62 protein-coding genes and 1 other RNA gene (1 of these 63 cut by a window edge) are annotated in these 54,224 nt (G+C 63.7%); 24 read left to right on the top strand and 39 right to left on the bottom strand.

Annotation, left to right across the window (positions count from 1 at the left end):
- The 4 genes from LB535_RS21395 to ybgC all read right to left on the bottom strand — a co-directional run.
- Positions 1-990, bottom strand: partial view of an energy transducer TonB gene (locus LB535_RS21395; protein ID WP_224633593.1) — the 5' portion only. 165 nt of this gene lie to the left of the window's left edge; the window shows 990 of its 1,155 coding nt (coding positions 1-990); the start codon lies at positions 988-990; the stop codon falls past the left edge of the window.
- A 7-nt stretch (positions 991-997) separates the two neighbouring features.
- Positions 998-1,459, bottom strand: coding sequence for a protein TolR (gene tolR, locus LB535_RS21390; RefSeq protein WP_411969598.1), 462 nt, complete (start codon positions 1,457-1,459; stop codon positions 998-1,000).
- 9 nt (positions 1,460-1,468) lie between these two features.
- Complete coding sequence (gene tolQ, locus LB535_RS21385) at positions 1,469-2,179, bottom strand: protein TolQ (RefSeq protein WP_095767277.1); 711 nt, start codon at positions 2,177-2,179, stop codon at positions 1,469-1,471.
- A gap of 306 nt (positions 2,180-2,485) precedes the next feature.
- Entirely contained in the window at positions 2,486-2,959 is a 474-nt protein-coding gene (gene ybgC, locus LB535_RS21380; RefSeq protein ID WP_095767276.1) for a tol-pal system-associated acyl-CoA thioesterase, read from the bottom strand.
- Between the two features lie 125 nt (positions 2,960-3,084).
- Between ybgC and LB535_RS21375 the strand changes: the two genes are divergently transcribed.
- Positions 3,085-4,335: a glycoside hydrolase family 5 protein gene (locus tag LB535_RS21375; RefSeq protein WP_224633591.1), complete on the top strand. Its 1,251-nt coding sequence runs from the start codon at positions 3,085-3,087 to the stop codon at positions 4,333-4,335.
- 23 nt (positions 4,336-4,358) lie between these two features.
- On the opposite strand, the gene LB535_RS21370 is transcribed toward LB535_RS21375, so the two are convergent.
- The 6 genes from LB535_RS21370 to LB535_RS21345 all read right to left on the bottom strand — a co-directional run bounded on the left by LB535_RS21370 (position 4,359) and on the right by LB535_RS21345 (position 9,567).
- On the bottom strand, positions 4,359-5,261 hold the full coding sequence (locus LB535_RS21370) for a metallophosphoesterase (protein ID WP_224633590.1): 903 nt from the start codon (positions 5,259-5,261) through the stop codon (positions 4,359-4,361).
- Positions 5,262-5,394: 133 nt separating this feature from the next.
- Positions 5,395-6,432: a Holliday junction branch migration DNA helicase RuvB gene (gene ruvB / locus LB535_RS21365; RefSeq protein WP_224528031.1), complete on the bottom strand. Its 1,038-nt coding sequence runs from the start codon at positions 6,430-6,432 to the stop codon at positions 5,395-5,397.
- 43 nt (positions 6,433-6,475) lie between these two features.
- A complete protein-coding gene (ruvA, locus tag LB535_RS21360; protein WP_224633589.1) occupies positions 6,476-7,096 on the bottom strand; it encodes a Holliday junction branch migration protein RuvA in 621 nt (206 codons plus the stop codon).
- A 10-nt stretch (positions 7,097-7,106) separates the two neighbouring features.
- The gene (ruvC, locus tag LB535_RS21355) at positions 7,107-7,616 is read right to left on the bottom strand and encodes a crossover junction endodeoxyribonuclease RuvC (protein WP_224608830.1); all 510 of its coding nucleotides are present in this window, start codon (positions 7,614-7,616) and stop codon (positions 7,107-7,109) included.
- Positions 7,617-7,723: 107 nt separating this feature from the next.
- Positions 7,724-8,788, bottom strand: a complete 1,065-nt coding sequence (locus tag LB535_RS21350; RefSeq protein ID WP_224633588.1) for a glycosyltransferase family 2 protein — start codon at positions 8,786-8,788, stop codon at positions 7,724-7,726.
- A 248-nt stretch (positions 8,789-9,036) separates the two neighbouring features.
- Positions 9,037-9,567, bottom strand: a complete 531-nt coding sequence (locus LB535_RS21345) for a DUF1465 family protein (protein WP_095767267.1) — start codon at positions 9,565-9,567, stop codon at positions 9,037-9,039.
- Between the two features lie 555 nt (positions 9,568-10,122).
- Between LB535_RS21345 and LB535_RS21340 the strand changes: the two genes are divergently transcribed.
- Positions 10,123-10,674 carry a DUF2269 family protein gene (locus LB535_RS21340; RefSeq protein WP_140841692.1) on the top strand — a complete coding sequence of 184 codons (552 nt, stop codon included), beginning with the start codon at positions 10,123-10,125 and terminating at the stop codon, positions 10,672-10,674.
- A gap of 161 nt (positions 10,675-10,835) precedes the next feature.
- Here the strand turns inward: LB535_RS21340 and LB535_RS21335 are convergent, their stop codons facing one another.
- Complete coding sequence (locus LB535_RS21335; RefSeq protein ID WP_224633587.1) at positions 10,836-11,606, bottom strand: sulfite exporter TauE/SafE family protein; 771 nt, start codon at positions 11,604-11,606, stop codon at positions 10,836-10,838.
- A 229-nt stretch (positions 11,607-11,835) separates the two neighbouring features.
- On the opposite strand from LB535_RS21335, the gene LB535_RS21330 reads away from it, so the two are divergent.
- The 8 genes from LB535_RS21330 to LB535_RS21295 all read left to right on the top strand — a co-directional run bounded on the left by LB535_RS21330 (position 11,836) and on the right by LB535_RS21295 (position 18,922).
- Positions 11,836-12,483, top strand: a complete 648-nt coding sequence (locus LB535_RS21330) for a thiamine phosphate synthase (protein ID WP_140841696.1) — start codon at positions 11,836-11,838, stop codon at positions 12,481-12,483.
- Between the two features lies 1 nt (position 12,484).
- The gene (locus LB535_RS21325; protein ID WP_224633586.1) at positions 12,485-13,657 is read left to right on the top strand and encodes a tetratricopeptide repeat protein; all 1,173 of its coding nucleotides are present in this window, start codon (positions 12,485-12,487) and stop codon (positions 13,655-13,657) included.
- Positions 13,658-13,787: 130 nt separating this feature from the next.
- Positions 13,788-14,354, top strand: a complete 567-nt coding sequence (gene efp, locus LB535_RS21320) for an elongation factor P (protein WP_095767538.1) — start codon at positions 13,788-13,790, stop codon at positions 14,352-14,354.
- Positions 14,355-14,377: 23 nt separating this feature from the next.
- Complete coding sequence (locus LB535_RS21315; protein ID WP_140841698.1) at positions 14,378-15,178, top strand: inositol monophosphatase family protein; 801 nt, start codon at positions 14,378-14,380, stop codon at positions 15,176-15,178.
- A gap of 209 nt (positions 15,179-15,387) precedes the next feature.
- Positions 15,388-16,080 (top strand): PAQR family membrane homeostasis protein TrhA, encoded by a 693-nt coding sequence (gene trhA / locus LB535_RS21310; protein WP_224633585.1) that lies wholly within the window; start codon positions 15,388-15,390, stop codon positions 16,078-16,080.
- 110 nt (positions 16,081-16,190) lie between these two features.
- Entirely contained in the window at positions 16,191-17,213 is a 1,023-nt protein-coding gene (locus LB535_RS21305; RefSeq protein WP_095767261.1) for a MotA/TolQ/ExbB proton channel family protein, read from the top strand.
- Between the two features lies 1 nt (position 17,214).
- Complete coding sequence (locus LB535_RS21300) at positions 17,215-18,243, top strand: peptidoglycan -binding protein (protein ID WP_140841706.1); 1,029 nt, start codon at positions 17,215-17,217, stop codon at positions 18,241-18,243.
- Positions 18,244-18,493: 250 nt separating this feature from the next.
- Positions 18,494-18,922: a hypothetical protein gene (locus LB535_RS21295; protein ID WP_224633584.1), complete on the top strand. Its 429-nt coding sequence runs from the start codon at positions 18,494-18,496 to the stop codon at positions 18,920-18,922.
- 91 nt (positions 18,923-19,013) lie between these two features.
- Here the strand turns inward: LB535_RS21295 and LB535_RS21290 are convergent, their stop codons facing one another.
- Positions 19,014-19,367, bottom strand: coding sequence for a DUF1304 domain-containing protein (locus LB535_RS21290; RefSeq protein ID WP_224633583.1), 354 nt, complete (start codon positions 19,365-19,367; stop codon positions 19,014-19,016).
- A 144-nt stretch (positions 19,368-19,511) separates the two neighbouring features.
- On the opposite strand from LB535_RS21290, the gene LB535_RS21285 reads away from it, so the two are divergent.
- Entirely contained in the window at positions 19,512-20,996 is a 1,485-nt protein-coding gene (locus LB535_RS21285; protein ID WP_224633582.1) for a carboxypeptidase M32, read from the top strand.
- Between the two features lie 33 nt (positions 20,997-21,029).
- Here LB535_RS21285 and LB535_RS21280 read toward each other — a convergent pair whose 3' ends face one another.
- The gene (locus tag LB535_RS21280; protein WP_224633581.1) at positions 21,030-22,832 is read right to left on the bottom strand and encodes an ABC transporter transmembrane domain-containing protein; all 1,803 of its coding nucleotides are present in this window, start codon (positions 22,830-22,832) and stop codon (positions 21,030-21,032) included.
- Positions 22,833-23,038: 206 nt separating this feature from the next.
- On the opposite strand from LB535_RS21280, the gene rpmE reads away from it, so the two are divergent.
- Positions 23,039-23,260 carry a 50S ribosomal protein L31 gene (rpmE, locus tag LB535_RS21275; RefSeq protein ID WP_027166741.1) on the top strand — a complete coding sequence of 74 codons (222 nt, stop codon included), beginning with the start codon at positions 23,039-23,041 and terminating at the stop codon, positions 23,258-23,260.
- 294 nt (positions 23,261-23,554) lie between these two features.
- Here the strand turns inward: rpmE and LB535_RS21270 are convergent, their stop codons facing one another.
- Entirely contained in the window at positions 23,555-24,196 is a 642-nt protein-coding gene (locus tag LB535_RS21270; RefSeq protein WP_224633580.1) for a TetR/AcrR family transcriptional regulator, read from the bottom strand.
- Positions 24,197-24,328: 132 nt separating this feature from the next.
- Between LB535_RS21270 and LB535_RS21265 the strand changes: the two genes are divergently transcribed.
- Positions 24,329-24,805: a DUF1772 domain-containing protein gene (locus tag LB535_RS21265; RefSeq protein WP_224633579.1), complete on the top strand. Its 477-nt coding sequence runs from the start codon at positions 24,329-24,331 to the stop codon at positions 24,803-24,805.
- Positions 24,806-24,862: 57 nt separating this feature from the next.
- Here LB535_RS21265 and LB535_RS21260 read toward each other — a convergent pair whose 3' ends face one another.
- The 3 genes from LB535_RS21260 to LB535_RS21250 form a co-directional block, all read right to left on the bottom strand.
- Positions 24,863-25,171 carry a SelT/SelW/SelH family protein gene (locus LB535_RS21260; RefSeq protein WP_095767254.1) on the bottom strand — a complete coding sequence of 103 codons (309 nt, stop codon included), beginning with the start codon at positions 25,169-25,171 and terminating at the stop codon, positions 24,863-24,865.
- A gap of 18 nt (positions 25,172-25,189) precedes the next feature.
- Positions 25,190-25,939 (bottom strand): YebC/PmpR family DNA-binding transcriptional regulator, encoded by a 750-nt coding sequence (locus LB535_RS21255; protein ID WP_224608798.1) that lies wholly within the window; start codon positions 25,937-25,939, stop codon positions 25,190-25,192.
- A 200-nt stretch (positions 25,940-26,139) separates the two neighbouring features.
- Positions 26,140-26,463, bottom strand: coding sequence for an ArsR/SmtB family transcription factor (locus LB535_RS21250; RefSeq protein WP_224633578.1), 324 nt, complete (start codon positions 26,461-26,463; stop codon positions 26,140-26,142).
- 51 nt (positions 26,464-26,514) lie between these two features.
- Between LB535_RS21250 and LB535_RS21245 the strand changes: the two genes are divergently transcribed.
- The 4 genes from LB535_RS21245 to LB535_RS21230 are packed head-to-tail and all read left to right on the top strand — an operon-like array spanning position 26,515 to position 28,315.
- Positions 26,515-26,997: an SRPBCC domain-containing protein gene (locus LB535_RS21245; RefSeq protein ID WP_095767252.1), complete on the top strand. Its 483-nt coding sequence runs from the start codon at positions 26,515-26,517 to the stop codon at positions 26,995-26,997.
- 44 nt (positions 26,998-27,041) lie between these two features.
- Positions 27,042-27,434, top strand: coding sequence for a VOC family protein (locus tag LB535_RS21240; protein WP_224633577.1), 393 nt, complete (start codon positions 27,042-27,044; stop codon positions 27,432-27,434).
- 30 nt (positions 27,435-27,464) lie between these two features.
- Positions 27,465-27,827 (top strand): hypothetical protein, encoded by a 363-nt coding sequence (locus LB535_RS21235; RefSeq protein ID WP_224633576.1) that lies wholly within the window; start codon positions 27,465-27,467, stop codon positions 27,825-27,827.
- A gap of 23 nt (positions 27,828-27,850) precedes the next feature.
- Positions 27,851-28,315, top strand: a complete 465-nt coding sequence (locus LB535_RS21230) for an SRPBCC family protein (protein ID WP_224633575.1) — start codon at positions 27,851-27,853, stop codon at positions 28,313-28,315.
- A 25-nt stretch (positions 28,316-28,340) separates the two neighbouring features.
- Here LB535_RS21230 and LB535_RS21225 read toward each other — a convergent pair whose 3' ends face one another.
- From LB535_RS21225 to ssrS, 6 genes are all read right to left on the bottom strand, one after another.
- On the bottom strand, positions 28,341-29,108 hold the full coding sequence (locus tag LB535_RS21225; RefSeq protein WP_095767249.1) for a TerC family protein: 768 nt from the start codon (positions 29,106-29,108) through the stop codon (positions 28,341-28,343).
- A gap of 80 nt (positions 29,109-29,188) precedes the next feature.
- Entirely contained in the window at positions 29,189-30,013 is an 825-nt protein-coding gene (locus tag LB535_RS21220; RefSeq protein ID WP_095767248.1) for a YmdB family metallophosphoesterase, read from the bottom strand.
- Positions 30,010-30,345 carry a helix-turn-helix domain-containing protein gene (locus tag LB535_RS21215; protein ID WP_224633574.1) on the bottom strand — a complete coding sequence of 112 codons (336 nt, stop codon included), beginning with the start codon at positions 30,343-30,345 and terminating at the stop codon, positions 30,010-30,012. Before LB535_RS21215 ends, LB535_RS21220 begins: the two co-directional genes overlap by 4 nt.
- Complete coding sequence (locus tag LB535_RS21210; RefSeq protein ID WP_263490871.1) at positions 30,323-30,481, bottom strand: BrnT family toxin; 159 nt, start codon at positions 30,479-30,481, stop codon at positions 30,323-30,325. Before LB535_RS21210 ends, LB535_RS21215 begins: the two co-directional genes overlap by 23 nt.
- 159 nt (positions 30,482-30,640) lie before the next feature.
- Complete coding sequence (locus tag LB535_RS21205; RefSeq protein ID WP_224546703.1) at positions 30,641-31,222, bottom strand: 5-formyltetrahydrofolate cyclo-ligase; 582 nt, start codon at positions 31,220-31,222, stop codon at positions 30,641-30,643.
- A 141-nt stretch (positions 31,223-31,363) separates the two neighbouring features.
- A non-coding RNA gene (gene ssrS / locus LB535_RS21200) (6S RNA) lies at positions 31,364-31,519 on the bottom strand.
- Between the two features lie 161 nt (positions 31,520-31,680).
- Here ssrS and LB535_RS21195 point away from each other — a divergent pair.
- From LB535_RS21195 to msrB, 6 genes are all read left to right on the top strand, one after another.
- Positions 31,681-32,520 (top strand): AAA family ATPase, encoded by an 840-nt coding sequence (locus LB535_RS21195; protein ID WP_201412207.1) that lies wholly within the window; start codon positions 31,681-31,683, stop codon positions 32,518-32,520.
- A 78-nt stretch (positions 32,521-32,598) separates the two neighbouring features.
- Positions 32,599-33,045, top strand: coding sequence for a GNAT family N-acetyltransferase (locus tag LB535_RS21190; protein ID WP_224546690.1), 447 nt, complete (start codon positions 32,599-32,601; stop codon positions 33,043-33,045).
- A gap of 54 nt (positions 33,046-33,099) precedes the next feature.
- A complete protein-coding gene (locus tag LB535_RS21185; RefSeq protein WP_224633572.1) occupies positions 33,100-33,294 on the top strand; it encodes a type II toxin-antitoxin system HicA family toxin in 195 nt (64 codons plus the stop codon).
- Between the two features lie 10 nt (positions 33,295-33,304).
- Entirely contained in the window at positions 33,305-33,709 is a 405-nt protein-coding gene (locus LB535_RS21180) for a type II toxin-antitoxin system HicB family antitoxin (protein WP_224633571.1), read from the top strand.
- A 10-nt stretch (positions 33,710-33,719) separates the two neighbouring features.
- On the top strand, positions 33,720-34,910 hold the full coding sequence (locus LB535_RS21175; protein ID WP_224633570.1) for a vWA domain-containing protein: 1,191 nt from the start codon (positions 33,720-33,722) through the stop codon (positions 34,908-34,910).
- 93 nt (positions 34,911-35,003) lie between these two features.
- The gene (gene msrB, locus LB535_RS21170) at positions 35,004-35,408 is read left to right on the top strand and encodes a peptide-methionine (R)-S-oxide reductase MsrB (RefSeq protein WP_040991646.1); all 405 of its coding nucleotides are present in this window, start codon (positions 35,004-35,006) and stop codon (positions 35,406-35,408) included.
- 62 nt (positions 35,409-35,470) lie between these two features.
- On the opposite strand, the gene LB535_RS21165 is transcribed toward msrB, so the two are convergent.
- The 13 genes from LB535_RS21165 to LB535_RS21105 all read right to left on the bottom strand — a co-directional run bounded on the left by LB535_RS21165 (position 35,471) and on the right by LB535_RS21105 (position 50,550).
- Positions 35,471-35,767 (bottom strand): hypothetical protein, encoded by a 297-nt coding sequence (locus LB535_RS21165; protein WP_224633569.1) that lies wholly within the window; start codon positions 35,765-35,767, stop codon positions 35,471-35,473.
- Between the two features lie 10 nt (positions 35,768-35,777).
- Positions 35,778-36,218: a hypothetical protein gene (locus LB535_RS21160; protein ID WP_140841746.1), complete on the bottom strand. Its 441-nt coding sequence runs from the start codon at positions 36,216-36,218 to the stop codon at positions 35,778-35,780.
- Positions 36,219-36,240: 22 nt separating this feature from the next.
- Entirely contained in the window at positions 36,241-36,501 is a 261-nt protein-coding gene (locus LB535_RS21155; RefSeq protein ID WP_095767239.1) for a DUF2312 domain-containing protein, read from the bottom strand.
- Positions 36,502-36,859: 358 nt separating this feature from the next.
- Entirely contained in the window at positions 36,860-40,318 is a 3,459-nt protein-coding gene (pyc, locus tag LB535_RS21150; RefSeq protein ID WP_224633568.1) for a pyruvate carboxylase, read from the bottom strand.
- A 259-nt stretch (positions 40,319-40,577) separates the two neighbouring features.
- Entirely contained in the window at positions 40,578-41,693 is a 1,116-nt protein-coding gene (locus LB535_RS21145; protein WP_095767237.1) for a branched-chain amino acid ABC transporter substrate-binding protein, read from the bottom strand.
- Positions 41,694-41,829: 136 nt separating this feature from the next.
- Positions 41,830-42,177 carry a DUF6867 family protein gene (locus LB535_RS21140; protein ID WP_224633567.1) on the bottom strand — a complete coding sequence of 116 codons (348 nt, stop codon included), beginning with the start codon at positions 42,175-42,177 and terminating at the stop codon, positions 41,830-41,832.
- 117 nt (positions 42,178-42,294) lie between these two features.
- On the bottom strand, positions 42,295-43,023 hold the full coding sequence (locus LB535_RS21135) for an ABC transporter ATP-binding protein (protein WP_095767235.1): 729 nt from the start codon (positions 43,021-43,023) through the stop codon (positions 42,295-42,297).
- The gene (locus LB535_RS21130) at positions 43,023-44,432 is read right to left on the bottom strand and encodes an ATP-binding cassette domain-containing protein (protein ID WP_224633566.1); all 1,410 of its coding nucleotides are present in this window, start codon (positions 44,430-44,432) and stop codon (positions 43,023-43,025) included. Before LB535_RS21130 ends, LB535_RS21135 begins: the two co-directional genes overlap by 1 nt.
- The gene (livM, locus tag LB535_RS21125) at positions 44,432-46,027 is read right to left on the bottom strand and encodes a high-affinity branched-chain amino acid ABC transporter permease LivM (protein WP_095767233.1); all 1,596 of its coding nucleotides are present in this window, start codon (positions 46,025-46,027) and stop codon (positions 44,432-44,434) included. Before livM ends, LB535_RS21130 begins: the two co-directional genes overlap by 1 nt.
- 5 nt (positions 46,028-46,032) lie before the next feature.
- A complete protein-coding gene (locus LB535_RS21120) occupies positions 46,033-46,935 on the bottom strand; it encodes a branched-chain amino acid ABC transporter permease (RefSeq protein WP_224608749.1) in 903 nt (300 codons plus the stop codon).
- Positions 46,936-47,274: 339 nt separating this feature from the next.
- Complete coding sequence (locus LB535_RS21115) at positions 47,275-48,276, bottom strand: 4-hydroxyproline epimerase (protein WP_224633565.1); 1,002 nt, start codon at positions 48,274-48,276, stop codon at positions 47,275-47,277.
- Positions 48,277-48,289: 13 nt separating this feature from the next.
- Complete coding sequence (locus LB535_RS21110; RefSeq protein ID WP_224633564.1) at positions 48,290-49,600, bottom strand: NAD(P)/FAD-dependent oxidoreductase; 1,311 nt, start codon at positions 49,598-49,600, stop codon at positions 48,290-48,292.
- Between the two features lie 14 nt (positions 49,601-49,614).
- On the bottom strand, positions 49,615-50,550 hold the full coding sequence (locus LB535_RS21105; protein ID WP_224633563.1) for a dihydrodipicolinate synthase family protein: 936 nt from the start codon (positions 50,548-50,550) through the stop codon (positions 49,615-49,617).
- Positions 50,551-50,618: 68 nt separating this feature from the next.
- Here LB535_RS21105 and LB535_RS21100 point away from each other — a divergent pair, with 68 nt between their 5' ends.
- Positions 50,619-51,323, top strand: a complete 705-nt coding sequence (locus LB535_RS21100) for a GntR family transcriptional regulator (protein ID WP_224602161.1) — start codon at positions 50,619-50,621, stop codon at positions 51,321-51,323.
- Positions 51,324-51,350: 27 nt separating this feature from the next.
- Here the strand turns inward: LB535_RS21100 and LB535_RS21095 are convergent, their stop codons facing one another.
- The 3 genes from LB535_RS21095 to LB535_RS21085 form a co-directional block, all read right to left on the bottom strand.
- Positions 51,351-51,668: a hypothetical protein gene (locus LB535_RS21095; protein WP_224633562.1), complete on the bottom strand. Its 318-nt coding sequence runs from the start codon at positions 51,666-51,668 to the stop codon at positions 51,351-51,353.
- A 268-nt stretch (positions 51,669-51,936) separates the two neighbouring features.
- Positions 51,937-52,239, bottom strand: coding sequence for a hypothetical protein (locus LB535_RS21090; protein ID WP_140841768.1), 303 nt, complete (start codon positions 52,237-52,239; stop codon positions 51,937-51,939).
- Between the two features lie 264 nt (positions 52,240-52,503).
- The gene (locus LB535_RS21085; protein WP_224546667.1) at positions 52,504-54,000 is read right to left on the bottom strand and encodes a CoA-acylating methylmalonate-semialdehyde dehydrogenase; all 1,497 of its coding nucleotides are present in this window, start codon (positions 53,998-54,000) and stop codon (positions 52,504-52,506) included.
- Positions 54,001-54,224 lie beyond the last annotated feature (224 nt).

Genomic DNA, 54,224 nt, shown 5'->3' with positions numbered 1-54,224 from the left:
GCCGTCCAGCTTGCCGGAGGCGTCGAGATTGAACGAGATCACGGCGATGAGATCGTCCGAGGCCTCCATGCCCGCCGGGAAGGTCCAGCAACCCGCAAGCTGATCGCGCAAGGCCCCTTCCTCCGACTTCGACAGCTTCTGGCCCTGGTCCTTTTCGCCGCCGAGCGAGGCCTGCTGCGTCGAGCGCTTTGCGCCGCCGCCGGACGGCTTCTGCTTGTCCAGCAGGGCGGAAATCTCATCGGCATTGAACTGCTTGTCGTCCGACTTCGGCTTGGAAGATGCTTCCTTCACCGGCTTGTCGGCGTCCTTGCGGTCCGGCGCCTTGGCGCTTTCGGCCTGGGCCGGCTGCGGCTTCGGCCGCGCTTCCGGCGCAGGCGCGGAGTCCGGAAGCTTGGCCTCGTCGGTGGGTTGCTGCTGGGCGATCGCGTCGGCGACGGCGTCGGGCTTGACCTCGTCCTTCGAGATAGCGGCGGTCGTGTCCTTCGGCGGCGTCGGTGTCGGCTGCTTGGCCGGCGTCGGCTTGGGCTCCGTCTGCTTGACCGGCTCGGGCTTGACCTCTTCCTTCGGCGTCGGCGTCGGCGCGACTTCCGTCGCCGGGGTCGGCTTCGGCTTTTCCTGCGGCTTCGGCACGTCCTCGACCGCAGGCTTCTCGGTCGGCGTCGGCGCGGGCGGCGGCGCCGCCGTCTTCTCGACCGGCTTCGGCTTGGCTTCGTCCGTCACCGGCTTGTCGGTATCGACGGTGTTCTCGCCGACCTTCTGTGCATTGGGCACGACGTCCGGCCGCTTGGTCGGCAGCGGCGCCGGTTTTTCATGCATCACCGACTTCTTGTCGCCCTGCAGCGTCTGCGGCACGGCTTCCATAGGCACGATGTCGACCGCCACCGACTCCACGTCGGCCGCGGGCATGGCAGGTGGCGACGACAGCGTGAACAGCCCGAAGGCCAGCGCCACCGTATGCAAGATCACCGATGAGGTGAGGCCGGTCCGCATTTGGCGTCTACTGATCCTGTTCCTGCAGCGAGACCAGGCCGATATTCTTGTAGCCGGCCGCCGAAATGCGGGCCATCACCTTCATCGCCGTGCCGTAGTCGGTCGACTTGTCGCCGCGGATGAAAATGCGTTCGTCGTAACCGGTCTTCGAGATCGCCTGCAGCTTGGCTACCAGCTCCTCGATCGGGATCTCGGTCTCCTGCAGGAAAATCTTACCCGTCGGATCGATCGAGACGGTGATCGGCTGCGTGTCGACATTCATCGCCTTGGCCTGCGTGTCCGGCAGGTCGATCGGAACCCCGACGGTGAGCAGCGGCGCCGCGACCATGAAGATGATCAACAGCACCAGCATCACATCGACCATCGGCGTGACGTTGATTTCGGACATCAGGGCATGGTGACGGCCGCGCCGCCTATGGCCGCGTCCGCCTCGCCCCGAGCCACTTGCGCCTGCAGCAGACATCCCCATGATCGATCCTCAGCCCTTCTGCGCTACTTTTTCATCGATTTGGCGCGAGAGTATGGCGGAGAACTCGTCCGCGAAGCCTTCCATGCGCATGCCGATCTTGTTCGCGTCCGATGACAGCTTGTTGTAGGCGATAACCGCGGGAATGGCCGCGAGCAGGCCGATCGCGGTGGCGAGCAGCGCCTCGGCGATACCGGGCGCCACCACCGAAAGGCTGGTGTTCTTCGAGGCGGCGATCGCCTGGAACGACGTCATGATGCCGATGACGGTGCCGAACAGCCCGATGAAGGGCGCGGCCGAGCCGGTGGTGGCGAGGAAGCCGAGCCGGCCCTCCAGCTTCTCCATCTCGCGCGTCAGCGCCAAGTCCATCGCCTTATCGATGCGGGTCTGCAGCGCCAGCGCCGATTTCGCGCCCTTTTCGAAACTCTTCTTCCATTCGCGCATGGCGGCGACGAAGATCGCACCCATGCCGGTGGTCTTGCGATCGGCCAGCGTGCGGTAGAGATCCTCCAGCGACTGGCCCGACCAGAACACCTGCTCGAAGCGGTTGAGCGCCAGCCGCATGCGGCTATAGGCGACGAGCTTGTCGATGATGATCGCCCAGGTCCAGATCGAGGCGCAGAGCAGGCCGATCATGACCAGCTTGACCACCCAGCCGGCCTGCATGAATAGGGCCCAGAGCGACAGATGCGCGCCCGGTTCGGCGAGTGCGATATTTTCCATGACTTACGTCCTTAAGATTTTCCGGGCATCGCTGGCGGCTGGCCCATGGGCATTCCTTTGGTCCGATCGCGCGAAGCTAGAAGCTTGCGGATAGCCCCGAATGCACCGTTTCGCGGCCTTTTCGAGGCAAATATTGGTGAAAGGAAGGCGCACGGATTGCGCCAATCTTCGCCAATTCCTTCATGAACCGTTATGGTTAAGGATGGGTTAGGGGATCAGGCGCGGCGCATTGCCGCGCATGGCTGGGGCGGCCGGCAACCGGAGCCGTCCGGTTGAAGCCTTCAAGATGGGCCTCGCGTGGAAGCTTCAGGCTTTTGCCTTCGGCATAAAAGCCGCGATCCATTCCTTTGGGAAACGCTTTGGCCGGCCGCTTTCGCCGACGATCGCCGCTTCGACCTTGGCCTCGACCAGCACATCGCCGCCACGCTTCAATTGCTGGCCCATGAAGATGCGGGCGCCGGAAATATCGTCGGTGCGCGTGTCGATGGTGAGGATATCGTCCATGCGCGCCGGCGAACGGAAGTCGATCTCCATGCGCCGCACCACCCAGACGATGCGCTCGCCATGCTTGCCGTCCAGGAGTTCGGTGTGGTGGACGCCGGTCAGCCTCAGATAGTCGGAGCGGCCGCGTTCGAGGAATTCGAGATAGCGCGCATGATAGACGACCCCGGAGAAATCCGTGTCGGCATAGTAGACCCTCGCCATCAGCCGGTGGCCGAAATCCGTCAGCGCGCCGGAAAGCCCGGCGCCGAGCGCCGCCGATTCACCATGATCGTCCATCGCGCTTTCCTTTTCAGGCCCGAACAGGCACCTAAAGCCCTCGGACTCTAGGCATTTTTCTGTGCGTGTCGTTGTCCCAAACCGCTGCACACTTTTGGGCGACACTGTTTTCGCGCGGGAACGGGATGGCATTGTTGGGCACGATGATCAAGGCCTTGATGGCGGCGCTGCTTGCGCTTGGCCCGCTGGCGTTGCCCGCCGCAGCCGCGACTTTCTCGATGAAGCGCGGCCTCAATCTCGACCAGTGGGTCACCTGGCCGGCCGAGGACAGATGGGGCGAGCGCCAGGCGATCCTGCCTTACCCAGAATGGCGCAAATTCCTCAAGGAGGACGACTTCAAGGCGCTCAAGGGCGCCGGCCTCGACTTCCTGCGCATGCCGGTCGATCCCTCGCCCTTTCTTTCGGACCGCACCACAGCCCTTCGCAACGACCTCTATGCCAGCGTGCTAGATTCCGCTCGCATGATCAACCGTGCCGGCCTGAAGGTGATCGTCGACCTGCATCTGATCCCCGCCGGCGGCAATCGCAAGATCGGCATGAGCGAGGTGGTGCATGACCCGGCCGTCTTCGATGCCTATGCCGAGCTGGTGCGCAAGATGGCGCGGACGCTGGCCAACGAGGATCCGAAGCTTGTCGCGCTGGAACTGATGAACGAGCCGCTGGCCGATTGTGAGGCGAACGGCACCAACCTTTGGCCCGACCGCCAGAAGCAGCTGTTCGCCGCCGCGCGCGCCTCCGCCAACAGGCTCACGCTGGTGCTGAGCGGCGGCTGCTATTCGAACGCGGAGTCGCTGGCCAGGATCGACCCCAAGACGATCGCCGATGACAACATCATCTGGACCTTCCATTCCTACGACCCGTTCCTTTTGACGCATCAGGGCGCAAGCTGGGCAGGCGACTTCATCCCCTACGTAACCGGCCTGCCCTATCCGTTGACGGCTGTCCCGAAGGCGCAACTCGACATGGCGCTGGACGCGATCCGCGATCGGATCAGGGCCGAGGCGCCCTGGGCGCGGCGAAGCGGCTTGCTTGCCTATCTCGACGAGCAGGTGGCGACCATGGACAGTCCTGCAAAGCTGCTTGGCGTGATGGATGCGCCGTTCGCGACGGTCGACGCCTGGGCGAAGGCCAACGGGATCAAGCCGCAGGACATCACGCTCGGTGAATTCGGCATGATCCGCAAGGAATACGGCAACAGCTTCGTCATGCCGGCTGTATATCGCGCAGCCTATGTGCGCGACATGATCGCCCGCGCCGAGGCGCATGGCTTTTCCTGGTCGGTGTGGAGCTATGGCGGCGCCTTCGGCGTCATCGACGCCTTCGACGGCGAGAAGGCCGAGCCGGACGTGATGGAGGTGATCAGGTCGCTGCGCTGAGGCAGCGGGCCGGGCGACGCGCCTCAACCCAGATCGATCTGCAGCATCTCCGGCCGCACCCCGAGACGCACCGGCAGAATGCTGAAGCCCAGCCCGCCCGACACAATCAGGTTGCGGTCATTTTCCACGACATGGCCGTAGGCGAAGCGGTTGCCATAGTCCGAAGGCACGACCGGCGAATAACCAAACAGCCGCACCTGTCCGCCATGCGTGTGGCCGGACAAGGTGAGCGATACCCGCGAGGGCACCTTTGGAAAGATGTCCGGTTCATGTGCAAGCAGGATGATCGGCTCGCTCCCCTGGATCTTGGCCAAGGTGCCCGGGAGATCGTCGAAGCCCTGGAAACTGTCGCGTCCCTTGGCCTTGTTCGGCAGCAGCGCGAGTTGATCGGCTAGCCCGGCGATCCAGAGACCATGCCCGTCCTTTTCCACCCGCACGACGTCGTTTTCCAGCACCGGGATGCCGACATGCTCGAGCGCCTTGCGCGACTGGGTCGGGCCGGCTTCCGCTCGCTGGGCGAAGAAATCCGTCCACCAATCGTGATTGCCGAGGATCGACAGCACGCCGAGCGGCGCCTTTAGCCCCGACAATGCCTCGGCCCACTCCTCCACCCGCACCCGGCCCGTCACCAGCTTTGTCCCGGCGGTATAGTCACCGAGCAGCACGATCAGATCCGGCTGCAACGCGTTGGCCTCCTCGGCAAGCGCTGCGATCCGTTCCGGCGTCATCCAGGGCCGGCAGGAGTGGATATCGGCAAGCGCCACGACGCGCAGCTTGAGCCCGGCCGGCCAGTGCGGCGGCGTCAATGTGTAGCGCTTCACATGGGTGAGCAGCATCGGCTCGATGCCGACCGCATAGGCGCTGAGCGACACCATAGCGAAGGCCGAGCCGCCGACAAGGCGCAGGAAAGCGCGTCTGGTGATCATAGGTCGCCCCAAGCCCTAGGACTGCGTCAGATAGCCTATCTTAAAGGATGCAATTGCGCCCTCAGTCGGGCCGAGGCGCGCAGATTCTGCGCAGATGGACCGTTGCGCCGCCGAAACGGCGAACAAATCTGCGTTACTCTTCCTGGAACAGGCTGATCTGCTGCTGGGCGATATCCTTCGGCGGGTCGAGACCGAGATGGCGCCAGGCGTTGGCGGTCAGCACGCGACCGCGCGGCGTGCGCTGGATGAAGCCCTGCTGGATCAGGTAAGGCTCGATGATGTCCTCGATCGCGTCGCGCGGCTCGGAGAGTCCGGCCGCGATCGTCTCGATGCCGACCGGGCCGCCGCCGAAATTGCGCGCGATCATCGACAGATAGCGGCGGTCGAGCGCGTCGAGGCCGAGCGCATCGACCTCCAGCCTGGTCAGCGCCTCGTCGGCGATCCTCCTGTCGACATGACCGTCGCCGGCGACCGAAGCAAAATCGCGCACCCGGCGCAGCAGTCTGCCGGCGATGCGCGGTGTGCCGCGCGCGCGGCGCGCGATCTCCACCGCCCCATCGTCGCCGAGCGGCATCGACAGGATGCGGGCGCCGCGGCGCACGATCTGCTCCAGCTCCTCGACCGTGTAGAAATTGAGCCGGACCGGAATGCCGAAACGATCGCGCAACGGATTGGTCAGCAGGCCGAGCCTCGTCGTTGCCGCGACCAGCGTGAAACGGGCAAGGTCGATCTTGACCGACCGCGCCGCCGGCCCCTCGCCGATGATGAGATCGAGCTGGAAATCCTCCATTGCCGGATAGAGGATTTCCTCGACCGCCGGGTTGAGGCGATGGATCTCGTCGATGAAAAGGACGTCGCGCTCCTCGAGATTGGTGAGCAGCGCGGCCAAATCGCCCGCCTTGGCGATGACCGGACCCGAGGTCGAGCGGAAATTGACGCCGAGCTCGCGCGCCATGATCTGCGCCAGCGTCGTCTTGCCGAGCCCCGGCGGCCCGACGAACAGCACATGGTCGAGCGCCTCGCCGCGGCTCTTGGCTGCATCGACGAAGACCTTCAGATTGGCACGCACCGCCGCCTGGCCGACGAATTCGTCGAGCGACTGCGGCCGCAAGGTCTGGTCGGCATCCTCGCCACGCTTGTCGGGGGCAATGAGGCGGGGCGAAAGGGTCATGCCGCCTTCCTTGCATAGGACCAATGGCGGGACAAGCGTCGCTTCACCGCGCCAGTTCCTTCAGGCCGAAGCGGATGAGCTTGGACGCATCCGCGCCCTCGCCGGCCGACTTCAGCGCCGCGGCAACCGCGTTCGCTGCGATGTCGCGCGAATAGCCGAGATTGACGAGCGCCGAGACCGCATCGGTGATCGGTGCGGCCGCGACGCCTTCGCCAAGCTCCTGCTTGAGCCCGATCGTACCGCTGGCCGCGCCCGCATAGGCAGGCGCCTTGGTGCGCAGTTCGGTGACGATGCGCTCGGCCACCTTCTTGCCGACGCCGGGCGCGCGCGAAACCATGGCGATGTCGCGCAGCGCGATCGCATTGGCGAGGTCGGCCGGCGCCAGCGTCGATAGGATGGCCAGCGCCACCTTGGCGCCGACGCCCTGGACATTGTTCATCAAGAGGCGAAACCACTCGCGCTCCAGCCCGGTCTGGAAGCCATAGAGCCGGATCATGTCCTCGCGCACATAGGTCTCGATGAACAGCACCACCGCCTCGCCGGGCGAGGGCAAGGCGGCCAGCGTGCGCGCCGAACAGTGCGCGACATAGCCGACGCCATGCACGTCGATGACGCAGCTATCTTCGTCGATCTCGTCCAGCGTGCCTTTCAGCTTGCCGATCATGATTGTCCCCTCACGCCAGCGCGGCCATGCGGTAGGCTGTGCTCGGGCGGTGATGCGCATGGCAGATGGCGATGGCCAGAGCGTCGGCGGCGTCGTCGGTGTCGAAGACAGCCTTCGGCATCAGCACCTTCACCATCATGTGGATCTGCTTCTTCTCGCCGTGGCCGACGCCGATAACCGCCTTCTTGACGGCATTGGGGGCATATTCGGCCACCACCAGCCCGGCGCGCGCCGGCACCAGCATGGCGATGCCGCGCGCCTGGCCGAGCTTCAGCGTCGCCGTCGCGTCCTTGTTGACGAAAGTCTGCTCGACCGCAGCCTCATGCGGCATGGCCTGGTGCAGCACCTCGGCCAAGCCATCATGCAGCTGGCAGAGTCTTGTCGCCAGCGACTCCTTCTCGTCGGACCGCACCGTGCCGGATGCGATGAAGCGCAGCGAATTGCCCACGCTGTCGATAATACCCCAACCGGTGCGCCTCAGGCCCGGATCGATGCCGATGATGCGAATCGCTTCCCCCATGCGCCAAGTCTAGCCGTGGCGGCAAGCGATGTCAGCAAAATGTGAACAAACCGGAAACAATTGCAATCTCGGCTATGCGCCGTTTCCGTACAACAACAGGGAGATGCCTAATTCGTCACGCGGCGGATGGTTTTCGACAGTCGCGTGAGAAATGCTGGCCTGGACGATGCGACCAGCTTCCACGCCAGGACTGCATTGCCCATGCGCCGCGGCAGGATTCCGATGCAAAGGAACCAGGCCGCCAGAGCAGCCCGACGCCGCCAGGATGCGTTCATTTCCAGGCTGGCGGCGGCGCCCGCTCTTGCCAGTCCCAGCCGGGAGTCGGTGGCGACCGGATGCTGGGGCTCGTCGACGCAGAGCGAAGCCAGCCGCTCTTCCAGATGCACCGGATCGCGAAGGCCGGCATCCGGCGGCACGGTCAAGCCGATCTCGGCCGCCCGGTCGGACAAGGCTTCGAGACGCCGGAAATCATGCTGCACGCGCCAACGCGCCCGCTCGGCAAGCTTTTCGGCAAAGATCGAATGATTGGAGCCGTGGATGCGGTAGGCGCCAAGGCAGGTATCGATGGATTTCACCTCTCCGTGCAGCGGCGCCAGGGTTGCGAGATAGCCGTCGGCGCCTTGCCGGAAATCGCTTTCAGGCATCGGCATTATCGTTTCCAGCGCCTCGCGGTCGAACGCCAGCCCGCTTGTCACCGTCGTACGGTACCGCCCCTTGCGCAGCAATTCCGGCACCACGTCGCCTGAATCGAACGGCTGTTCCGGCGGTGGAAAGACATCCTTGATATGCTGGTCCTCATCAACGAGATGCAATCTGAATTGCGCTTGGGCGACATCCGCATCCCACTCGTCCAGAACCTCGGAGACGGCGTTCGGATAGAGATAGTCGTCGGCGTCGAGGAAAAGGACGATCTCTCCGGTGCTCGCCTCGAACCCGGTATTGAACGCAGCCGCATGTCCGCCATTCCTGCGCCTGAGGCACGGACGTATTTTGTCGCCGTAGGATTCGATCACGGCCACCGATGCATCCGTCGATGCGTCGTCGACGACGACGACCTCGACATTTCGGTGGTCCTGCTCCAACGCGCTGTCGATGGCGCGTCCTAGAAACTGTTCGTAATTGTAGTTGGGGATGATGATCGATACCGGGATGCGGTCCAATGGCGAATGCACGGGGTCAAGCCTCGCAATCTGCTTTGGTCACAGTGACGGTGGTTTTCTTGCAGGACCGGCTCGGGTCGACCCGGCTGCGGCGAACGGCTCCAACTAGGGGCCTATCGCTTCAAGGCAAGTGTGATCTTTCCCGCGGAGGCCGGCATAGCCTTCAATACGATGACGGCCGCCGCAATATCGAAGAGCACTCGGAATCACAGGTGTCGACCTGCGCGCCGCTACCGCTATCGTTTTTTGCAAACGCGGGTTCAGCCGCGCGCGAACGCCGTGTTCAAAAGACTGATCTGGTCGGACACCGGATTGGCACGCCGGCTGGGCGCGTGCGTCTCGCTGATGACGCCGCCATAGATTTCCTCGTCCATGCGCCGCACCAGCGACTGCAGGCGCAGCGAGCGCGTCACGAGGTCCAGAAAATCCTTGGGCAGCTCGTTCCAGCCAAGCGCCTCGTCATGCGCGGACGCGGTGTCGAGACGCACCTTGGATTTCTCCGAAGCAACTTGGTCGCGCGTCATCTCGCCGGAATTCGCCGCCCGCTGCAAAAGCAGCCAGGAGGCGACCTGCATAAGCCTTGTGGTCAGCCGCATCGATTCGGCCGCATAGAGCGTCGCTGCCGTGCGCGACAATTTCTTGGCTTCGAGCCTGCCCTTGCCATCGAGATATTCGGCGGCCTGTTCGACCAGCCCCATGCCTTCCTGGTAAAGCGGCTTGAAGGATTGAGAGAAAACCCGGCGCTCCGCCAGTTTTATGGTTTTCGCGCTGCCCTTCGAAGGCTCGTTCATCGATACGCCCCTGCACTGCCGCAAGCCGATTCGGCATCCTTGCCGACGCGGCCCGCACCCTAAATGACTGAGGCTTGAAAATGCGCTTCGATGCCAATGAAGGCAAGCGCATGTTTAACAAACGGTTAACGCCGGGCCGCTTCCGGCCATCCGCAAGCGGATGGCATCAGCCAGCCGGCAGCGGATAAAAAAAGAGCCGCGGATAAGGCGGCTCTCAGGAGTTTAACAGGGAGGCGTCAAACAAAGTGGCTCCAACCACTCGGTAAGAATCCAGCAAAACTGGATGGGTGTAGTAAACGCCTGTAAAGCTTAATGAACCCTTAACGCGGCGCCGATTTTTTAAGCGAACGCGCTTTCCTGTGCCGGAACAGGACAGCGGATTCGCCGCTCGGGATCGTCCGAGCACCGGATTTCGGGCGCCGATCGTGGCGGCCGTAACATCTTTGCTGCTGCCGCGGCATCATTCCGAAACACGCGCCACGCAAAAGGCCGCTCCACAAAGGCGGCGCGCAAATCCGCGCCGCTTGAAATCAGGCAGGATATCCGGAGCAAACCATGGATTGGTATTCGATCGTCAAATTCCTTCACGTCGTCTCGGCTATTTTGTGGGTCGGCGGCGGCTTCGTGCTGTTCCTGCTCGGCGTACTGGCCGAGCGCGCCGGCAACATCGAGGACAAGCTGCTGGCTATACGCGCCAGCGGACAGCTCGGCGGCCGGTTCTTCGCGCCGATGTCGATGCTGACGCTGGTCTTTGGCCTCATCATGTGCGGCTTCTGGGTCGGCTTTGCCGACCTGTGGATCGTCATCGGCCTCGTCGGCTATGCCACGACCTTCTCGATCGGCATGCTGATCTTCAAGCCGACCGGCGAGCGCATGGGCGCCATGATCGCCGAGCAGGGCGTGACGCCGGCCGCCCTCTCCATCGGCCAGCGCATGATGAACTGGGCGCGCCTCGATTATGCGGTGATGCTGGTGATCATCGCCGACATGGTGCTGAAGCCCACTTTGCACGACGTCGGCATTCTTGCCGGCATGGCGATGGTGGTCGCGCTGGGCGCCGCGCTCGCCTTCGGCGGCAGCCGCCAGATGGTGCCGAGCGCCGCGTGACATTAAGGCGCTCGCCCGAAGGCGCGTTGAGATTCAGGTCAGACCGAGTCGAAAATGGTGATTTCCGAGAACCGGAGCGGAGCGTACTTAAAGTACGTGAGCACCGGAAGCGCAGGAAATCTCCCATTTGCAGGCCGGCCTCACCTGAATATCGACGCGCCTCACATCAGGCCGATAATGCCATCCCATAGCAGCTTGACGGCGACCACCGCGACGGTGGCGTAGGTGAACGGATAGAAGATCTCCGGCCGCATGCGCCGCACCAGCCACGCGCCGGCGATGGTCGACAGCGGCGCCAGCGGCATCAGCACCGCCGAAGCGGTGAGATTGGTGGTGTCGAACTGGCCGAGCGCGAAATAGGGGATGAGCTTCAGCGCATTGGTGGCGGCAAAGAAGATTGCCGCGGTGCCCGACAGCACTTTCGGATCGAGCCGAATCGGCAGCGCATAGACCTGGAAGGGCGGGCCGCCGACATGGGCGACGAAGCTGGTGAAGCCTGCGACAGTGCCCCAGAAGGCGGCGGCAATGCGGTTCGGTTCCGCCACATGGTCGGCGCCGTGACGGAACTGCAGGTAGATCCAGCGCAGCACGAACACCAGCGCGACGGCGCCGACGATCAGCTGCACCATCTCCTCAGTGACCAAAGCCGCGGTCAGCCAGCCGAGCGCGATGCCGATGACGGCGCCGGGCATCATGTCGACCAGCATCCTGCGGTCGTGGATGCCCCACCAGGCCCACACTGAAACCACGTCCATCAGGCACAGGATCGGCAGCAGGATGGCGGCCGCCTGAACCGGCGGGATGGTCAGAGCCATCAACGGCACGCCGACGAAACCGACGGCGCCGCCGAAGCCGCCTTTCGATAGGCCGACAAGGATTACCGCCGGAATGGCGGCAGCATAGAACCACGGGTCGCTGAGCAGGCCTGACATCGGCAAAGGAAGGTTGGAGAGGGCGGGAATTCAGCCATAGCGCAGAACGGCGCCGCCGGGATAGTCATTTAATGCCGGCGCCGCTATTGCCGGCCCGATATCGACGTGCGCGACGATGCTCGACCGGTCCTCATCCGCCGCATAGCCGACTGTTCAAGCCGCTCCCTTTGCTCTATGCCGCAATGCAACCATCTTCGCCCGGCATAGGCGAAACCGGGATCGAAGGCCAATGAACGAAGCAACTCCTCCCAACCGCTGCCGCATCGTGCTGATCGCGCCGCCGCTCGTGCCGGCGGAGCAAATCTGCGCGGCGTTCGACGGTGGCGACGTCGCCTCGTTGATCCTGCCCGACAACGGCATGGACGATGCCTCCTTCCAGGCCTTCGCCGAAAGGATCGTGCCGATCGCTCAAAGTGCCGGCGTCGCCGTCATCATCGCCGGCGACAGCCGCATCGCCGGGCGCGTCCAGGCCGATGGCATCCATGTCGAAGTGAAGCCCGCGGAACTCGCCGAGACGATCGAGCGGGTGGCCGGCAAGATGATGGTCGGCGCCGGCGGCGCCAAGACGCGCGACGAGGCGCTGGAGCTCGGCGAGGAGCGGCCCGACTATATGTTCTTCGGCCGTTTCGGCTATGACAACAAGCCGGAGCCGCACCACCGCAACCTCGCGCTGGGCGAATGGTGGGCGGAGATGATTTCGATCCCCTGCATCGTCATGGCCGGCTCCGAGCTTGCCTCCGTCGAGACGGTGGCCGCGACCGGCGCCGAGTTCGTGGCGCTGTCCAGCGCCGTCTTTGCCGACGGACGCGACCCGCGCGCCGCGATCGCCGCTGCCAACGCGTTGCTCGATGAAACCGCGCCGCGTTTCGAGGACTGACATGCGCCTGCGTGGCCTTTGCCTGACGGTTCTGGCCGGCTTGTTTGCGCAGGCCGCGATGGCGGCTGAGACCGTCCCGCAGCCGCGGCCGGAGACGAGCGCACCGGATAAGAGCGCACCCGACGCAGCCAAGCCGGATGCAAGCACGCCAGATGCTGGCACGCCGGATAAGGACACGCCGGATAAGGGCAAACCGGACACAGCCGCGCCGAACGCCGGCGCGCCGGATCCGAGCAGGTTCGGTACCGGCGCGCATATCGACAAGCCGATCCAAAACACCTTGCCGCAACCGGCGACCATGACGCCGCCATCGGCCGACGCCGTCAATCCCGACCGCTTCGGCGCCAAGCAGCCGGACGCCGCCTACGGCGCCTTCCAGCGCGGGCTTTACAAGACCGCCTACAACCTCGCCATGGAGCGCGCCAAGAACGGCGATCCGGCGGCCGAGACGCTCGTGGCCGAAATCCTGTCGCGTGGGCTGGGTGTGCCGCTCAATCCGGCCGAGGCCGCGAAATGGTATGCGCTGGCCGCCGAACAGGGCGTGCCGGAGGCTCAGTTCCAATACGCGCTGGCGCTGCTGGACGGCCGCTATGTGAAGAAGGACGAAAAGGCCGCTTTCGCGCTGATGCAGGCCGCGGCCGAGGCCGGCAACCGGCTTGCCCAGTTCAACTTCGCCCAGTTGCTCGTCCAGCAGGATCCCGGCGACCACGGCCTTGTGAAGGCCGCCGCCTATTACGAACGCGCCGCCGCCACCGGACTTGCCGATGCGCAATATGCGCTGGCGCAGCTCTACGCCAATGGCGTCGGTGGCAAGCCGCATGACGACGCCCAGGCGCGTCTTCTCCTGGCACAGGCCGCAAGACAGAACTACGACACCGCGCAGATCGACCTCGCCGCCTGGATGATCGAGGGGCGCGGCGGCGGGCGCGACTTGAAATCGGGCTTTGGCTGGATGAAACGGGCGGCGGAAGGCGGCAACGTCGCCGCCCAGAACCGTCTCGCCAAGCTCTATATGGGCGGCATCGGCACCGATCCGGACCTGATCCTTGCCGGCGCCTGGTACATCGTCGCCCGCCGCGCCGGGCTGATCGATCCGCAGATGGACGATTTCCTGCAGGGCCTCGACGACGATCAGACCAAGCAGGCGCTGCAGAAGGCAAATCGCCTGCCTTGACGCATGGCGTCACGGACAGCATGTCCGGGCCGCCTTGGGCTCCCTCCCTTGCCTCCCCGGGCAATTTGTGGTCTTGGAGGCGCCAAATCGCGACCCGCGCCAGAAAAATCTCATTCCGGATCAGTTCATCATGGCCAAGATCAGTGGCAACGAAATCCGTCCCGGCTATGTCATCGAGCACGATGGCGGGCTTTGGGTGGCGGTCAAGACCAACACCGTCAAGCCGGGCAAAGGCGGCGCCTACAATCAGGTCGAGCTGAAGAACCTGATCAACGGCACCAAGCTCAACGAGCGCTTCCGCTCGGCCGAGACCGTCGAGCAGATCCGGCTCGACCTGAAGGATTTTTCGTTCCTCTACGAGCAGGGCGACGCGCTGGTCTTCATGGATACAGAAAGTTACGAGCAGCTTGAGCTGGCGAAAGACTTCGTCGGCGAGCGCGCCGCCTTCCTGCAGGACGGCATGATGGTGACGGTGCAGCTTTACGAGGAGCGCCCGATCGGCATTTCGCTGCCCGACCAGGTGACGCTGGCCATCACGGAGGCCGACCCGGTGGTGCGGGGCCAGACGGCCGCCTCCTCCTACAAGCCGGCGGTGCTGGAGAACGGCATCCGCGTGCTCGTGCCGCCCTTCATCTCGGCCGGCGAGCGCATCATCGTCGACACCAACGAAATCACCTACGTGCGCCGCGCGGATTAACGGCAAGAAAGCAGGAAGAAAAAATGGCGCGTTCCGCTCTCCTCAACGTCATGGTCCAGGCTGCGATGAAGGCCGGCCGCTCGTTGTCGCGCGACTTCGGCGAGGTGCAGAACCTGCAGGTCTCGATGAAGGGACCGGGCGACTATGTCAGCCAGGCCGACCGCAAGGCCGAAGAGATCGTCTTCGCCGAGCTTTCCAAGGCGCGGCCGGGCTATGCCTTCCTGATGGAGGAGCGCGGCGCCGTCGAAGGCGAGGACGCTCAGCACCGCTGGCTCGTCGATCCGCTCGACGGCACCACCAACTTCCTGCACGGCATTCCGCTCTTCTCGGTGTCGATCGCGCTCGAGCGCCAGGGCCAGATCGTCGCCGGTGTCGTCTACAATCCGGCGATGGACGAGCTCTACACGGCCGAGCGCGGCGGCGGCGCCTTCATGAACGACCGGCGGTTGCGTGTTGCTGGCCGCTCCAAGCTGACCGACGCGGTGATTGGCTGCGGCGTGCCGCATCTCGGCCGCGGCCAGCACGGCAATTTCCTGATCGAGCTGCGCAACGTCATGGCCGAAGTCTCCGGCGTCCGCCGCCTGGGCTCGGCGGCGCTCGACCTTGCCTATGTTGCGGCCGGACGCATGGATGGTTTCTGGGAGACCGGCCTGTCGTCCTGGGACATCGCCGCGGGCATTCTTCTGGTGCGCGAAGCCGGCGGCTTCGTCTCCGACATGGATGGCGGACAGGGCATGCTGGACAGCGGCGAGGTCGTCGCCGGCAACGAGCTCATTCAGCGCGCATTGCTGAAAACCGTGAAGAAGCCATTGGCTGCTCGCTGACCAATGCATGTCGCCCAGAACTGTGCAGCGGTTCTGGGGCAACGACATCAAAACGAAGACTTAAAGCGCGTCGCCTGAATCCGGTCCAGCGCGACGCGCTTTAAGGCGTTCTTTGCGTCGAAAGGACGCGCGGCTTTGGTCGCAAAACCGCAACCGAAGCTTGAAATACTGGTCCGCGACTGCCCAGATTAGGCGTTGCAGGATCATTCATGAACGACGCGCATCCAGATACAAAGCTTGAGATCCCCTTTGTCGGGCGCTGGCACTATTCGCGCGCCGAAATGATCGCCGACGGCATCGTTCACGCGGTGGGCATCGTGCTGGCGATCGCCGCCGGCTCGACTTTCCTGGCCCTGGCCGCCTTCCACTCCGGCCCGGGCGAATATGTCGCCGCGGTGTTCTATGTGGTGTCGCTGCTCATCGTGCTCTCGGTTTCGCTGGCCTATAATCTGTGGCCGGTCTCATGGCCGGCGAAATGGATCCTGCGCCGCTTCGACCATGCCGCGATCTATCTCCTGATCGCCGCCACCTACACGCCCTTCCTCGCCCAGCTCGACAACTCGCCGCTGGCGCTGCCCATGATCGTCATCGTATGGAGCGCGGCAGCGGCCGGCATCGCCATCAAGATGTTCTTGCCCGGCCGGTACGACCGGCTGGCGATCGTCTTCTATCTCGCCATCGGCTGGAGCGGCGTCGTGCTGGCCGGACCGCTGGTCGAGACGCTGCCGACGACCTCGGTCGCGCTGCTTGTCGCCGGCGGCATCGTCTATTCCTGCGGCGTCGTCTTCTTCGCCTGGAAGGGCCTGCGCTTTCACAATGCCGTCTGGCATGGGTTCGTCGTCGCCGGCGCCGGCCTCCATCTGGCCGCCATGGTTGACTGCCTCGTCGTTAACCGGTTTTAGCCCTTTGGCGCGGGCCTATCGGCCATATTGCCAAGCGCCATTCAATTTGGTCACAATTCCGTTTAGAGTCGCGGCAATTCTGCGGCGGTGGCATCGGAAACGGGGCACGGATGGCTTTTCTCAGATCCTTCGGCAGGCGATCGGACGTCCTGGTCTATGATCCGCACAAGCTGTCGAGCCCGCAGGTCTTCCTGCTCACCATGGTGATCTTCCTGATCATCGTCGCTTTCATCGCCGCTATCCTCACCCGCCAGATCTCGACCGCCTTCTCCAGCAATCCGGGCCTCAACGGACTGATCGTCGGCGTGCTCGCGGTCGGCATCCTGCTTGCCTTCGCCCAGGTCGGGCGGCTGTTTCGCGAGGTGCGCTGGGTCAATTCCTTCCGCGCCGGCTCCGAAACCACCGAGCCAGTACTTTTGGCGCCGATGAAGGCGATGATCGGCCGCTCGTCGACGATCGCGTTTTCGACCTCGTCGATGCGCACGATGCTGGATTCCATCGCCACCCGGCTCGACGAGAGCCGCGACACCTCGCGCTATCTGGTCGGCCTGCTTGTGTTCCTCGGCCTGCTCGGCACCTTCTGGGGCCTGCTCAACACCATCGCCTCGATCCGCGAGACGATCGAGGCGCTGGACCCGGGCACCGGCGATGCCGCCGCCGTGCTCGACGCGCTCAAGCAAGGCCTGTCGGCGCCGCTTGCCGGCATGGGCACCGCGTTCTCGTCCTCGCTGTTCGGCCTTTCCGGCTCGCTGGTGCTCGGCTTCCTCGACCTGCAGGCCGGCCGCGCCCAGACCCGCTTCTACACCGAGCTTGAGAACTGGCTGTCCTCGGTCACCGATCTGTCGTCGGACATCGTCGTGTCCGAGACGTCGAAAGCAGCCGAATCCTCCGAGGACATCCGGCTCTTGTCGGAGCGGCTGCGCAGCCTGCAGGAGAACGGCGGCGGCTCCAATCCGCGCGTCGCCACCGCCATGGCCAATCTTGCCGACGGCATCTCGGGGCTGGTGAAGAACATGCGCTCCGAGCAGCAGATCATGCGCGACTGGGTCGAAGCCCAGTCCGACGAGCAGAAGGCCATGCGCAACACGCTGGAAAAGATCGCCGACGCGCTGAAGAAGCAAGGGGTCCACTGACGTGGCGCTGGCAAGACGGCGCGCCGACCGCCGCATCGACTATTGGCCGGGCTTCGTCGACGCTTTGTCGACGCTGCTGCTGGCGATCATGTTCCTGCTTACCGTCTTCGTGCTGGCGCAGTTCCTGCTCAGCCGCGAGATCTCCGGCAAGGACGCGGTGCTGAACCGCCTCAACTCGCAGATCAACGAGCTGACCCAGCTGCTCGCCCTGGAACGCACGAACAGCCAGGACAAGGAGGATTCGCTCGCCAACCTGCAGGCGTCGCTGTCGGCGGCGCAAGCCGAAAAGAGCCGCCTCGAACAACTGCTGGCGCAGGGCGCCGGCGCCGGCGACGCGGCCAACAAACGAGCGGACCAGCTTTCGGGCGAGCTCAGCAACCAGCGCCAGATCAGCCAGCAGGCGTTGAGCCAGGTCGAGATCCTCAACCAGCAGATCGCGGCGCTGCGCAAGCAGATCGGCGCGCTGGAAGACGCGCTCAACGTCTCCGAGCAGCGCGACCGCGACTCCAACACCAAGATCGCCGATCTCGGCCGCCGCCTGAACGTCGCGCTGGCGCAGCGCGTGCAGGAGCTCAACCGCTATCGTTCCGACTTCTTCGGCCGGCTGCGCGAGATCCTCGCCGACCGCGAGAACATCCGTATCGTCGGCGACCGCTTCGTCTTCCAGTCGGAGGTGCTGTTCCCGACCGGCTCCGACGTGATCAACGACGCCGGCAAGGTCGAGATGAAGAAGCTCGCCGACGCCATCATCGAATTGCAGAAGGAAATCCCGCCCGAGATCAGCTGGGTGCTGCGCGTCGACGGCCATACCGACAACAAGCCGTTGTCCGGCACCGGCCGCTATCGCGACAATTGGGAATTGTCGACCGCCCGCGCCACCTCGGTGGTGAAGTTCCTGATCGAGAACGGCGTGCCGGCCAACCGGCTGGTGGCCGCCGGCTTCGGCGAGTTCCAGCCGCTTGATCCCGCCGACACTGATGAGGCGCGCAGCAAGAACCGCCGCATTGAACTGAAGCTCACCGAACGGTGAGCTATTATCACGCCAAGTCACGGGAAGTTGTTCGTCGGCTGAATACTTAGAGCGCCAAGTCGCCGCGACAAGCGCCGAAAACATTATCTTTTTTTAATTACACATCGCAAATCGACGCACCTAACTTGCCGCGCAGGGCCGGGGTCCGCCGGCGATGCCTCGCATCGCGACGCGACGGAACCGGACGGCCCGTAAGGTCGGAAGACGAAGCGGCGCGGCCGCTCTCTTCCTGGTAGGAGGATGCGCCGCCATGCGCGTTTCAACATCTCTCAAGACTGCAACCATCGCTGCGGTTCTGATCGCGGCTCCGCTCGCCGGCGCCTATGCGGCCGGACATCACAGGGGCGGCGCCCTGGACACACCCGATCCGACCGTTATGACCGGACCACGCGTGACGAGCCTGATCGAGCAGATCCAGGGCGTGAACCAGGGCATCACCGACGCCCGCGAAGCGAACAGCATCTCGGCCTCGGAAGCGCGGCACCTGCATATGCGCGCCGCGCATATCAGCCAGGCCGCGGAACATGTCGCGGCTTCGGATCACGGCAGGATACCGTCCGCGCAATACCATGAGCTGCTGCGCAGGCTCGACGATGTCGACCAGAGACTGATGAACGACACCGGCAGCAGCTTCATGATGGGCGACGGTTCAGACGGCGGGAATTACCCGAACGGCTAGAGCATTTGCTCCGATCTCAGAGGAAGGGACGACCTGGCGCCCGCGGGACCTGGCCCCGAGGGCGCCCTTTTTCGATCGCGCCCTGCTTCGATTACAGGCCGAGCCAAAGCGCGATGATGGCGAGCACCGCCGGCCCCGTCTGGATGAACAGGATCTTGCGGCTGACGGTCGCGGCGCCGTAGAGGCCGGCGATGGCGACGCAGAGCAGGAAGAACATCTTGATCTGGAACCCGCCGGCGCCGAGATAGAGGCCCCAGATCAGGCCCGCGGCGAGAAAGCCGTTATAGAGGCCTTGGTTGGCGGCAAGCACCTTCGAGGCGCTGGCGAATTCCGGCGTCAGCCTGAACGCCTTGCGGCCGCGCGGCGTATCCCACAGCACCATCTCCAGATAGACGATATAGCAGTGGATCAGCGCCACCAGCCCGACCAGGATATCGCCGACCATTGTCCCCTCCGTCCTTCGGACAAGCATTGACTACACGTCGACGCCGCCGCGCAAGATAGGCTGACCCTGGATCGCCAACCAGGGTTGCCAAGCTTCGCGCCTTGGTATCTTTTCGCGCCAGCCCCTTTGCAGCCGGAACCCGCCATGTCCTTCCAGAAACTCGACCAACTCGGCCACAAGCTCGAAGCGCTGGAGCATGCCTTGGCGATCCTCGGCGCCGACGAAGCAACGCATATGGCGGTCGGCGGCGGCGAGAAGCGCGCCGAGGCGATGTCCTCGCTTGCCGGCATGCTGCACCGCCAGGCCACAGCGCCCGAAATCGGCGACTGGATTTCAGCGGCCGAAGCCGAGCCGCTCGGCGAAGAGCAGCAGGCGGCGGTGCGAGAACTGCGCCGCCAATACACCAATCTCACCTGTCTGCCGGTCGAATTCGTCGAGCGCCAGACGGTGGCGCGCATGCGCTCCGAGCAGCTTTGGCGCGACCTGCGCGCCAAGAACGACTGGGCGGGCTTCCTGCCGGCGCTGGAAGGCGTCGTGACCCTGGTGCGCGAGGAAGCGGCGCTGCGCGCCGACGCGCTCGGCCTCGCCCCTTATGACGCGCTGATGGAACAGTACGATCCCGGCAACCGCGCCGCCGACATCACGCCGGTGTTTGCCGAGCTGAAGGCCTTCCTACGCGACTTCCTGCCGCATGCGCTGGCCGTGCAGGATGCCCGGCTGGCGAAGCACCCGCTGAAGCCGCTCTCCGGTAGCTATGCCGTCGAGCGCCAGCGCGAGCTCGGCCTTGCCATGATGGCTGCCGTCGGCTTCGACCTGACCCACGGCTCGCTGTCGGTATCGCATCATCCCTTCTGCGGCGGCGTGCCGACCGACGTGCGCATCACCACCCGATACAAGACCTCCGACTTCCTGTCGGCGCTGATGGGCGTGCTGCACGAGACCGGCCACGCCCTCTACGAGCAGAACCTGCCGAAAACCTGGTCACATTGGCCGCTCGGCAAAGCACGCGGCATGGCCGTGCATGAGAGCCAAAGCCTGTTTGTCGAAAAGCAGATCGGCCGCAACCCGGCCTTCTGGCGCTGGGCGCTGCCGGTGGTCGAGAAACATCTCGGCGAAGCCTGGTCGATCGACGACATCCTGCCGCATGTCCACCATGTCGAGCGCGGCCTGATCCGCGTGGACGCCGACGAAGTCACCTATCCGCTGCATGTCATCCTGCGCTACGAACTCGAACAGGAGCTCGTGTCCGGCCACCTGGAGGTCGCCGACCTGCCCCAGGCCTGGGATGCCAAGATGCGCGATTATCTCGGGCTCTCGACCATCGATAATCCGGCTGACGGCCCGATGCAGGACGTGCATTGGCCGGGTGCCGCCTTCGGCTATTTCCCCTCCTATACGCTGGGCGCCATGATGGCCGCGCAGCAATGGGCGGCTCTGACAAGGGAGCATCCGTCCGCCGACCAGGATCTCGCCAAGGGCGATTTCACCGCCATCAACGAGTGGCGTCGCGCAAAGATCTGGTCGCAGGGCTCGCGCTGGTCGACGCCGGACCTGCTCGAACGCGCCACCGGCGAGAAGCTCAACGCTGCTTACTTCACCGAGCACTTGAGCAGGCGCTACGGCAACTGACCCGCGGGTCGAAACCAGCTGAGTGCGGCGTGCTTACTCCGCCGCGCCCTTGAAGGCGCTGGCTCCGGTCTCGAACTGCAGCTTGGCGAGCCGCGTGTAGATGCCGCCCTTGGCGACCAGGCTCTGATGCGTGCCTTCCTCGACGATGCGCCCGCCGTCCATGACCAGGATGCGATCGGCCTTGAGCACGGTCGCCAGCCGGTGCGCGATGACGATGGTGGTGCGGCCGCGCATCAGCCGCTCCAGCGCTCTTTGCACCAGCGTCTCGCTCTCGGCGTCCAGCGCCGAGGTCGCTTCGTCGAGCAGAAGGATTGGCGCGTCGCGCAGGATGGCGCGGGCTATCGCGATGCGCTGGCGCTGCCCGCCGGACAGCGTCACGCCGCGCTCGCCGACCTGGCTGTCATAGCCCTTGTCGAGCCTAGCGATGAATTCGTCGGCAAGCGCTGCCTTGGCCGCGGCCTCGATCTCGGCACCGCTGGCGCCCTGCCTGCCGAAGCCGATATTGTCGCGGACGCTCGCCGCGAAGATGGTCACGTCCTGCGGCACGATCGCGGTGCGTTGGCGGATCGCGGCCGGATCGGCCTCGCGCACGTCGACGCCGTCGATGACGACGCGGCCGGTCTCGGGATCGTAGAAGCGCAGGATCAGTGAGAAGACGGTGCTTTTTCCCGCACCCGAAGGCCCGACGATCGCCACCGTCTCGCCTGGCTTCACCTGGAAGCTCAGGCCATGCACCGCGGCGCGGTCCGGCCGCGCCGGATAGGAGAAGGACACGTTGTCGAAGCTGATCGCGCCTTTGGCCGTTGCCGGCAAGGGAAGCGGATCGACCGGCGGCCGGATCGCCGGCGTCTCTGCCAGGATCTCCGTCAGCCGCTCGGCGGCGCCCGCTGCCTGCGACAGCTCGCTCCAGACCTCCGACAGCGCGCCGAGCGCGCCGGCGGCAAACACCGAATAGAGCAGGAACTGGCCGAGCGTGCCCGGCGACAGCGTGCCGGCAAGCACGTCGCGCGAACCGAACCACAGCACCGCGACTACCGAGGAGAAGATCATGAAGATGGCGAAGAAGGTGAGGAATGAGCGCGCGAACACCGATGCGCGCGCCGCCTCGAAGGCGGCGTCGACAGCGTCCGCAAAACGGCCGGTGACGAGCTTTTCGTTGGTGAAGGCCTGCAGCGTGCGCACTGCGCCGATCTGCTCGCTGGCATAGGCGGTGGCCTCGGCGAGCGTGTCCTGCGCTTGCCGGGACTTGCGCCGCACCGAGCGGCCGAAGGCGACCAGCGGCAGCACGATCACCGGAATGGCTGCAATGACCAGGCCGGAAAGTTTCGGACTGGTGACCACCATCATCGCCACCGCGCCGAGGCCGAGAATGAGATTGCGCAACGCGACCGAAGCGGTTGCGCCGACCGCCGACTTCACCTGCGTGGTGTCGGCGGCAAGCCGCGACACGATCTCGCCCGAATGCGCGCGATCGAAAAACGCCGGCGACAGCGTGGTGACATGCGAAAAGACGTCGCGGCGAATGTCGGCCACGACCCGCTCGCCGAGCGTGATGACGAAATAGTAGCGGCTGGCCGAAGCGGCAGCCAGCAAAGCCGCCATCAGAACCAGCGCCGCGAAATATTCCGCGATGAAGGTGGAGCTAGCGGCCTGGAAACCATGGTCGATCATGCGCCGCACGGCCATCGGCAGGGCAAGCGTCGTCACTGCCGCCACGATCAGCGAGATGACGGCGCCCATTACCAGCTTCCGGTAGCGGGTAACGTACGGAAAGAGGCTGCGGAGCGGCCGGACCGAGCGTCTGCGCTCGCTTGCGCTGCCACCGATTTCCGCCATGAGCGTTTCCTCTGGCCGCTTGGCGAGACCGCGCTTCAATATGCGCCCGCCGCGGCCTTGTGATTCAATTCCGGCTGATGTATAGGCTCGCCGACCGTTTTAGAAGCCGTGGCTTTTCATTAGCTGCGGCTTCGAGTTTTAAAAAGGGGCGCATCGACGCAGGCCTTCAGGCCCGTTGCCAGCGCCGGCAGCCAGGAAACACGACAATGAAGGCCGATATCCATCCCGACTACCACACCATCAAGGTCGTCATGACCGATGGCACCGAATACCAGACCCGTTCGACCTGGGGCAAGGAAGGCGATACGATGAACCTCGACATCGACCCGACCACGCACCCGGCCTGGACCGGCGGCCAGCAGACCCTGCTCGACCGCGGCGGCCGCCTGTCGAAGTTCAAGAAGCGTTTCGAGGGTTTCGGCCTCTAAGCCGGATACATCGGCAGATTTCGAGAAACCCGCCTTCGAGGCGGGTTTTTTGTTGCCAGTTTCGTTCTTCTCCCCGTTCTACGGGAGGTGCCCGAAGGGCGGATGAGGGGCAGCGCCGGCGCTTGAAAGTTCAAGGTTCCTCGCCCCACGAAGTGGGGAGAGGTGGCTCGGCGAAGCCGAGACGGAGAGGGGAGCGCCCTACGAAGGCCCCCGCTCCGTCCGCTTCGCGGACACCTCTCGCCCGCCCCTGGCGGGGGCGAGGAACCCAAGTCTTGCGACGCTGCGGAACCGTTCCTACTCGCCCACCAGCTCTCTCAGCGCCATGCGCTTGTAGGCCTCAACCAGCCTGTCGCCCTCGTCCCGCTCGACCGAGATAGCCAGCCGCACCGCGGCCTCGCCCATCTGCCAGACGAGAAACGCGGCCGTCTCTAATTCGATCGGATCGGCATCGGGGCGAATCCGCTTCAGCACCGCGAGCAGGAAATCGGCATTGGCGCGACTGTCGGCGAGCTCCAGTTCGCGCAGCGCCTTGTCGGCTTGCGTGCCCGACCAGATGTCGCGCATCACCGGCTCGGCCAGGAACAGCCGGTAATAGATATCGACCAGCTCCGAAAACGCCTGCCTAAGACCGTGCTTGTCGCCGACATCCTTCAGCGCCGTGGAAATGCAGGCCTGGCTTTCGGCCGTGTAGCGCTCGGCCAGCGCCCAGACGATCGCCCGCTTGTCCGGGAAGAACTGGTAGAGCGAGCCAATCGACACCCCCGCCCGTTCCGCCACCTCGCCCATGCGCATCGCATCGCTGCCTTGCTCGGCAATCAAGGCCGAGGCGGCGGCAAGCATGCGCTCGACCCGCTCGCGGCTGCGCTGCTGGCTCGGCGACCGGCGCGGCGAAGCGATGTCTGCCTGTTTTGGCCTCGCGGCGGTTTTCTCATCCATGGCTCTCTCTCCTTGGGCGATTTCTCGGAAACCGGCTTGACTCACAAAATACGAGGGTTTATCACGTTTTGCAAATGTGAGGATTACTCGCATTTTGAAATCGAGCAAAACCCGGCATCTGGAGCAACTGAGATGATGAAACTTCTTCCAACCCTCACCTTTGTCGCCGCGATCGGCTCCGGCGTCGTCGGCGGCGTCTTCTTCGCCTTCTCGAATTTCGTCATGGCAGCACTTGCCCGGCTGCCCGTCCCAAGCGGCATCGCCGCGATGAATTCGATCAACGTCACTGTGATCACGCCGACCTTCATGACGGCGCTGTTCGGCACCGGCCTCATCTGCCTCGTGCTGATTGCCGGCGTTTTCTTCGGCTGGAGCCAGTCCGGCTCCTACTGGCTGCTTGCCGGTGCCGTGATCTATTTCGTCGGCAATCCGATCGTGACCATGGTCTTCAACGTGCCGCTCAATGAAGCCTTAGCCGCCGTCGATCCTGCCAGCGCCAACGGCGCCGCCGTGTGGGCAAACCACCTGAACGAGTGGGTGATGTGGAATCACGTCCGCACCGTCACCGCGATAGTCGCGATGGCTTGCTTCATCATGGCATTGATCTGAAAAACGGCAGCCCGCGAATGCAACCCCGAAGGTTGCGTCCAACTTTCGGGAAGTTCATCAGGCGGGGTCTTTTTTGCGATCCTTGCGATCGGCGTGGCCGAGGTCGCGGTCGGGATCGATGACATCGCGAACCAGTTGCTTGAGCTTTGCCGCGTCCGGAAAACCGCCGTCGCGCTTGCGCTCCCAGACAAGCACGTCATTGCAGGAAATGGTGAAGATGCCGCCGGTGCCCGGCACAAGCGTCACTTCGCCGAGATCGGTGCCGAAGGTCGAGAGCAGCTCCTGCGCCATCCAGCCGGCCCGCAACAGCCACTGGCACTGCGTGCAATAGGTGATGCGGATGACGGGCAGCGGCTTCTCGCTCATATCGTATCGCGTGGCCGGTCAGGCCGCGCTGAGCTTGGCCATCGTCTCGTCGTCGACCTCGAAATTGGCGTAGACGCTCTGCACGTCGTCATCGTCCTCGAGGGTGGCGACCAGCTTCATCAGCGACTGCGCCCGCTCTTCGTCGACCGGGACGTTGTTCTGCGGCTGCCAGATCGGCTTCACCGATTCCGCCTCGCCAAGGGCAGCCTCGAGCGACTTCGAAACGTCGCCGAGATTCTCGAAGGCGCAATAGATGGTGTGGCCTTCCTCGTCCGATTCCACGTCATCGGCGCCGGCCTCGATCGCGGCTTCCATCACCTTGTCGGCGCTGCCGGCCGAGGCCGGGTAATAGATCTCGCCGACGCGGTTCCACATGAACGACACCGAGCCGGTTTCACCGAGCGCTCCGCCGGCCTTGGTGAAGGCGGCGCGCACATTGGAGGCCGAGCGGTTGCGGTTGTCGGTCAGCACTTCCACGATCAGCGCCACGCCGCCGGGGCCGTAGCCTTCGTAGCGCACCGCCTCGTAGTTCTCGCCGTCGCCCGTGGACGCCTTGTTGATGGCACGCTGGATGTTATCCTTCGGCATCGACACCGCCTTGGCGTTCTGCACGGCCAGGCGAAGCCGCGGATTCATCGATACATCGGGCGTCCCGGCCTTGGCGGCGACGGTGATCTCGCGCGCCAGCTTGGAAAACATTTTCGACCGCACCGCGTCCTGGCGGCCCTTGCGGTGCATGATATTCTTGAACTGCGAATGGCCAGCCATGGCACCCCTGTCGTGTTCGGCTAGAGCACCGCGGCGCGCGAGACCGCTCGCCATCCGCAAAATGCTCGAATTCAAATTTTCAGAACGCCCCGGGCATGCCTGCGAAGGCGCGCGGCGCTCTTTGGCGGAATGGCCGGCTTATAGATAAATCGGCTCAATTCGTCCAGACGCACCGTCATGCCAACGCCGAAGAGGGCGGTTCACCCCTCCAGATCGGACTTCAGCCGATCGAGAATGCTGATGGCGTGGCCGGCATACTGGCTGATCCAGCGGTCGTGAATCTGTTTGATCGGCAAGGCATTGAGGTGGTTCCAGCGTTCGCGTCCCTCGCGCCTCGCCACCACCAGATCGGCCTCCTCCAAGACTTTCAGGTGCATCATCACCGTGCAGCGGTCCATATCCGGGAAAGCCTCGCACAGCGCGCCGGTGGTCTGCGGCTGATCCTTCAGGCGATCCAGCAATTCGCGCCGGCGCGGATGCGCCAAGGCCTTGAAAACATGGTCGTCGGAGGTTTGACTTGACATGTTATATTTCTATAACATATCGTTTCAAGCAGCAAGGAAGGAGCTGTGGATATGGCCCTTGGTTTCAGGATTTCCGGACGCATCGGCAAACCGGTCGCCGAGGTCTTCGACGCGGTCGTCAATCCGACAAAGCTCAGCGGCTATTTCACCACAATCGGCGGCGCCTCGGCTCCGCTTGTCACCGGCACCACCGTCACCTGGTGGAAGTCCGTGCCGGTGGAGGTCGACGAGGTAACCAAGGACAAGCGCATCGTGCTGCGCTGGGACGCCACCGATGACGATGGAAAGCCCGCCTACAAGACCCGCATCGAGATGAATTTCGAGCCGCTTGAGGACGGCGGCACTTTCGTCACCATCGCTGAAGAAGGTTGGCACGAAGGCGAGGCCGGCCTGAAGAAATCCTACCTCAACTGCGAGGGCTGGTCGCAGATGCTGGCCTGTATGAAGGCCTATCTCGAATATGGCATCAATCTGCGCGACGGCTATTACCGCAGCGAGCTGCGCGGCGAGCCGGCCAACGAGACCAACATCTGAGGCCGACATTCAGGTCCCGATATTCGGCAGGAGGAGGTCGCCCGATGACGAAAGCAACGCCATTCCTGATGTTCGAGGGAAAGGCCGAGGAGGCCGTGACGCTCTATTGCGAGACCATTCCGGAGAGCCGTGTGCTCGACATCACGCGCTATGGCTCGGGCGAGGACGGGGCGGAAGGAACGCTCAAGCTGGCGCGCGCATTGATCGGCGGCGTCGAGGTCAGGATCTACAACAGCCCCGTCCACCACGCCTTTACCTTCACGCCGTCCTTTTCCTTCTTTGTCGACTGCTCGTCGGAAGAGGAGCTCGAGCGGATCGTCGGCGTTCTCTCCGTGGGTGGCGGCTTCCTGATGCCGACCGGCAATTACGGCTTCAGCCAGCGTTTCGCTTGGCTCAACGACCGCTTCGGCGTCTCCTGGCAGATCAACCTGCCGTAACGGCATCCAACGCAATCAAGAGGATCGGCAATGGACACCGAGATCACCGGCGGCATCAACATCGCCATGAAGGTGCCCTCGCACCAATACGAGGCAACGATCGCCTTCTATCGCGACGTCATCGGCCTGAAGCCGTTCACCGCCAAGGCGCCGGCGGTCGGCTTCGAGCTCGGTCCCAATCGCCTCTGGATCGACGAGGCGCCGATGATGAGCCAGGCCGAAATCTGGCTGGAGCTTTTCACACCGAACTTCAAGAGCGCGGCTTCGCATCTTGCCAGGGCCGGTGTCGTGCGCTGCGACGCAATAGAACCTCTGAGTGAAGGCTTTCGTGGCGGCTGGATCACCAACCCGGCCAACATCATTCACCTGGTGCGGGAGCCGGACGCGTGGTGAATCCTGCCGGAAAGGAGAACCGTATGGAGCTCAGAGAATCTCCCATCGCCGAAACCGCCATGCTGATCCGTCGGCCGGTCGCCGAGGTGTTCGAAGCGATCGTCGATCCGGCGGTCACCACGAAATTCTGGTTTACGCATTCCAGCGGTCGCCTGAATGAGGGCAAGCTGGTCGAATGGGAATGGCGCATGTATGGCGTCTCGACCAAGGTCGAGGTGAGCGAGATCGTCCCCAACGAGAAGATCGTCATGCAGTGGAGCGATCCGCCGACCACCGTCGTCTGGGCATTCACCGAGATGCCGGATGAAGCGACCTTCCTCGAAATCCGCAACTTCGGCTTCGCCGGTTCCGCCGACGAACAGGTCAAGCAGGCGGTCGAATCCACCGGCGGCTTCGCGCTGGTGCTTGCCGGCGCCAAGGCCTGGCTAGAACAGGGCCTGACGCTCGGCCTGATCGGCGACCGTCACCCGAAGGGTGTTTCGGCCTAGCGGCTCGCCGGCGTGGTGGCGAGCCTCAGTGCCCCTCGCCCGACCCCTGCCTCTTACGCCGTCGCGCCAGCATGTTGAGGCCTTCGACCAGCGCGGAAAACCCCATGGCGGCGTAGATGTATCCCTTGGGCACATGATAGCCCATGCCGTCGGCGATCAGCGTCATGCCGATCATCAAAAGGAAGCCGAGCGCCAGCATAACGATAGAGGGGTTCCTGGCGATGAAATTGGCAAGCGGCGTCGCCGCCAGCATCATCGCGCTCACCGCCACGATTACCGCGATATACATGATGGCGATCTCGTCGGTCATGCCGACGGCAGTGATGATGGAATCGATCGAGAACACGAGGTCGAGCAGGAGGATCTGGAAGATCGCTCCGGCAAGGCTCATCTGCAGCGTGCCGCCGACCATCGTGTCCTGATGATCCTGCGGGTCGACCGTGTGATGGATTTCCTTGGTCGCCTTCCAGACCAGGAACAGGCCGCCGGCGATCAGGATCAGGTCGCGCCAGGAAAAGCCGTGGCCGAGGGCGGTGAACACTGGCGTCGTCAATTGCACGATGATCGAGATCGTGGCGAGCAGGATCAGTCGCATGATCAGCGCCGCCGAAATGCCCAGCCGGCGTGCGCGGGCGCGCTGCGCCTCCGGCAGCTTGTTGGTCAGGATCGAGATGAAGATCAGATTGTCGATGCCGAGCACAATCTCGAGCACCACCAGCGTCAAAAGCGCGACCCAAGCAGTCGGATCGGAAACAAAATGAAAGTGCGGCGCCAGAAATTCGACAAGCTGCATGAAGGTCGTCCCCTCTACGATCTAGAGCAGTTTTCGCGGGTTTCGTCGCCAGTTAGGTATTGATCTCGCTTATATCAATGTCACGACCAGAAGGACGGCGCCGTCTCTTCCAGCCGCGGCCCGCGACGAAACGGCGCGATTTTCTCGGCAAGCCCGGTGCGGTCGGAAATATCGACGCCGACGCCGCAGAGCGTCGCGGGTCCTGAGGACGCCTCGAAACGGCCCTTCGGTACCTTGGAAAGGAACCGGTTCAGCGGTTCTTCCTTGTCCATGCCGAGCGAGGAATCATAGTCGCCGCACATGCCGGCGTCCGAAATATAGGCGGTGCCGCCATTGAGGATCTGATGGTCGGCGGTCGGCTGATGCGTATGCGTGCCGACCACCAGGCTGGCGCGGCCGTCGACGAAATGCGCGAAGCACATCTTCTCCGAGGTCGCCTCGGCGTGGAAATCGATGATGGCCGCATCGGCCTGCTCGCCGAGCGGGCAGGCGGCAAGCTCACGCTCGCCGGCCTGGAAAGGGTCGTCGAGCTCGGGATGCATGAAGACGCGGCCCATGATGTTGGCGACCAGCACGCGCGCGCCATTGCGGGCGATATAGACGCCCGAGCCGCGGCCAGGCGTGCCCCTCGGGAAATTGGAGGGACGCAGGAAGCGCTCCTCGCGCGGCGCGAAGATCAGCGCATCGCGCTGGTCCCAGACATGATTGCCGGTGGTGACGACATCCGCGCCGGCCGCGAGCGTCTCGCGAAAGATCTCTTCGGTGATGCCGAACCCGCCGGCCGCGTTCTCGCCATTGACGATGACGAAGTCCAGCTTGAAGTCGGAAATCAGCCCCGGCAGCTGTTCCCAGACTGCCGTGCGTCCCGTTTTGCCAACCATGTCGCCGAGAAAGAGAAGTCTCATGCGGCGCTGCGCGTACCGAGCGCCCGCGACACCGTATCCGGCTCCTTGGCGATGACCTGCAAATAGGCCTGTGCCGCCTGGTCCGGCTCTGTTCTGCCCTGCTCCCAGTCTCTAAGCGTGCCGAGCGGAATGCGATAGCGGACGGAAAATTCCTCCTGGGTAAGATGCAAGGCCCGGCGGATCACTTTGACACGGGCAACAGATGCCACTCCCGGCCGATCCGTACTGAGCGGTGGATTGTCCTTATCCGCCAGGGCGCCAGCCTCCGCCTCCGCGTCGCTCATGCTGCGCAGACGCTCCCAATCGGATTCAGTCCCTGCGTGCTTGGTCATATGCTTTCTGCTCATGGCGCGTCGCCTTTCTGGCGGAGATCAGTCTTATTCGGTCGCCGCGTTCAGTGTAAACCACCGTCAGCACCAATCCATTGATGATTCCGATGCCAATGAAGCGCTCCTCTTCGTAATCCATGGAGCGATCCGAATAATGCAGAGCATGGATGTCGTTTGGCATCCGCAAATGCCACACCGTGCTTGGCAAGATTGCTCGTCGCCTTCTGGTCGTCCCATTCGAATTCAAGCATGCCAGCCTACTGGAATTCAGTAGTATTTGCCCAGGAGGGCGCCCGCGTTAAGTCGTGAACCGGCGCAACCCGCTCTCGGTCAGTATTTCCGGAATGATGACGTCATGGTTCTCATCCGGCACCCGCTCGACTTCCTGGCAATCGAAGGCGATGCCGATCAGCCTCGGCGTGATGCCCTTGTCGGCCAGCCTGGCAATGGCGCGGTCGTAATAGCCGGCGCCGTAGCCGATACGATGGCCGCGGCCGTCGAAGGCGGCGAGCGGCACCAGCATGAGCGTCGGGTCGAGCACTTCCGCCTCTTCATGCGGCCCGACCGTGCCGAATCCCATCTCGACCATCGGCGCGCCGCGCACCAGCTCGCGAAAGACGATCGTGGTCTTGTCGAGGATCGCCGGCAGGCAGAGCCTTGCGCCCTTCTCGCGCAGCGCGAACATCAGCGGCCGCACATCGACCTCGGAGCGCATCGGCCAGAAGCCGGAGACGACCCGGCCGGGCTCGAAGTCGATTTTTTCCTTCGCGGTCTCGGCCATTTCGAGCGCGATCTCGACGCGCCAGAACTCGTCGAGCGCATCGCGGCGCGCCAGCGCCTCCTTGCGAAGCTGTTTTTTCAGGTCTTTGGAAGGTGACATGCGCCGACGCTAGAAAAGGTCAGATTTGGATGGAGATTTAGGAGCGACGCTTTCCAGCGCAATTCGAGGAAAAGTGCGCAGCGGTTTTCCTCGAACTGCGTCAAAACAGAGAAGACGCTTGTCTCCCGAAAAACAGGAGAGCGACGATCCACGCAACCGGTGGAGAGGTCGATCCCGGGTGCCTACAAAGTAGGTGGGCGCCGTGTGAGAAAACCCACGGGTCTTCCCAGGGACAGCTCCCTAAGGATCGATAAGGCCCCGGGGATAAGTTTCTCCTGCCGGGAAGCGCAGACCGCCGTCGACAAATATAGGCCGATGATTAGCCGTGCGCCAGAGAAACGGGTCACCATTTGCGCATAATTCGTCTTGCGGACCGTCCCGATGGGAAGCTGTCCGGCAACCGCCCTTGCGCGGCCCGTCCAGCCTCCTTACGGTCCGCCGCACGGACAGGAGAAAAGATGCGTTTCGAAGGCACTGCGGCCTATGTCGCCGACAAGGATCTGATGGTTGCGGTCAATGCCGCGATCGCGCTGGAGCGGCCCTTGCTGGTCAAGGGCGAGCCCGGCACCGGCAAGACCGAGCTTGCCCGCCAGGTGGCTTCGGCGCTCGGGCTGGAGTTCATCGAATGGAACGTCAAATCGACCACCAAGGCGCAACAGGGCCTCTACGAATATGACGCCGTCTCGCGGCTGCGCGACAGCCAACTCGGCGACGAGCGCTTCAACGACATCGCCAATTACATCAAGCGCGGCAAGCTGTGGGATGCCTTCGCTGCGCAGAAAAAAGTCGTGCTTTTGATCGACGAAATCGACAAGGCCGACATCGAATTCCCCAACGACCTCCTGCAGGAGCTCGATCGGATGGAGTTCTTCGTCTACGAGACCGGCGAGACGATCCGCGCCGAGTTCCGGCCTATCGTCATCATCACCTCGAACAACGAGAAGGAACTGCCGGACGCCTTCCTGCGCCGCTGCTTCTTCCACTATATCCGCTTCCCCGACATCGACACGCTGCACCGGATCGTCGAGGTGCATTACCCCGGCATCAAGCAGAATTTGGTGCGGGCGGCACTAACCCAGTTCTACGAGATCCGCGACGTGCCGGGCCTGAAGAAGAAGCCCTCGACCTCCGAAGCGCTCGACTGGATCCGCCTTTTGGTCGCCGACGACATCGCGCCCGAGGACCTGCGCGCCGATCCCAAGAACATGCTGCCGAAGCTGCACGGCGCGCTGCTCAAGAACGAGCAGGACGTGCACCTGTTCGAGCGCCTGGCCTTCATGGCCAGACGGCAGCAATAGCGCTTTCTCCGGCTGTGGACCGTTGCCGGCAATCGGTCGCTGCCGCAGCTTCGGACCGAAAGCACTGGAGGAGAAAAGATGTCCGAGATCGCCATTCGCCCGTTCGCGCAGTCCGACAACGCCGACTGGCGGCGCTTGTGGACTGCCTACCTCACCTTCTACGAGACCAAGCTGCCGGACGAGGTCTACGACGTCACCTGGAAGCGTTTGTTCACGGCAGGCGAATTCGAGCCGAAAGGTTTCATCGCCACGTTCGACGGCAAAGCGGTTGGGCTGACCCACTACCTCTACCATCGCTCCTGCTGGTCACTGGTCAACAACTGCTACCTGCAGGATCTGTTCGCCGATCCGGAGGTGCGCGGCAAAGGCGTGGGCGCGGCGCTGATCAAAGCGGTGCGGGACGAGGCCGGCAAGATCGGCGTCAAGAATGTCTACTGGATGACGCACGAGACCAACGCCACGGCGCGCCGGCTCTACGACCATGTGGCAAGGCGGACCGGATTCATCGAATATGATCTCTTATGAGTGGTCGCCGGTTGAAACCGTCATTGTTGCGCAATATATTGCGCATTGAGTGACATGCCGCTGATCGAAACCAACACGCGCAAGATCATAGCGAGGCTGTTGCGCGACGGCTGGGCGAATATAGGCGGCGGCAAGCACGATAAATACGAGCATCCGGAAAAGCCGGATGTCACGATTGTCGTTCCGCGGCACCGCGAGCAGTCTCCAGGCGTTGCACGTTCGATCGCCAAGCTCGCTGGATGGATTTGAGGTCTGATCCATGACGCACTATGTCGGAATCCTGGATGGCGCTGACGACGTCTGGGGAGTCCGAGTCCCCGATCTTCCAGGCTGCCATGGCGGCGGTGCCAGCCCCGAGGAGGCGATTGCCGATGCAACATCGGCGGTTCGCGAATGGGCTGAAACCCGGTTGGCAAAGCACGCCCCGCTGCCTGAAGCGCGAACGGTGGCGGACCTGTTACGATCAAGTGAGATCGATAGCGCCGCAGGCGAATCTGCCGTCATGATCCCGCTGCTGATCGACTCCGGTCGACCAGTCCGGGCAAATCTGTCCTTGGACGCGGGTCTGCTTGCGGCGATCGACGCCGAAGCCAGCCGCCGAGGCCTGACGCGCTCAGCCTTCATTGCAAGTGCTGCTCGTGAGAAGATCGAGGGGCACCGATAGCAGTCCGGCGATGTTCATCCCCTTCTTCCTAGAACTGAAGGCCGCGCGGGTTCCTGTTTCGCTCAGGGAATATCTGTCGCTGCTGGAAGGGCTGGAAGCGGGGCTGGTCGACTATGACGTCGAGGCTTTCTACTACCTCGCGCGCTCGGCCCTGGTGAAGGATGAGCGTCATATCGATCGTTTCGACCAGGTCTTCGCGCATGTCTTCAAGGGTGTCGAGGCGCTCGGCAGCCCCGATGCCGTCGATATCGCCAACATCCCCGAGGAATGGCTGCGCCGTTTGGCGGAAAAGCACCTGACCGAGGAGGAAAAGAAGCTGGTCGAAGCGCTGGGCGGTTTCGACAGACTGATGGAGACCCTGAAGCAGCGCCTCGAGGAGCAAAAGGGGCGCCACCAGGGCGGTTCGAAATGGATCGGCACCGGCGGCACCTCGCCCTTCGGCGCCTATGGCTACAACCCCGAAGGGGTTCGCATCGGCCAGCATGAAAGCCGGCATCGCCGCGCGGTGAAGGTCTGGGACAAGCGCGAATTCCGGAACTTCGACGACACCGTCGAGCTCGGCACCCGCAACATCAAGGTGGCGCTGAAGCGGCTGCGCCGCTGGGTGCGCGAGGGCGCCGAGGAGGAGTTCGACCTGCCCGGCACCATCCACGCCACCGCCGAGCACGGCTATCTCGACGTCAAGACCCGGCCCGAGCGGCGCAATGCCGTGAAGCTTCTGATGTTCTTCGACGTCGGCGGCTCGATGGATGACCATATACGCGGCGTCGAGGAACTGTTTTCCGCCGCGCGCGCCGAGTTCCGCCAGCTCGAGTATTTCTACTTCCACAATTGCCTTTACGAGCGCGTCTGGAAGGACAATCGCCGGCGGCTGGCCGAGACGATCCCGACCTTCGACCTCATTCACAAATACGGGCCGGACTACAAGGTGATCGTTGTCGGCGACGCCTCGATGAGCCCTTACGAGATCGCCCATCCGGGCGGCTCGATCGAGCACTGGAATCCCGAGGCCGGAAGTGTGTGGCTGGCCCGCCTGCTGCAGCAATGGCCGAACGCGATATGGCTCAATCCCGAAGCTGAGAAGAACTGGCGCTACACGCACTCGATCCAGTTGATCAGCGACATCTTCGACGGCCGCATGTTCCCGCTGACATTGGCCGGGCTTGAAGCTGCGACCAGGCAGTTGTCGCGCAAGCACTAGCTCGCTTTCACTGGAAGCACCTGTAACAAGGGCCTATGTTTGGGCGAATATCCGTTGCAAGCAACAACGAGCCGCCAAGGCCGAGGAGATTTCATGGACACCCACGCCTATCCCGTCACCCGCACCGATGCCGAGTGGCGCGCCCGGCTGACCCCGGAGCAATATGCCGTGATGCGCAATCACGGCACCGAGCGCCCCGGCAGCTGCGCCCTGCTCTACGAAAAGCGTGCCGGCACCTTCTATTGCGTCGGCTGCGACCAGCCGCTGTTCGAATCCAAGCTGAAGTTCGAGAGCGGCACCGGCTGGCCGAGCTTCAACGATCCGGTCCCGGGCTCGATCGAGACCACCGTCGACCGCAGCTACGGCATGGTCCGCACCGAATGCCATTGCGCTCGCTGCGGCAGCCATCTCGGCCATGTCTTCGAGGACGGCCCGCCGCCGACCGGCCTGCGCTACTGCATCAATGGCGTGGCGCTGCGCTTCGAGCCTGCGGCCTGACCGGGGCTTCCAGTCTTCGCAAAGGGCGGCCTCGGCCGCCCTTTTTCATGCTCCATCCGGCTCTACACAACGACCGTTGTGATCAGCCAGAGCGCGGAACCGAGCATCATCAGCTGCGCCTTGAAACCCCCGGCCTTCTCCGCGGTCCGCCAGACAGCGACCGTCAGGAAGATGGTGTAGGGAACAGGGAGGAAATGCACCGCCAGCACCAGCCAGAGCGGCAGCTTCAACCCGAGCAGGACCAGCGCCAGCACCGAAGAGGCGATGCTCAGAATGGTACCGACCAGCAGCATATCGCGCCAGAACAGCCGTTCGAGCGGAATCTGGCCTCTCCAGCGCGAACGGAAAAAATCCCTCATCGCCCGCGACCTATCGCTGCCCGAGAATTTCGGTCACGGCTTCTTCGAAGCGTGAGCATTCCCGCACCAGCCAGTCGCTCATGGCCGGCCAATTGTCCTCGGCGTAGCAGTTCACCCGCCACATCGAGTTGATGCCGAGACCTTCGCAGCTCTGCTCGGGCCTGAGCTTCAGTCTGGCCTCGATCGCCGGCTGGAACGGCTTCAACCGCGACCAGGACTCCGTGGCGCCGAACTTCTCGTTGCGCCCGAAGAAGACGCCGACATGGTTCTGCGCCGGCGCGACATACATCGAAAGAACCAAAGCGAAATCCGGCAGCCCGCGCTGCCAGAACCATGGCCCGCGCCGAGCGAGCCTTTGCCTTTCTTGCGGGTGCCGTTCGGCGAACAGCGCCCAGAAGCCGCGGTGGCGGAACTCCGAGGCGCGACGGCCGCCGAAGTCGAATTCGTTCATGGCCGGCCTCCGGCCATGGGGCTTACGCCATGCCGAGAGCGGCCTTGTAGAGGTCGAGGATGGACTCCTCTTCCTGGCGCTCGGCCTGGTCCTTCTTGCGCAGCCGCACGATGGTGCGGATCGCCTTGGTGTCGAAGCCGGTGCCCTTGGCTTCGGCATAGACATCCTTGATGTCGTCGGAGATCGTCTTCTTCTCTTCCTCGAGCCGCTCGATGCGCTCGATGATGGTGCGCAGCTGGCCGGCTGCTACAGTCTGGCTGGTCTCGGTGATTTCGTCGGCCATTTTTTCTCCGCGTCTTCTGGAGCAGTGGCGATTCCCGCCACGGCAAATTGGAGCGGGTTCACTGCCCGAGCGGGCGCGGCGGGTCAAGACACTTGTCGAGCACCTGTGGACGGCTGGGCACATCTAAAGGTGTGCCGAGATTCAGGTCAGGCCGAGTCGGAGTCGAAGACGGGCGCGAAGCGACCAAACAAGGCGGATTCCGAGAACCGGCCTACGCCGGCCGTAGCCTTCATAGAGCGGAGACACCTATAGGGCTTCGGCCGGCGAAGGCCGGAGCGGAGCGTACTTAAGTACGTGAGCACCGGAAGCGCAGGAAGCCGGCGTTTGCAGTCCGGCCTCACCTGAATATCGGCACACCTTATTTGAATGCGATCAACAGATCCTTCGCGTCGATCTGATCGCCGGCCTTCACCAGCACCTCGGCGATCTCGCCGTCGCGTTCGGCATGCAGCGCGGTTTCCATCTTCATCGCCTCGATCGAAAGCAGCACGTCGCCCGCCTTGACCGCCTGTCCGGGCGCGACGGCAAGCGCCGATACGACGCCGGGCATCGGCGCGCCGACATGCCCCTCATTGCCGGGTTCGGCCTTGCGGCGCGCCTTGGCGGCGGAAGCGCCATGCGCCCTGTCCGGCACCTTGACGCGGCGTGGCTGGCCGTTGAGCTCGAAGAACACGGTGACCATGCCCTTGTCGTCGACCTCGCCGAACGCCTGGCAGCGCACCACCAGCGTCTTGCCCTTCTCGATGTCGAGGAAGATCTCGTCTTCCGACTTCATGCCGTAGAAATAGGTCGGCGTCGGCAGCACGCTCACCGGCCCATAGGTCTCCTGCGCCGCGGCGAAGTCGGTGAACACCTTGGGATACATCAGCCAGGAGGCGAATTCATACTCGGAGAGCTTGCGGTCGAGCTTGCCCTCGATGTCCTTGCGGCTGGCCTTGAGGTCGGCGGGCTTTAGCAGCGAGCCCGGTCGAACCGTAATCGGCTTCTCGCCCTTCAGCGCCTTCTTCTGCAGCGCAGCCGGCCAGCCGCCAGGCGACTGGCCGAGATCGCCGCGCAGCATCGACACCACCGAATCCGGGAAGGCGATGTCCTTGGCCGGATTCTCGACATCGGCGACGGTCAGATCCTGGCTGACCATCATCAGCGCCATGTCGCCGACCACCTTGGACGAGGGTGTCACCTTGACGATGTCGCCGAACATCAGGTTGACGTCGTGATAGGCCTGCGCGACCTCATGCCAGCGCGTCTCGAGCCCGAGCGAGCGCGCCTGTTCCTTGAGGTTGGTGAACTGGCCGCCCGGCATTTCGTGCAGGTAGACTTCCGAGGCAGGTCCCTTGAGATCGCTCTCGAAGGCGGCGTACTGGTTGCGCACCGCTTCCCAGTAGAAGGAAATGCGGCGGATCCATTGCGGATCGAGACCGGGATCGCGCTCGGTGCCCTTCAGCGCCTCGACGATCGAACCGAGGCAGGGCTGCGAGGTGTTGCCGGAGAAGGAATCCATCGCTGCGTCGATAGCGTCGGCGCCGCTCTCCACCGCCGCCAGCACGGTCGCCGCCGACAGCCCTGACGTGTCGTGCGTGTGGAAATGGATCGGCAGGTCGGTCGCTTCGCGCAGCGCCTTGAACAGCACGCGCGCCGCGGCCGGCTTCAACAGGCCGGCCATATCCTTGACGGCGATGATATGCGCGCCGGCCGCCTCCAGCTCCTTGGCCAGCCCGACATAGTATTTCAAATCGTACTTCGCCCGCGCCGGATCGAGGACGTCACCGGTGTAGCACATCGCCGCTTCTACCAGCTTGCCCTCAGCGCCGACCGCGTCCATGGCGACGCGCATGTTCTCGACCCAGTTAAGGCAGTCGAAGACGCGGAACAGATCGACACCGCCGGCCGCCGCTTGGCGGACGAAATGCTGGACGACATTGTCGGGATAGTTGGTGTAGCCGACGCCGTTGGCGCCGCGCAAAAGCATCTGCAGCAGAAGATTGGGCGCCGCCTCGCGCACTTTGCTCAGCCGCTCCCACGGGTCCTCGGTGAGGAAGCGCATGGCGACGTCGAACGTCGCGCCGCCCCAGCATTCCAGCGAGAGCAATTGCGGCAGCGCCCGCGCATAGGTGCCGGCGATGCCGGCGATGTCATAGGTGCGCATGCGCGTGGCGAGCAGCGACTGGTGGCCGTCGCGCATCGTCGTGTCGGTGACCAGCACCTGGCGCTCTCCGCGCATCCAGGCCGCGAATTTCTCCGGGCCTAGCGCATCGAGCCTCTGCTTGCTGCCGTCCGGAATATGGCCGTTGAGATAGGGCACGACGGGTGCGGCCGCATTCGCCTTCGGCATCGGCCGGCCGCGCGTCTCCGGATGGCCGTTGACGCTGACATCGGCGAGGTAATTGAGCAGCTTGGTGGCGCGGTCCTGCCGCTTCACCTGCTCGAACAGCTCCGGCGTCGTGTCGATGAATCTGGTCGTGTAGGAATTGTCGGCGAAGCGCGGGTGGTTGATGATCGCTTCGAGGAAGGTGAGGTTGGTCGCGACGCCGCGGATGCGGAACTCGCGCAGCGCCCGGTTCATGCGCGAGATCGCCTCGCCGGGCGTCGGCGCCCAGGCCGTCACCTTTTCGAGCAGCGGATCGTAGAAGCGGGTGATGACCGCGCCCGAATAGGCGGTGCCGCCGTCGAGCCGGATGCCGAAGCCGGCCGCCTCGCGATAGGCGGTGATGCGGCCATAATCCGGAATGAAATTGTGCTCCGGATCCTCGGTGGTGATGCGGCACTGCAGCGCGTGGCCGTTCAGCCTGATGTCCTTCTGCGCCGGCACGCCCGACTGCTTCGTGCCGATGGCGAAGCCGTCGAGGATGTGGATCTGCGCCTTGACGATGTCGATGCCGGTCACTTGCTCGGTGACGGTGTGCTCGACCTGGATGCGCGGATTGACCTCGATGAAGTAGAACTTGCCGGTGTCGGCGTCCTGCAGGAACTCGACCGTGCCGGCGCCGATATAGCTGGTCTCGCGCGCGATCTTGAGCGCATAGCCGCAAAGCTCCTGGCGCAGCTCCTCGCTGAGATAGGGTGCCGGCGCGCGCTCCACGACCTTCTGGTTGCGGCGCTGGATCGAGCAGTCGCGCTCGAACAGATGCACGGCATTGCCATGCGTGTCGCCCAGCACCTGCACCTCGACATGGCGGGCGCGCTCGATCAGCTTTTCGAGATAGACCTCGTCCTTGCCGAAGGCGGCTTTGGCCTCGCGCTTGCCTTCCATCACCTCGCGCGCGAGGTCGGCCTCGGCGCGGATGGCGCGCATGCCGCGGCCGCCGCCGCCCCACGAGGCCTTGAGCATCACCGGATAGCCTATTTGCGCGGCGAGCTTCTTGACCTCGTCCATGTCGTCCGGCAGCGGATCGGTTGCCGGAACGACCGGGACGCCGACTTCAATCGCCAGGTTGCGCGCGGCGACCTTGTTGCCGAGCCGGCGCATCGTTTCCGGCTTCGGGCCGATGAAGGTGACGCCGGCCTCGGCGCAGGCCTCGGCGAATTCCGGGCTTTCCGACAGCAGGCCGTAGCCGGGATGGATGGCGTCGGCGCCCGACAGCCTGGCGACCCGGATCACCTCCTCGATCGACAGATAGCTCTCGATCGGACCCATGTCCTTGGCCAGATGCGGTCCGCGGCCGACCTGATAGCTCTCGTCGGCTTTGAAGCGATGCAGCGAATATTTGTCCTCCTCTGCCCAGATCGCCACGGTTTTGAGGCCGAGCTCGTTGGCCGCGCGGAACACGCGGATGGCGATTTCGGACCGGTTGGCGACGAGGATCTTCGTGATGGCCAAGGAGTAGGCTCCAGCAGCGGAAGGGAGATGAACCGGCGCAATGATTAACGTGAAAATGCTGCAGCGCAAACAAATTTGCGCGACAGCTAAAACGATTTAAGTCGCCTGTTTGCGCCAAATCGTCATTGCTGTTCTTCGAACACGGTGGACGGGTATTGCCCGAGGCGCGGCGCGGAGCTTCCGGCTGGCCTCGCCCGCAAACGAGAATGCCCGGCGCGAGCGCCGGGCATCCCCGAAAAGTCGGCTTGAGTTTGCCGGCTTATTTCTCGAAGTAGCTGTACTTGCCGTCGTCGCCCTTCTTCCATTCATAGATGACATAGTCAGGACGGGTGATGTCGCCCTTGCTGTCGTAGCCGATGTCACCGATGGCGGTCTTCCAGGTGTTGGCCCTGATCGTCTCCGCAACCTTCTGCGCGTCGTCAGCCGAGCCGGTCTTGGCGATGGCCTGGGCGATGATCTGCACCGCGGCATAGGAGTAGAGCGTGTAGGCTTCCGGCTCGAAGCCGTTGGCGCGGAACTTCTCGACCACTTCCTTGGCGGCCGGATTCTTGCGCGGATCCGGAGCGAAGGTATTGAGCGTGCCGGCAACGGCGTCGCCCGCGATCGAGGCCAATTCGTTGGAGACGATGCCGTCGCCCGAGAACAGCGGCGCCTTCAGGCCCTGATCGGCCGACTGACGGATGATCAGGCCGGCTTCGGTGTGCAGGCCGCCCCAGTAGATGAGCGTGACGCCGTTTTCCTTCATCTTGGCGATGAGGGCCGAGAAGTCCTTGTCGCCGACATTCACGCCTTCGTACAACACTTCCGTGATGCCGTTGGCGTTGAGGTTCTTCTTGGTCTCGTCGGCCAGGCCCTGACCATAAGGCGTCTTGTCGTGGATGATGGCGATCTTGGCATCCTTGAAGTTCTTGGCGATGTAGTCGCCGGCCACCTTGCCCTGCTGGTCGTCACGACCGCAGGTGCGGAAGGTGTTCCACATGCCGCGCTCGGTGAACTTCGGGTTGGTCGCGGCCGGCGTGATCTCGAGCATGCCGTTTTCCTGGTAGACTTCCGAGGCTGGGATCGACACACCGGAGTTGAAGTGGCCGTCGACGAACTTGACGCCGTCGGCGACGAATTTGTTGGCGACCGAGATGCCCTGCTTGGGATCGGAGACGTCGTCACCGATCTCGAGCTTGAGCTGCTGGCCGAGGATGCCGCCCGCCGCGTTGATGTCGGCGACCGCCTGTTCCGCGCCCTTCTGCAACTGCGCGCCGAAGGCGGCGTTCGGGCCGGTGATCGGACCGGCGACGCCGATCAGGATGTCGGCCCACGCGCTGCCGCTGAACGCGACGAACGCGGTCAGCGCCACGGCGGACAAAAGTGATTTTTTCATTGAAACGCTCCCATTTACGGAGTGGGCGTGGATGATACTTTCATGCGATGCCCACCCTTATCGCAGAAAGCATAGAATGCCGATTTTCAGGCACTTGTCACGCCGATTCATCCCCGAAACGGCGTAATGGTGAACGTCAACCTTTCGGTTTCCAGCTTAACAAGGAAGCTCTTTCATAGAGCCAGTTATACTGCGTGACCATTTGGTTGGTGCGCGTGTATTGATAGCCTAGGAAGCCCAGTATCATCAGGACGATGGTGTCGACGATATAGTAATGCAGCGAGAACATCGTGCCGCCGAACAAGGCGTGATGGATGAACCTGACGCCGATACCGAGACCGAGCAGGAAGAAAAACAGCCGCAGATACGTGTTCCAGGTCTGAGCCGCCGCTTTGCCTGTCATCCATGCCGCCCCGCCGCCAAGCAGGCCTGTGACGAATAGAAACTGCCAGATCGAGGCTTCTTCGTAGATAATGCCCTGCATGATTGATGTCCCCAGATCTTAGCATGATCCCGAAAAGTTGCAGACTTTTCGGAGAAGATCATGCCTCAAGAACAAAACCTTAGAGCGAGATGGCGATCCTGGGAAAGTCATCGCGCTCTAATGATGCCCGCCTTCGAGATAGGCGGCGCGCACTTCCGGATTGGCGAGCAATTCCTTGCCGGTGCCGCTCATCGTCACATTGCCGTTGACCATGACATAACCGCGCGTGGCGAGCTTGAGCGCGCCGAAGGCGTTCTGCTCGACCAGGAACACGGTCAGCCCTTGCGTCTTGTTGAGCTCGCGGATGGCGTCGAAGATCTGCTTGACGATCAGCGGCGCGAGGCCCAGCGAGGGCTCGTCCAGCAACAAAAGCTTCGGCCGCGCCATCAGCGCGCGCCCGATCGACAGCATCTGCTGCTCGCCGCCCGACAGCGTGCCGCCGCGCTGGGCGATGCGCTCTTTCAGCCGCGGGAACAGCGTGAACACCCTCTCGACGTCCTCGTCATAATGCTTGAGGTTGTCGAGGCTGGCGCCCATCTGCAGATTTTCCATCACCGTCATGCGCGGAAAGATGCGTCTGCCTTCCGGGGATTGCGCGATGCGCAGGCGTGCGATCTCATGCGTCGGCATCTTGGTGATGTCGGTGCCGGCGAAGGTGATGGTGCCGGTGCGGGCGCGCGGCGCGCCGAAGATGGTCATCATCAGCGTCGACTTGCCGGCGCCGTTGGCACCGATCAGCGCCACGATCTCACCCTGGTTGACGCTGACATCGACGCCGTTCAGCGCCCGGATGTTGCCGTAGTAAGTCTCGACACCCTTGATGTCGAGCAGCGTTGTGCCGGCCATTATTTACGCCCTCCACGCGTCGCGGGCTTGGCCGCTGCTTCCTTCGCCAGCGTCTTCGCCTGGCCGATCCAGTCTTCGCGGGCAATGCGCCCGTCAAAGGCGAGATAGGCTTCCGCCGCCTCGATGTCGGCCTTCTTCCAGGCCGCTATCTGGTCGAAATGGAAGATGCCATGCTCGTTGAGCTTGCGCTCGTTGACCGGGCCGATGCCTTTGATGCGGATCAGGCTATCGACCTTGCCGCCGCGTGGCGCGTCGAGGCGATTGGAGATGCCGCCGGCTTTCGCCGGCGCCTTGCCGGGGGCCTTCTTTGCAGGGGCTTTCGCCGTCGGCTTGCCTTTCGCGGCGGCCGACTTTGTCGCTGGCGCTGGAACCGGTTTGCTGGCTATCGATGCGGCGCGCGCGTCGACTTGCGCCGCCTTCGAGGCGCCCTTCGACACCGTGACCCGCTCGCCCTCATTCCCATGTTCGACCGAATCGGAAACCGGCCCGGCCATCATCGAGGCAGAATTTCCCGGCCCATGCGCGGAATCGGGGCCGGTATCGAGCTGCTCGATCACGTCCTCATCGCCGACCTCGGTCAGCACCGTCTCGACCTCCTCGTCGTCGACGCCAAGATAGGCCGCGATGACGCGCGGATCGGTGCGGACCGACGCCGGATTGCCATCGGAGATCTTGCGGCCGTATTCGAGCACGACGACATGGTCGGAGATCTGCATCACCACCGACATGTCGTGCTCGATGAGCAGGATCGACGTGCCGGTGCTCTTGATGCCCATCAACAGCTCGTTGAGCGCCGCAGATTCCTTCGGATTGAGGCCGGCGGCCGGTTCGTCGAGGCACAGAAGCTCCGGCCCCGTGCACATGGCGCGCGCGATTTCCAGGCGCCGCTGCGCGCCATAGGGCAGGTCGCCGGCCGGATCGTCGGCGCGATCGACAAGATCGGCCTTCTCCAGCCAGTGCCTGGCGAGCTCGATCGACTCGGCCGAGGCCTGGCGATAGCTCGGAAAGCCGAACAGGCCGAGGAGAGTATAGCCCGAAGCCTTCATCAGCTTGTTGTGCTGCGCGACCAGGAGGTTCTCCAGCAGCGTCATGCCCGAGAACAGGCGGATGTTCTGGAAGGTGCGCGCCACCTTGGCGCGCGCCGGGATCTCGTGGTTGGGCAGGCGCTCGAGCAGATAGGTCGAGCCGTCCCCCCGGTTCAGCGTGATCATGCCTTCAGACGGCTTGTAGAAGCCGGTGATGCAGTTGAACACCGTGGTCTTGCCGGCGCCGTTCGGGCCGATCAGCGCGGTGATCTCGCCGCGCCTGGCCTGGAACGACAGGTCGCCGATGGCGACCAGGCCGCCGAACTTCATCGACAGATGCTCGACCTGCAGGATGAAATCGTTCGAGGAAGGGGTCGCGTTCATCAGCCGTGCCCCTCCTTGGTGAAGGAGCTTGAAACCGCTCTTCGCTCCTTCAGGAAGGCCGTCGGCTCGCGGCTGCCGACAAAACCGCGCGGCTTCCACAGCATGACGATGACCATGGCCATCCCGAAAAGCAGCATGCGGTAGAGTTCAGGCGTGAAATCGGGACCGAAGACCCGCTTCAGGAAGTCGAGCTCCCGCAACGCTTCGGTGCCGCCGATCATCACCAGCGCCGCTACGGCGATGCCGACCAGCGAACCCATGCCGCCGAGCACGACGATGGCGAGGACAATCGCCGATTCCAGGAAGACGAAGGATTCGGGGCTGACGAAACCTTGCCGTGCGGCGAAGAACGAGCCGGCAAAGCCGCCGAACATGGCGCCGGTGGCAAACGCCGTCAGCTTGGTGGTGGTGGTGTTGATGCCGAGCGAGCGGCAGGCGATCTCGTCCTCGCGCAGCGCTTCCCACGCCCTGCCGACCGGCAACCGCCGCAGCCTGATGGTAACGAAGGCGGTCAAAAGACAGAGTCCGAGGATCAGATAGTAAAGGAAGATCTTGTAATAGGCGCTCGATGTGGCGATGTGCAGCACCTTGGCGATGTAGTTCGGATCCGAGACGTTAAACGACATCAGGCCGAAGAAGGAGACCTTTGGGATGCCGGAAATGCCGGCCGAACCGTTTGTCACCTCGCGCCAGTTGATCAGGACGAGGCGGATGATCTCGCCAAAGGCAAGGGTGACGATCGCCAGATAGTCGCCGCGCAGCCGCAACACGGGGAAGCCGAGCATGACGCCCCAGAAGGCGGCCATGCAGCCGGCGGCCGGGAGCAGGATCCAGAAGGACAGGCCGAAATGCGTGCCGAGCAGCGCGTAGGCATACGCGCCGACGGCATAGAAGGCGACGTAGCCGAGATCGAGCAGGCCGGCGAGGCCGATGACGATGTTCAGCCCCCAGGCCAGCATCACATAGATCAGGATCTGGATGCCGAAATTGTCGACCCACTTCAGAGAGCCCTGAAACCCTCCCGCTATCGATCCTGTTACCAGCGCAAGCACCAGCACGACGATGATCGGATAGAGCGCCAGCGCGCTGATGCCCAACGCCGAGAAGTGGGCGTGGATGAAGGCCCGAAAATAATACATTACCCAGGCGACGGCATAAATGATCGCCAGCGCCCGCACAAAGCGCGCGTAGCCGGCAAGGTCGGGTCCGAGCAGCCCGTCAAGCGAGCCGGCCAGCACGAACAGCAGGGCTGCGACAACGACCGCGGCTACGAAATAAGGCATCCTGAAGAAGCGTGCCGCCATGGTGTCGGGCAGCAGGCCTGTGTCGATGTCGGCGATCTTCAGGCTGGCCACGAAGGGCTGGCCATAGGCGACATACAGGAAGCGGCCCCCGGCGGTGGCGATGACCACCAGGGCGAGCAAGCCCCAGCGCTGCACCAGAATCAGTTCGTTGGAGATATTCTGGTCGGTCCTGAGACCGATAAACAGCACGAACAGGCCGAGCGCGATGGCGCCTGCATAGAGCGCTTCGCGAAAAGCGCGCTGAACTGGAGTAGCGACGGCGTCGCGCTCCGAAGACACGGTAACGGCCATGAGGATCAGACCTTTTCGACTTCAGGCCGGCCGAGGATGCCGGAGGGCAGGAAGATGAGCACGATCGCCAGGATCGAGAAAGCGGCGACGTCCTTGTAGTCGATCGAGAAATAGGCCGACCACATGCTCTCGATGAAGCCGATGAGCAATCCTCCGAGCACCGCGCCGGGCAGCGAGCCGATGCCGCCGAGCACGGCCGCCGTGAAGGCCTTCACGCCCGGCACGAAGCCGTCCGAGAACACCACGACGCCATAATACATCAGGAACAGGGTGCCGGCGACGGCGGCGAGAGCTGCGCCCATGATGAAGGTGATGGAGATGGTGCGGTCGACGTCGATGCCGAGCAGCGCAGCCATCTTGCGATCTTGCTCGCAGGCGCGCTGCGCCCGCCCGAGCGCTGTCCGGTTGACGAGATACCAGAAAATCGCCAGCAGAATGATGGTGACGATCACGATGAGGATCTGCTTCAGCGAAACGCTCACACCATCAACAGTGTAGACTTGGCTGACCAGCGGCGGGATCGGTTTGTTGCGCGGGCCCTGCGTGACCTGCACGAAATTGGACAGCGCGATCGACATGCCGATGGCGGTGATCAGCGGCGCCAGCCGGAACGAGCCGCGCAGCGGCCGGTAGGCCACCTTCTCGATCGTCCAGTTGTAGAGGCTGGTCAGAAGCATGGCGACGATCATCATGATCAGAAGCGCCACCACGACCGGCACCGAATAGAACAACGCGCCGAGGATCAGGAAGACGATGAGGGCGGTGAAGGCGCCGACCATGAAGATATCGCCATGGGCGAAATTGATCATGCCGATGATGCCGTAGACCATCGTGTAGCCGATTGCGATCAGGCCATAGATAGATCCCAGCGTCAGCCCATTGATAAGCTGCTGGACGAAATACTGCATATTTACGCGGCTCCCCTGGAATGTCGCCCGTTTCCGGGTCGCACTCCTTTTCGTATTTCCCCTAGTCGTAAAGTCTCGAGCCCGGATTGCAACGTGATTTTTCAATCGCCGGGCGTGTTTTGGAAGCACGTCGCCCGATTGTCCGTTTTTCGTACCCGGCCCCCTGGACTATCGCGGACCCTATCATTGGCACAACGCAATGTCTTTGACGATTCAGCCCTATAATGCCCACCCGCTCGAAGAAATCGCCGTCAAAATAAATTGATGAGAAGATTTCTTGCGCGAACAGAGGCTGCCCATTTTGGGCGGCATGCCTTCCGTTGGGTGAGGCTGTGACGCTTATGTGACGACGAATCCATGCGCGAACGGATCGCGGTCGTCGATGAAGATGGTGTTCAGGCCCGTCATCCGTGCCCAGCCGCCGATCGAGGGGATGATCGCCGGCTTGCCGGCCACGCTGACCTCCTTTTCGACCCTGCCTTTGAACAGCGAGCCGATGATCGATTCATGCACGAAACTGTCGCCGGCCCTGAGCTTGCCCTTGGCATGGAGCTGCGCCATGCGGGCCGAGGTGCCGGTGCCGCAAGGGCTGCGGTCGATCGCCTTGTCGCCGTAGAAGACGGCGTTGCGCGCGTCGGCCTCGGCATGTTTCGGCTTGCCCGTCCACAGCATATGCGACAGCCGGTTGATGCCGGGGTTCTCCGGATGCACGAAGGAGTATTTCTCGTTGAGGCGCTGGCGCACCACCGGGCTCCAGGCGATGAGGTCGCCCGCCGAGTAATCGGCCATGTCTCGGTAATTTTGCTGCGGCTCGACGATGGCGTAGAAATTGCCGCCATAGGCGACGTCGACAATGATCTCGCCAAGCACCGGGCATTCGACGGTCAGGCCTTCGGCGTGGAGGAAGGACGGCACGTTGGTGATGCGCACCTCCTCGACATATTCGCCGACCTGTTTGTATTCGGCGATGACCAGGCCGGCCGGCGTGTCGAGCCTGAGTACGCCCGGCGTCTTCGGCTTCACCAACCCGTGCTCGATGGCCATGGTGACGGTGCCGATCGTGCCATGCCCGCACATCGGCAGGCAGCCCGAGGTCTCGATGAACAGGATGGCGATGTCGCAGTCCTCGCGCGTCGGCGGATAGAGGATCGAGCCGGACATCACATCATGGCCGCGCGGCTCGAACATCAGCCCGGTGCGGATCCAGTCATATTCGGCGAGGAAATGCGCCCGCCGCTCCATCATGGTCGCGCCCTCGAGCAACGGCCCGCCGCCGGCGACCAGGCGGACCGGGTTGCCGCAGGTGTGGCCGTCGATGCAGAAGAAGGATTTTTTGGCCATGATGGACTCTTTTTCAGAAACGCTGCGGACTGAAGGGCGTGAGATCGAGGGGCGGAGTCTGCCCGAGAACGAGATCGCGGATCAAGCGACCGGTCGCCGCGGACTGGGTCAGGCCGAGATGGCCGTGACCAAAAGCGTAGTAGACGTTCGGCGCGCGCGACGCGCCGATCACCGGCAGGGAATCCGGCAGCGAGGGGCGAAAACCCATCCACTCGCGGCCGCCCGACGGATCAAGCCCGGGCAGGAAACGCTTCGCCTTCTCCAGCATCGCCTTGGAACGGGCGAAATTTGGTGGCCGCTCGATGCCGCCGAGCTCGACGGCGCCGCCGACGCGCAAGCCGGTCTCGAGCGGCGTGATAACGAAGCCATGGCCGGAAAAGATGAGCTGCCGCCTCACGTCGAAAGCCGACACCGGCAGCGTCGTGTTATAGCCGCGCTCGGTTTCGAGCGGGATGCGGTCCCCAATATTCCTTGCCAGGAGATGCGACCAGGCGCCCGCGGCGATCAGGAGCTTCTTGGCCGTGCGCCTGCTGCCGTCGGCCAGGATGATCGTCGCGCCGTTTGTGTCGGTCTCTATGCCCTCCACCCGCGCATGCTCGAAACGGGCGCCAAGCTTTTCCGCATAGGCCCAGACCGCCTTGCCGAGCAGCTTCGGGTCGGCGACCGTCTTCCAGCCCGGCACGAAGGTGCCCTTGATGAAGCACGGCGAAAGACCTGGCTGCAGCGATGCCATCTCTTCGCCCTCGACATGGCGGAAGCCGATGCCGAAACGCTCGCGCTCGGCCCAGCCGGGCAGCGAGGCGCGGAACTCCGCCTCGCTCTCATAGAATTCCAGCGATCCATCCTCGCGCAGCATTGGCCGCGTGCCGGAGCGATCGAGCAGCTGCATCCATTCGGCTTCGGCGAGCTTCATCATGCCGGCCTGCGCAGCCAGGCTCGCTTCGTAGTGCCTGGCGGCGCCCGCCCGCCAGAAGCGGATAAGCCAGGGCAGCAGCTTGGGCAGATAGGCCGGCGGGATGGCCAAAGGCCCGAGCGGGTCGGCGAGCCATTTCGGCAATTGCCGTATCATGCCTTTATGCGCCAGCGGCAGCACATCGGAGAAGGCGAAGGCGGCGGCATTGCCGGAGCTCGTCTCCTCACAGATGCCGGTGCGGTCGAAGACGGTGACGCTGCGCCCCGCTTCCGAGAGCAGGGTCGCAGCACAGATGCCGATGATGCCGCCGCCGATGATGGCTATGTCTTCCGCTTCTCCCCGTTCACGGAGAGAAGGTGCCCCAGTGGCGGAGCGCCGCTCCTGTTCCAGGGATTTGGAATTTTCCTGCACGTCAGGGCTGTCCCTTATTCGGCCGCCACCATCTGCTCCGCCGATCGAGGAGACGTCTGCAGCGGCGGCAGCTTCGGCCGCACCGCCAGCGCATCCCGGACGATCTTTTCGACCGCCTTGCGGCGTTCACCCGACAGCGGCTGGCGCGGCATGCGCACGCGGTCATTGGTACCGATCGCCAGCACTTCGGCAAGCTTGATGTTTTGGACCAGATAGGTCGAGACATCGAGATCGAGCAAGGGCCGGAACCAGCGATAGATCGCCAGCGCCTCGTCGCGGCGGCCCTGCCGCATCAGCTGGTAGATCGCGACCGTCTCGCGCGGGAAGGCGATGACCAGGCCGGCGACCCAGCCGATGGCGCCGACCGACAGCGCCTCGAAGGCAAGGTTGTCGACGCCGGTGAAGAGGTCGTAGCGGTCGCCAAACCGATTGATGATCTCGGTCGATCGGCGGATGTCGTCGGAGGATTCCTTGATGGCGACGAAACGCTTGTCCGACGCCAGCTCCTCCATCAGGTCGACGGTGACGTCAACGCGATAGGCGAGCCTGTTGGAATAGATCATCACCGGCAGGTCGCCGGCTTCGGCGACGGCGCGAAGGGCGGCGACCGTCTCTTGCGGGTCGGTGTGATAGATCGGGCTCGGCACCACCATCAGCCCGTCGGCGCCTTCCTTAGCGGCGCGTTTGGCGATAGCAGCCGCCTCACGCGTGCCGGGCTCGTTGACGGTCAGCAGCACCGGCTTGTCGCCGGCGACTTTCCGCGCCGCCTTCAGCACCTCGATTTTCTCGTCGGGCGACAGCATGGGTCCTTCGCCGAGCGAACCGCATACGATGATGCCGTCGCAGCCGGCCTCCATCTGCAGCCCGTAGCAGCGCTCCATCTCGGCATGGTCGAGACGGTCGTCGGCAGTGAATTTGGTCGTGACTGCGGGGAAAACTCCGGCCCACATCGCTACTTCTCCTATGATATATCAGTCGTATATCTATTAAGAATTAGCCTGTCAACGCTGAATCACTTATGATATATGAAAAATATATCAGGAGCCCGCCATTGATCTCCCCGCTGATATCCGTCGAGGCGAACGCCACCTTCGAGCCGGCGGCGACCAAGGCCTATCGCGCGCTTGAGCATATGATCGTCACGCTCGAGCTGGCGCCGTCGGGCTTCGTCACCGAAGGCGCGCTGATCGAGCGGCTGGGTCTCGGACGCACCCCCGTGCGCGAGGCTATCCAGCGGCTCGCCTGGGAAGGGCTTCTCGACATCAGACCTCGCGCCGGCATCGCGGTCGCACCGCTTCACGCAGGCGACTGGCTGCGGGTGCTGGATGCGCGGCGCGGCATCGAGGTGGTGCTCGCCCGCTCGGCCGCCCGCTTCGTCACCCGCGAGGCCGCCGACCTGTTCCATGAAGCGGCCCTGGCCATGCAGAAGGCGGTGATCTCGAGCAATGTGCTTGCCTTCATCCAGGCCGACAAGGCGCTCGACGAAGCGCTGGCGATCGCCGCCGACAACCCGTTCGCGGCGCGTGTGGCGGCCCCCTTGCAGACCCACAGCCGCCGCTTCTGGTATCGCTACAAGGCCGATACCGGTCTCGCCGAATCGGCCGAGCACCACGTGGCGCTGATCCGTTCCATCCTCGACGGCGACGAGGAAGCCGCCGCCAAGGACGCCAAGAAGCTGATAGCGCTGCTGCGCGGTCATGCCGAGGTGGCCGCCACGCGCTGAGCAGGACCAGCGCCTGCTCGAGGCACTTCAGCCACCCGGCTGCCCGACCGCGGTGGCCAGTGTGTCTTCCCACCCCTCGCCGGCGGCCAGGATGCAGCTCTGGCCTTTGACGTCGGTCATCAGGATGGTCCAGGTTCCGCCGGCCGAGACAAACACCTCGAAGATGGCGACCTGTCCGGCCACGCCATAGCCCAGCCGCTTCTCCTCGAATGCCTCCGCCAGCCTCGCGACCAGATAGTCATGGCCGCCGCAGATGACTTGCGCCCGCGCCGGAACTGCCGGCAGCGCCATCATGGCGCCAACGGCCGCAAGCTTGACCCATCGAAACGAAAATTCGCGTGCCATGGGGCACCTCCTTTGCCTTCGCATTCCGGCAAAGGGAGGCACATTCGGCCGCCTCAGTGCGCCGGAAGGCTCCAGGCCGGATTGGACGTCTTCATCGCGTCACTCCTTCTGGCTTCCGGTCTGTCGTCGGGAGATCATGACTCCCTGAGATTCGATATGGTGAAGCTCCGCTCCGTAAACAAGCGGCGCCGCGGAGGGCGCCTTGCTTGGCGCCACTTGACGCCCGACGTGGGAGCCGTTGTGGCGCGCACCCCGGCTCCTGCCGGTTTCAGGCGCCCGGCATCGCCGCGGTGATCGTCGGGCTGTCCCAGCCCTCGCCGACGGAAAGCACGCAGCTCTGGCCTTTGGTATCGGAGGCAAGTACCGTCCAGCTTCCCTGGTCGGAGACGAAAATCTCGAGCACGACGTTCGGATTGATCAGGCCGCGCCCAGCCTCGGTTTCGTGGAACTTGTCGCCAAGCGCCTTGATGATGTCGGCGCGCGCCGCGCATTGCGCCGCCGCGCTCGCCGGCGCGGCTCCAACGGTCATCGCCGTCGCCGCCAATATTGCCGCCACAACAAATCGTGTCATCTGACACCTCCTCGCGCCAGACGAGAACCCCGGCTTGAACCGGCGCTGCTTGGTTGCCTGCACGCATGGCAGGAATAAAGCCTAAGGCAGATGGTGGTCTGTTGGTTCCATCACACGGCGATGGAATTATTAGAATATGCGGACGCACGCATGACGCGATGCGCCGGAATTCATGCGCCTGAAGTTGTGCTTCGCCTTCGTCCATAAAAAGAAAGCGCGGCTTGCGCCGCGCCTTCTCAATGTTGGTTTGGACGACCGTTCGGGCTAGTTCATCGTCGGGATGACAAACTCGGCGCCGTCCTTGATACCCGACGGCCAACGCGAGGTGACCGTCTTGGTCTTGGTATAGAAGCGGAACGCGTCCGGACCGTGCTGGTTGAGGTCGCCGAAGGACGACGCCTTCCAGCCGCCGAACGTGTAATAGGCGATCGGAACCGGGATCGGCACGTTGATGCCCACCATGCCGACCTGGACTCTGGACGCGAAATCACGCGCGGCGTCGCCGTCGCGGGTGAAGATGGCGACGCCGTTGCCCATCTCGTGGTCATTGGCGAGCTTGATGGCGTCCTCGTAGCGCGGCGCGCGCACCACCGAGAGCACCGGCCCGAAGATCTCTTCCTTGTAGATGCGCATGTCGGCGGTCACGTTGTCGAACAGGCAGCCGCCCATATAGTAGCCGTTCTCATAGCCCTGCATCTTGAAGCCGCGGCCGTCGACGACGAGCTTGGCGCCTTCCTTGACGCCGATATCGACGTAACCCTTGACGCGCTCCAGCGCCTGCGCGGTCACCAGCGGACCGAAATCGGCGGAAGAGTCGGTCGAGGGGCCGACCTTGAGGCTTTCCACGCGCGGCACCAGCTTTTCCATCAGACGGTTGGCGGTGTCGTTGCCGACCGGGACAGCCACCGAGATCGCCATGCAGCGTTCGCCGGCCGAGCCGTAGCCGGCGCCGATCAGCGCGTCGACCGTCTGGTCCATGTCGGCGTCAGGCATGATGATCATGTGGTTCTTGGCGCCGCCGAAGCACTGCACGCGCTTGCCCGATGCCGTGCCGCGCGAATAGATATAGTGCGCGATCGGCGTCGAGCCGACGAAGCCGATGGCCTTGATGTCCGGATCGTCGAGGATGGCGTCGACAACTTCCTTGTCGCCATTGACGACGTTGAGGATGCCGGCCGGCAGGCCGGCCTCGATGAACAGTTCGGCAATGCGGATCGGCACGCCCGGATCGCGCTCCGACGGCTTCAGGATGAAGGCATTGCCGCAGGCGATGGCCGGCGCGATCTTCCACAGCGGGATCATGGCCGGGAAGTTGAACGGCGTGATGCCGGCGACGACGCCGAGCGGCTGGCGCATCGAATAGACGTCGATGCCGGGGCCGGCGCCGTCGGTGAACTCGCCCTTCATCATGTGCGGAGCGCCGATGCAGACCTCGACCACTTCGAGGCCGCGTTGGATGTCCCCGCGCGCATCGGCGATGGTCTTGCCGTGCTCGCGCGCTAGGATGTCGGCCAGCTCGTCATAGTCGCGGGCGACCAGCTCGAGGAATTTCATCAGCACGCGCACGCGGCGCTGCGGGTTGGTGGCCGCCCATTTCGGCTGCGCTGCCTTGGCGTTCTCGACCGCGGCGCGCAGCTCCGCCTGCGAGGCCAGCGCCACCGTGCCGCGCACGGAGCCGTCCATCGGCTGCATCACATCCTGCTTGCGCCCGCTGGTGCCGGCGACACGCTTGCCGCCGATGAAATGACCGTATTCGATCATGCTTTTCTCTCCCTGTTCTGATGACGACGCATTGTCCGCCTTTGCGGCGGCGATGGCAACGCGAGCCAAAACGCAACCGTTGTGCGGAAAATAGACAACGGTGGCAGACTGTGCATTAATTGCCGCAAATGATGGACTGCTGAAAAGGCCGAAGCTTGCGTCCCTTCACACCCCCCTCTGTCCTCCCGGACATCTCACCCTCTTGGGGGGAGATTAGCAGCTTC

The organism is Mesorhizobium sp. CA10, from assembly GCF_020165285.1.
GTDB lineage: Bacteria > Pseudomonadota > Alphaproteobacteria > Rhizobiales > Rhizobiaceae > Mesorhizobium.
Note: the sequence above shows the minus strand (reverse complement) of the source record. Positions and strands in the feature narration are given on the sequence as shown.

Bases quoted from the DNA above. Each gene is read 5' to 3' on its own strand.
- tolR (WP_411969598.1), bottom strand. From the start codon at position 1,459: ATGGGGATGTCTGCTGCAGGCGCAAGTGGCTCGGGGCGAGGCGGACGC.
- tolQ (WP_095767277.1), bottom strand. From the start codon at position 2,179: ATGGAAAATATCGCACTCGCCGAACCGGGCGCGCATCTGTCGCTCTGG.
- ybgC (WP_095767276.1), bottom strand. From the start codon at position 2,959: ATGGACGATCATGGTGAATCGGCGGCGCTCGGCGCCGGGCTTTCCGGC.
- LB535_RS21375 (WP_224633591.1), top strand. From the start codon at position 3,085: ATGGCATTGTTGGGCACGATGATCAAGGCCTTGATGGCGGCGCTGCTT.
- LB535_RS21370 (WP_224633590.1), bottom strand. From the start codon at position 5,261: ATGATCACCAGACGCGCTTTCCTGCGCCTTGTCGGCGGCTCGGCCTTC.
- ruvB (WP_224528031.1), bottom strand. From the start codon at position 6,432: ATGACCCTTTCGCCCCGCCTCATTGCCCCCGACAAGCGTGGCGAGGAT.
- ruvA (WP_224633589.1), bottom strand. From the start codon at position 7,096: ATGATCGGCAAGCTGAAAGGCACGCTGGACGAGATCGACGAAGATAGC.
- ruvC (WP_224608830.1), bottom strand. From the start codon at position 7,616: ATGGGGGAAGCGATTCGCATCATCGGCATCGATCCGGGCCTGAGGCGC.
- LB535_RS21345 (WP_095767267.1), bottom strand. From the start codon at position 9,567: ATGAACGAGCCTTCGAAGGGCAGCGCGAAAACCATAAAACTGGCGGAG.
- LB535_RS21340 (WP_140841692.1), top strand. From the start codon at position 10,123: ATGGATTGGTATTCGATCGTCAAATTCCTTCACGTCGTCTCGGCTATT.
- LB535_RS21335 (WP_224633587.1), bottom strand. From the start codon at position 11,606: ATGTCAGGCCTGCTCAGCGACCCGTGGTTCTATGCTGCCGCCATTCCG.
- LB535_RS21330 (WP_140841696.1), top strand. From the start codon at position 11,836: ATGAACGAAGCAACTCCTCCCAACCGCTGCCGCATCGTGCTGATCGCG.
- LB535_RS21325 (WP_224633586.1), top strand. From the start codon at position 12,485: ATGCGCCTGCGTGGCCTTTGCCTGACGGTTCTGGCCGGCTTGTTTGCG.
- efp (WP_095767538.1), top strand. From the start codon at position 13,788: ATGGCCAAGATCAGTGGCAACGAAATCCGTCCCGGCTATGTCATCGAG.
- LB535_RS21315 (WP_140841698.1), top strand. From the start codon at position 14,378: ATGGCGCGTTCCGCTCTCCTCAACGTCATGGTCCAGGCTGCGATGAAG.
- trhA (WP_224633585.1), top strand. From the start codon at position 15,388: ATGAACGACGCGCATCCAGATACAAAGCTTGAGATCCCCTTTGTCGGG.
- LB535_RS21305 (WP_095767261.1), top strand. From the start codon at position 16,191: ATGGCTTTTCTCAGATCCTTCGGCAGGCGATCGGACGTCCTGGTCTAT.
- LB535_RS21295 (WP_224633584.1), top strand. From the start codon at position 18,494: ATGCGCGTTTCAACATCTCTCAAGACTGCAACCATCGCTGCGGTTCTG.
- LB535_RS21290 (WP_224633583.1), bottom strand. From the start codon at position 19,367: ATGGTCGGCGATATCCTGGTCGGGCTGGTGGCGCTGATCCACTGCTAT.
- LB535_RS21285 (WP_224633582.1), top strand. From the start codon at position 19,512: ATGTCCTTCCAGAAACTCGACCAACTCGGCCACAAGCTCGAAGCGCTG.
- LB535_RS21280 (WP_224633581.1), bottom strand. From the start codon at position 22,832: ATGGCGGAAATCGGTGGCAGCGCAAGCGAGCGCAGACGCTCGGTCCGG.
- rpmE (WP_027166741.1), top strand. From the start codon at position 23,039: ATGAAGGCCGATATCCATCCCGACTACCACACCATCAAGGTCGTCATG.
- LB535_RS21270 (WP_224633580.1), bottom strand. From the start codon at position 24,196: ATGGATGAGAAAACCGCCGCGAGGCCAAAACAGGCAGACATCGCTTCG.
- LB535_RS21265 (WP_224633579.1), top strand. From the start codon at position 24,329: ATGATGAAACTTCTTCCAACCCTCACCTTTGTCGCCGCGATCGGCTCC.
- LB535_RS21260 (WP_095767254.1), bottom strand. From the start codon at position 25,171: ATGAGCGAGAAGCCGCTGCCCGTCATCCGCATCACCTATTGCACGCAG.
- LB535_RS21255 (WP_224608798.1), bottom strand. From the start codon at position 25,939: ATGGCTGGCCATTCGCAGTTCAAGAATATCATGCACCGCAAGGGCCGC.
- LB535_RS21250 (WP_224633578.1), bottom strand. From the start codon at position 26,463: ATGTCAAGTCAAACCTCCGACGACCATGTTTTCAAGGCCTTGGCGCAT.
- LB535_RS21245 (WP_095767252.1), top strand. From the start codon at position 26,515: ATGGCCCTTGGTTTCAGGATTTCCGGACGCATCGGCAAACCGGTCGCC.
- LB535_RS21240 (WP_224633577.1), top strand. From the start codon at position 27,042: ATGACGAAAGCAACGCCATTCCTGATGTTCGAGGGAAAGGCCGAGGAG.
- LB535_RS21235 (WP_224633576.1), top strand. From the start codon at position 27,465: ATGGACACCGAGATCACCGGCGGCATCAACATCGCCATGAAGGTGCCC.
- LB535_RS21230 (WP_224633575.1), top strand. From the start codon at position 27,851: ATGGAGCTCAGAGAATCTCCCATCGCCGAAACCGCCATGCTGATCCGT.
- LB535_RS21225 (WP_095767249.1), bottom strand. From the start codon at position 29,108: ATGCAGCTTGTCGAATTTCTGGCGCCGCACTTTCATTTTGTTTCCGAT.
- LB535_RS21220 (WP_095767248.1), bottom strand. From the start codon at position 30,013: ATGAGACTTCTCTTTCTCGGCGACATGGTTGGCAAAACGGGACGCACG.
- LB535_RS21215 (WP_224633574.1), bottom strand. From the start codon at position 30,345: ATGACCAAGCACGCAGGGACTGAATCCGATTGGGAGCGTCTGCGCAGC.
- LB535_RS21210 (WP_263490871.1), bottom strand. From the start codon at position 30,481: ATGGATTACGAAGAGGAGCGCTTCATTGGCATCGGAATCATCAATGGA.
- LB535_RS21205 (WP_224546703.1), bottom strand. From the start codon at position 31,222: ATGTCACCTTCCAAAGACCTGAAAAAACAGCTTCGCAAGGAGGCGCTG.
- LB535_RS21195 (WP_201412207.1), top strand. From the start codon at position 31,681: ATGCGTTTCGAAGGCACTGCGGCCTATGTCGCCGACAAGGATCTGATG.
- LB535_RS21190 (WP_224546690.1), top strand. From the start codon at position 32,599: ATGTCCGAGATCGCCATTCGCCCGTTCGCGCAGTCCGACAACGCCGAC.
- LB535_RS21185 (WP_224633572.1), top strand. From the start codon at position 33,100: ATGCCGCTGATCGAAACCAACACGCGCAAGATCATAGCGAGGCTGTTG.
- LB535_RS21180 (WP_224633571.1), top strand. From the start codon at position 33,305: ATGACGCACTATGTCGGAATCCTGGATGGCGCTGACGACGTCTGGGGA.
- LB535_RS21175 (WP_224633570.1), top strand. From the start codon at position 33,720: ATGTTCATCCCCTTCTTCCTAGAACTGAAGGCCGCGCGGGTTCCTGTT.
- msrB (WP_040991646.1), top strand. From the start codon at position 35,004: ATGGACACCCACGCCTATCCCGTCACCCGCACCGATGCCGAGTGGCGC.
- LB535_RS21165 (WP_224633569.1), bottom strand. From the start codon at position 35,767: ATGAGGGATTTTTTCCGTTCGCGCTGGAGAGGCCAGATTCCGCTCGAA.
- LB535_RS21160 (WP_140841746.1), bottom strand. From the start codon at position 36,218: ATGAACGAATTCGACTTCGGCGGCCGTCGCGCCTCGGAGTTCCGCCAC.
- LB535_RS21155 (WP_095767239.1), bottom strand. From the start codon at position 36,501: ATGGCCGACGAAATCACCGAGACCAGCCAGACTGTAGCAGCCGGCCAG.
- LB535_RS21145 (WP_095767237.1), bottom strand. From the start codon at position 41,693: ATGAAAAAATCACTTTTGTCCGCCGTGGCGCTGACCGCGTTCGTCGCG.
- LB535_RS21140 (WP_224633567.1), bottom strand. From the start codon at position 42,177: ATGCAGGGCATTATCTACGAAGAAGCCTCGATCTGGCAGTTTCTATTC.
- LB535_RS21135 (WP_095767235.1), bottom strand. From the start codon at position 43,023: ATGGCCGGCACAACGCTGCTCGACATCAAGGGTGTCGAGACTTACTAC.
- LB535_RS21130 (WP_224633566.1), bottom strand. From the start codon at position 44,432: ATGAACGCGACCCCTTCCTCGAACGATTTCATCCTGCAGGTCGAGCAT.
- livM (WP_095767233.1), bottom strand. From the start codon at position 46,027: ATGGCCGTTACCGTGTCTTCGGAGCGCGACGCCGTCGCTACTCCAGTT.
- LB535_RS21120 (WP_224608749.1), bottom strand. From the start codon at position 46,935: ATGCAGTATTTCGTCCAGCAGCTTATCAATGGGCTGACGCTGGGATCT.
- LB535_RS21115 (WP_224633565.1), bottom strand. From the start codon at position 48,276: ATGGCCAAAAAATCCTTCTTCTGCATCGACGGCCACACCTGCGGCAAC.
- LB535_RS21105 (WP_224633563.1), bottom strand. From the start codon at position 50,550: ATGTGGGCCGGAGTTTTCCCCGCAGTCACGACCAAATTCACTGCCGAC.
- LB535_RS21100 (WP_224602161.1), top strand. From the start codon at position 50,619: ATGATATATGAAAAATATATCAGGAGCCCGCCATTGATCTCCCCGCTG.
- LB535_RS21095 (WP_224633562.1), bottom strand. From the start codon at position 51,668: ATGGCACGCGAATTTTCGTTTCGATGGGTCAAGCTTGCGGCCGTTGGC.
- LB535_RS21090 (WP_140841768.1), bottom strand. From the start codon at position 52,239: ATGACACGATTTGTTGTGGCGGCAATATTGGCGGCGACGGCGATGACC.
- LB535_RS21085 (WP_224546667.1), bottom strand. From the start codon at position 54,000: ATGATCGAATACGGTCATTTCATCGGCGGCAAGCGTGTCGCCGGCACC.